The sequence below is a fragment of the Stenotrophomonas sp. STEN054 genome (genome assembly GCF_056854535.1).
The window spans coordinates 111878-169548 of sequence record NZ_JBXFWG010000002.1; the positions used below are offsets into that span (position 1 = coordinate 111878).

At 67.9% G+C, this 57671-nt stretch carries 46 protein-coding genes, 3 tRNA genes and 1 pseudogene (2 of these 50 running past the window's edge); 31 read left to right on the plus strand and 19 right to left on the minus strand.

Translation table 11 applies throughout. From position 1 onward, the window contains the following. Together AC1VXD_RS01405 and AC1VXD_RS01410 are read right to left on the minus strand one after the other, a co-directional pair. A protein-coding gene (locus tag AC1VXD_RS01405) for an ATP-binding protein (protein WP_482990506.1) crosses the window boundary here: on the minus strand, positions 1-1050 show its 5' portion. 348 nt of this gene lie to the left of the window's left edge; only the first 1050 of its 1398 coding nucleotides appear in the window; its start codon is at positions 1048-1050; its stop codon lies beyond the left edge, outside the window. Between the two features lie 6 nt (positions 1051-1056). Beyond that, positions 1057-1785 (minus strand): response regulator, encoded by a 729-nt coding sequence (locus AC1VXD_RS01410; protein WP_079221281.1) that lies wholly within the window; start codon positions 1783-1785, stop codon positions 1057-1059. A gap of 205 nt (positions 1786-1990) precedes the next feature. On the opposite strand from AC1VXD_RS01410, the gene AC1VXD_RS01415 reads away from it, so the two are divergent. Genes AC1VXD_RS01415 through AC1VXD_RS01425 form a run of 3 tightly spaced genes read left to right on the plus strand, consistent with a single transcriptional unit; the run spans position 1991 to position 6629 of the window. After that, a complete protein-coding gene (locus AC1VXD_RS01415; protein WP_482990507.1) occupies positions 1991-3238 on the plus strand; it encodes an efflux RND transporter periplasmic adaptor subunit in 1248 nt (415 codons plus the stop codon). After that, positions 3235-5193, plus strand: a complete 1959-nt coding sequence (locus tag AC1VXD_RS01420) for a MacB family efflux pump subunit (RefSeq protein WP_482990508.1) — start codon at positions 3235-3237, stop codon at positions 5191-5193. The genes AC1VXD_RS01415 and AC1VXD_RS01420 overlap by 4 nt, the downstream gene beginning before the upstream one ends. After that, positions 5190-6629, plus strand: coding sequence for an efflux transporter outer membrane subunit (locus AC1VXD_RS01425; protein WP_482990509.1), 1440 nt, complete (start codon positions 5190-5192; stop codon positions 6627-6629). Before AC1VXD_RS01420 ends, AC1VXD_RS01425 begins: the two co-directional genes overlap by 4 nt. A 392-nt stretch (positions 6630-7021) precedes the next feature. Here the strand turns inward: AC1VXD_RS01425 and rlmB are convergent, their stop codons facing one another. The 3 genes from rlmB to rnr form a co-directional block, all read right to left on the minus strand. Continuing rightward, positions 7022-7765 carry a 23S rRNA (guanosine(2251)-2'-O)-methyltransferase RlmB gene (gene rlmB / locus AC1VXD_RS01430; RefSeq protein WP_079221277.1) on the minus strand — a complete coding sequence of 248 codons (744 nt, stop codon included), beginning with the start codon at positions 7763-7765 and terminating at the stop codon, positions 7022-7024. 147 nt (positions 7766-7912) lie between these two features. Further along, complete coding sequence (locus AC1VXD_RS01435) at positions 7913-8407, minus strand: GFA family protein (RefSeq protein WP_482990510.1); 495 nt, start codon at positions 8405-8407, stop codon at positions 7913-7915. 117 nt (positions 8408-8524) lie between these two features. Further along, positions 8525-10990, minus strand: a complete 2466-nt coding sequence (rnr, locus tag AC1VXD_RS01440) for a ribonuclease R (RefSeq protein WP_482990511.1) — start codon at positions 10988-10990, stop codon at positions 8525-8527. A 128-nt stretch (positions 10991-11118) separates the two neighbouring features. Here rnr and AC1VXD_RS01445 point away from each other — a divergent pair. Both AC1VXD_RS01445 and AC1VXD_RS01450 read left to right on the plus strand, forming a co-directional pair. Continuing rightward, positions 11119-11203: transfer RNA gene (locus tag AC1VXD_RS01445), tRNA-Leu, on the plus strand. Between the two features lie 159 nt (positions 11204-11362). After that, positions 11363-11449: transfer RNA gene (locus AC1VXD_RS01450), tRNA-Leu, on the plus strand. A gap of 83 nt (positions 11450-11532) precedes the next feature. On the opposite strand, the gene AC1VXD_RS01455 is transcribed toward AC1VXD_RS01450, so the two are convergent. Next, positions 11533-12279, minus strand: coding sequence for a sulfite exporter TauE/SafE family protein (locus AC1VXD_RS01455; protein ID WP_482990512.1), 747 nt, complete (start codon positions 12277-12279; stop codon positions 11533-11535). A 96-nt stretch (positions 12280-12375) separates the two neighbouring features. Between AC1VXD_RS01455 and AC1VXD_RS01460 the strand changes: the two genes are divergently transcribed. Together AC1VXD_RS01460 and AC1VXD_RS01465 are read left to right on the plus strand one after the other, a co-directional pair. Continuing rightward, positions 12376-13275 carry a LysR substrate-binding domain-containing protein gene (locus AC1VXD_RS01460; protein ID WP_482990513.1) on the plus strand — a complete coding sequence of 300 codons (900 nt, stop codon included), beginning with the start codon at positions 12376-12378 and terminating at the stop codon, positions 13273-13275. Between the two features lie 50 nt (positions 13276-13325). Further along, positions 13326-13412, plus strand: a tRNA-Leu gene (locus AC1VXD_RS01465). A gap of 148 nt (positions 13413-13560) precedes the next feature. On the opposite strand, the gene emrB is transcribed toward AC1VXD_RS01465, so the two are convergent. From emrB to AC1VXD_RS01485, 4 genes are read right to left on the minus strand one after another with little or no spacing between them, the layout of a single operon-like run. Next, positions 13561-15147, minus strand: coding sequence for a multidrug efflux MFS transporter permease subunit EmrB (gene emrB, locus AC1VXD_RS01470; RefSeq protein ID WP_482990514.1), 1587 nt, complete (start codon positions 15145-15147; stop codon positions 13561-13563). A 7-nt stretch (positions 15148-15154) separates the two neighbouring features. Next, positions 15155-16333 (minus strand): multidrug efflux MFS transporter periplasmic adaptor subunit EmrA, encoded by a 1179-nt coding sequence (emrA, locus tag AC1VXD_RS01475; RefSeq protein ID WP_108768325.1) that lies wholly within the window; start codon positions 16331-16333, stop codon positions 15155-15157. Positions 16334-16344: 11 nt separating this feature from the next. After that, the gene (gene emrC, locus AC1VXD_RS01480) at positions 16345-17838 is read right to left on the minus strand and encodes a multidrug efflux transporter outer membrane subunit EmrC (protein ID WP_482990515.1); all 1494 of its coding nucleotides are present in this window, start codon (positions 17836-17838) and stop codon (positions 16345-16347) included. Beyond that, on the minus strand, positions 17835-18278 hold the full coding sequence (locus AC1VXD_RS01485; RefSeq protein ID WP_108746304.1) for a MarR family winged helix-turn-helix transcriptional regulator: 444 nt from the start codon (positions 18276-18278) through the stop codon (positions 17835-17837). Before AC1VXD_RS01485 ends, emrC begins: the two co-directional genes overlap by 4 nt. A 144-nt stretch (positions 18279-18422) precedes the next feature. Here AC1VXD_RS01485 and AC1VXD_RS01490 point away from each other — a divergent pair, with 144 nt between their 5' ends. Both AC1VXD_RS01490 and parC read left to right on the plus strand, forming a co-directional pair. Further along, a complete protein-coding gene (locus tag AC1VXD_RS01490) occupies positions 18423-19331 on the plus strand; it encodes a helix-turn-helix domain-containing protein (RefSeq protein WP_482990516.1) in 909 nt (302 codons plus the stop codon). Positions 19332-19390: 59 nt separating this feature from the next. After that, positions 19391-21634 carry a DNA topoisomerase IV subunit A gene (parC, locus tag AC1VXD_RS01495; protein ID WP_482990517.1) on the plus strand — a complete coding sequence of 748 codons (2244 nt, stop codon included), beginning with the start codon at positions 19391-19393 and terminating at the stop codon, positions 21632-21634. A gap of 304 nt (positions 21635-21938) precedes the next feature. On the opposite strand, the gene bfr is transcribed toward parC, so the two are convergent. Then, a complete protein-coding gene (gene bfr, locus AC1VXD_RS01500) occupies positions 21939-22427 on the minus strand; it encodes a bacterioferritin (protein ID WP_482990518.1) in 489 nt (162 codons plus the stop codon). A gap of 124 nt (positions 22428-22551) precedes the next feature. Here bfr and AC1VXD_RS01505 point away from each other — a divergent pair. Beyond that, a pseudogene (locus AC1VXD_RS01505) lies at positions 22552-24891 on the plus strand (penicillin acylase family protein); the annotation flags it as partial. Positions 24892-24899: 8 nt separating this feature from the next. On the opposite strand, the gene AC1VXD_RS01510 reads toward AC1VXD_RS01505, so the two are convergent. The 8 genes from AC1VXD_RS01510 to map form a co-directional block, all read right to left on the minus strand. Beyond that, positions 24900-26288, minus strand: coding sequence for a cation:proton antiporter domain-containing protein (locus tag AC1VXD_RS01510; RefSeq protein ID WP_482990519.1), 1389 nt, complete (start codon positions 26286-26288; stop codon positions 24900-24902). Positions 26289-26366: 78 nt separating this feature from the next. Further along, the gene (gene asnB, locus AC1VXD_RS01515; RefSeq protein WP_482990520.1) at positions 26367-28058 is read right to left on the minus strand and encodes an asparagine synthase B; all 1692 of its coding nucleotides are present in this window, start codon (positions 28056-28058) and stop codon (positions 26367-26369) included. A 339-nt stretch (positions 28059-28397) separates the two neighbouring features. Further along, positions 28398-29525, minus strand: coding sequence for a succinyl-diaminopimelate desuccinylase (gene dapE / locus AC1VXD_RS01520; protein ID WP_482990521.1), 1128 nt, complete (start codon positions 29523-29525; stop codon positions 28398-28400). After that, on the minus strand, positions 29522-29893 hold the full coding sequence (locus tag AC1VXD_RS01525; RefSeq protein WP_482990522.1) for an arsenate reductase: 372 nt from the start codon (positions 29891-29893) through the stop codon (positions 29522-29524). Before AC1VXD_RS01525 ends, dapE begins: the two co-directional genes overlap by 4 nt. A 31-nt stretch (positions 29894-29924) precedes the next feature. Continuing rightward, a complete protein-coding gene (locus AC1VXD_RS01530; RefSeq protein ID WP_482990523.1) occupies positions 29925-30797 on the minus strand; it encodes a hypothetical protein in 873 nt (290 codons plus the stop codon). Further along, entirely contained in the window at positions 30794-31843 is a 1050-nt protein-coding gene (dapD, locus tag AC1VXD_RS01535) for a 2,3,4,5-tetrahydropyridine-2,6-dicarboxylate N-succinyltransferase (RefSeq protein WP_482990524.1), read from the minus strand. Before dapD ends, AC1VXD_RS01530 begins: the two co-directional genes overlap by 4 nt. Further along, the gene (locus tag AC1VXD_RS01540) at positions 31843-34470 is read right to left on the minus strand and encodes a [protein-PII] uridylyltransferase (RefSeq protein WP_482990525.1); all 2628 of its coding nucleotides are present in this window, start codon (positions 34468-34470) and stop codon (positions 31843-31845) included. The genes dapD and AC1VXD_RS01540 overlap by 1 nt, the downstream gene beginning before the upstream one ends. A gap of 2 nt (positions 34471-34472) precedes the next feature. Then, on the minus strand, positions 34473-35249 hold the full coding sequence (gene map / locus AC1VXD_RS01545; protein ID WP_482990526.1) for a type I methionyl aminopeptidase: 777 nt from the start codon (positions 35247-35249) through the stop codon (positions 34473-34475). A 238-nt stretch (positions 35250-35487) separates the two neighbouring features. Between map and AC1VXD_RS01550 the strand changes: the two genes are divergently transcribed. The 21 genes from AC1VXD_RS01550 to AC1VXD_RS01650 all read left to right on the plus strand — a co-directional run. Then, positions 35488-36015, plus strand: coding sequence for a Csu type fimbrial protein (locus AC1VXD_RS01550; protein WP_482990527.1), 528 nt, complete (start codon positions 35488-35490; stop codon positions 36013-36015). Between the two features lie 14 nt (positions 36016-36029). Continuing rightward, entirely contained in the window at positions 36030-36767 is a 738-nt protein-coding gene (locus AC1VXD_RS01555; protein ID WP_482990528.1) for a fimbrial biogenesis chaperone, read from the plus strand. Next, complete coding sequence (locus AC1VXD_RS01560; RefSeq protein ID WP_482990529.1) at positions 36721-39123, plus strand: fimbria/pilus outer membrane usher protein; 2403 nt, start codon at positions 36721-36723, stop codon at positions 39121-39123. The genes AC1VXD_RS01555 and AC1VXD_RS01560 overlap by 47 nt, the downstream gene beginning before the upstream one ends. Further along, positions 39120-40160 carry a Csu type fimbrial protein gene (locus AC1VXD_RS01565; protein WP_482990530.1) on the plus strand — a complete coding sequence of 347 codons (1041 nt, stop codon included), beginning with the start codon at positions 39120-39122 and terminating at the stop codon, positions 40158-40160. Before AC1VXD_RS01560 ends, AC1VXD_RS01565 begins: the two co-directional genes overlap by 4 nt. 40 nt (positions 40161-40200) lie before the next feature. Next, positions 40201-40542: a hypothetical protein gene (locus AC1VXD_RS01570; RefSeq protein ID WP_482990531.1), complete on the plus strand. Its 342-nt coding sequence runs from the start codon at positions 40201-40203 to the stop codon at positions 40540-40542. Then, a complete protein-coding gene (locus AC1VXD_RS01575; protein WP_482990532.1) occupies positions 40542-41246 on the plus strand; it encodes a fimbrial biogenesis chaperone in 705 nt (234 codons plus the stop codon). The genes AC1VXD_RS01570 and AC1VXD_RS01575 overlap by 1 nt, the downstream gene beginning before the upstream one ends. A gap of 219 nt (positions 41247-41465) precedes the next feature. After that, the gene (gene rpsB, locus AC1VXD_RS01580; protein ID WP_116863041.1) at positions 41466-42272 is read left to right on the plus strand and encodes a 30S ribosomal protein S2; all 807 of its coding nucleotides are present in this window, start codon (positions 41466-41468) and stop codon (positions 42270-42272) included. Between the two features lie 125 nt (positions 42273-42397). After that, entirely contained in the window at positions 42398-43273 is an 876-nt protein-coding gene (gene tsf / locus AC1VXD_RS01585) for a translation elongation factor Ts (protein ID WP_108768307.1), read from the plus strand. 324 nt (positions 43274-43597) lie between these two features. After that, entirely contained in the window at positions 43598-45136 is a 1539-nt protein-coding gene (locus tag AC1VXD_RS01590; protein ID WP_482990533.1) for a sensor domain-containing diguanylate cyclase, read from the plus strand. A 119-nt stretch (positions 45137-45255) separates the two neighbouring features. Continuing rightward, a complete protein-coding gene (gene pyrH, locus AC1VXD_RS01595) occupies positions 45256-45984 on the plus strand; it encodes a UMP kinase (protein ID WP_079221256.1) in 729 nt (242 codons plus the stop codon). Positions 45985-46081: 97 nt separating this feature from the next. Continuing rightward, the gene (gene frr / locus AC1VXD_RS01600; protein WP_108768305.1) at positions 46082-46636 is read left to right on the plus strand and encodes a ribosome recycling factor; all 555 of its coding nucleotides are present in this window, start codon (positions 46082-46084) and stop codon (positions 46634-46636) included. A gap of 5 nt (positions 46637-46641) precedes the next feature. After that, complete coding sequence (uppS, locus tag AC1VXD_RS01605) at positions 46642-47409, plus strand: polyprenyl diphosphate synthase (protein ID WP_116863044.1); 768 nt, start codon at positions 46642-46644, stop codon at positions 47407-47409. Further along, entirely contained in the window at positions 47406-48242 is an 837-nt protein-coding gene (locus AC1VXD_RS01610; protein ID WP_313053089.1) for a phosphatidate cytidylyltransferase, read from the plus strand. Before uppS ends, AC1VXD_RS01610 begins: the two co-directional genes overlap by 4 nt. Before the next feature lie 2 nt (positions 48243-48244). Continuing rightward, on the plus strand, positions 48245-49435 hold the full coding sequence (locus AC1VXD_RS01615; protein ID WP_482990534.1) for a 1-deoxy-D-xylulose-5-phosphate reductoisomerase: 1191 nt from the start codon (positions 48245-48247) through the stop codon (positions 49433-49435). Between the two features lie 55 nt (positions 49436-49490). Then, a complete protein-coding gene (gene rseP, locus AC1VXD_RS01620; RefSeq protein WP_482990535.1) occupies positions 49491-50849 on the plus strand; it encodes an RIP metalloprotease RseP in 1359 nt (452 codons plus the stop codon). Between the two features lie 74 nt (positions 50850-50923). Next, positions 50924-53344: an outer membrane protein assembly factor BamA gene (bamA, locus tag AC1VXD_RS01625; RefSeq protein WP_482990536.1), complete on the plus strand. Its 2421-nt coding sequence runs from the start codon at positions 50924-50926 to the stop codon at positions 53342-53344. Positions 53345-53832: 488 nt separating this feature from the next. Further along, positions 53833-54855 (plus strand): UDP-3-O-(3-hydroxymyristoyl)glucosamine N-acyltransferase, encoded by a 1023-nt coding sequence (gene lpxD / locus AC1VXD_RS01630; RefSeq protein WP_108768299.1) that lies wholly within the window; start codon positions 53833-53835, stop codon positions 54853-54855. Then, positions 54852-55307 (plus strand): 3-hydroxyacyl-ACP dehydratase FabZ, encoded by a 456-nt coding sequence (fabZ, locus tag AC1VXD_RS01635; protein WP_150454913.1) that lies wholly within the window; start codon positions 54852-54854, stop codon positions 55305-55307. Before lpxD ends, fabZ begins: the two co-directional genes overlap by 4 nt. Positions 55308-55326: 19 nt before the next feature. After that, entirely contained in the window at positions 55327-56118 is a 792-nt protein-coding gene (gene lpxA, locus AC1VXD_RS01640) for an acyl-ACP--UDP-N-acetylglucosamine O-acyltransferase (protein WP_482990537.1), read from the plus strand. After that, on the plus strand, positions 56115-57374 hold the full coding sequence (gene lpxB, locus AC1VXD_RS01645; RefSeq protein ID WP_482990538.1) for a lipid-A-disaccharide synthase: 1260 nt from the start codon (positions 56115-56117) through the stop codon (positions 57372-57374). Before lpxA ends, lpxB begins: the two co-directional genes overlap by 4 nt. Next, positions 57371-57671: the start of a ribonuclease HII gene (locus AC1VXD_RS01650; protein ID WP_482990539.1), read on the plus strand. It continues 371 nt past the right edge of the window; 301 of the gene's 672 nt are visible here — the first part of the coding sequence; the start codon lies at positions 57371-57373; its stop codon lies off the right edge, out of view. Before lpxB ends, AC1VXD_RS01650 begins: the two co-directional genes overlap by 4 nt.

Consider the following 57671-nt stretch of genomic DNA (forward strand, 5'->3'; position numbering starts at 1 on the left):
CATCAGCACTGCGCCACTGGCGCCTTCGAAGGCCACGTCGGCGCCCGCCTCGGCGGTGTCCTCGACGATGCTTTCCAGCAGCGAATCCAGGTCCAGGGCCGCCCGCTGTTCGGCGCTCTCGGCGCTGCGGGCCAGCTCCAGGCCTTCGCGCACCAGTGCCTGCATGGCCGCGAGGTCGCCGATCAGGCGCTCGCGCAGGATCTCGTCGGTCACGTTTTCCAGGCGCAGGCGCAGCCGGGTCAGCGGCGTCTGCAGATCGTGGGTGATCGCTGCCAGCATCTGCGTGCGTTCGGCCAGGTGCCGCTGCAGCCGCTGCTGCATGGCGTTGAAGGCTTCGGCAGCGCGCTGCACTTCGCGCGGGCCGCGCAGCGGCAGCGGGTCGCGCTGCAGGTCGTCGCCCAGTTCCTCGGCGGCCGAGGCCAGTTCCTGCAGCGGCGCGCTGGCCATGCGCGAAACGATGTAGGCCAGCACGGCGATCGCCAGCACCAGCAAGGTCAGGAACAGCGGGTCCACGGCCAGCACGCCGTTGTGCGCCACCGCCGGTGAATCCAGCGCCAGCTTCAGCATGGTGCCATCGCTGAGGACCACGTCCACGGCCCGGCACTTGGGCGGAATGAAGGACGGATCGCGTTCGCGCGGCGGGCGCCGATGGCCCGGCGGTGGCGGCGGCAACAGCTCCTGCAGCTTGGGGATGCACGAACGGAACGAGGTGAAGTGCACATGTGCGCGCGCCACCGGTCCGGGGCGGTCATCGAGCACTTCCATCAGCGCCGTATCGACGCGGCCCAGGCGAGCGCCGGGCTGCAGCGCGCGCACGCTCGGCCCGCCCATTTCCAGCAGGCGGTCACGCAGTTCCGGGTTGCCGTCGAGCAGGTTGACGTAGCCCTGCAGGCGGTCGGCGATGCGGTTGAGGTTCTGCCGTTCGAAATCCTGCTGGCGCTTGGACGTGGCCAGCATGGTCGCGCCGATCGCGGCCACCGACATGCCCAGCAGCAGGATCACGAACAGCCGCCCCACCATCGAGGACAGGAAGTGGCGCAGGCGCTTCATCACTGCTTATTCCAGGTTGACGGCCGAGGCCAGTACGTAGCCTTCATTGCGCACGGTCTTGATCAGGCCATCGGGCCCGCCGTCGTCGGCCAGCTTGTTGCGCAGCCGGCTGACCTGCAGATCGATCGCGCGGTCCTGCGCCTCGTAGTTGCGGCCGCTGCTGAGCGCGACCAGCTGCTCGCGCGAGAGCACCTTGTTGGCGTGCGCGATGAACACCCGCAGCAGGCGGAACTCGGCGCCGGACAGCACCACCACGCGGCCATCGGGGTCGACCAGGTGGCGGTGTTCCAGATCGAAGATCCAGCGCGAGAAGCGCGCGCGGCGTACCGCCAGCGGCTCCAGGTTGGCCGGCAGGGCCTCGGTCCGGCGCAGCACGTTGCGGATGCGCGCCAGCAGCTCGCGCGGCTCGAACGGCTTGGCCAGGTAATCGTCGGCGCCCATCTCCAAGCCAAGCACGCGGTCGATCGGCTCGGCACGTGCGGTGAGCATGATCACCGGCGTGTTCGAGCGCGCACGCAGGTCGCGGCACAGGGTCAGGCCATCCTCCCGCGGCAGGTTGAGGTCAAGCACGATCAGGTCCACATGCTCGCGCTCCAGCAGCTGGCGCATGCTGGTGCCGTCAGCCGCGGTGCTGACCAGATAGCCGGCGCGGCCGAGCTGCTCGGCCAGCAGGGTGCGGATGTCATTGTCGTCGTCGACGATCAACAGGCGATGCATCGGGTTTTCAGTCTCCATGTCGCGATTTTCCCGTGTCGGGAGCTGAACCGCATCCTGTCCAGTGCGTACCACTGTATCCACGCCGGGGCCGGATACCTGCCGTTACGCGTTTCGGCCGACAGTGTTACACATGGACACACCCTGAGGATTGAGCCCGCCTGCGCCCGATCTTCACAATGCCCACCAATGCCGCTGCGGCGGCCTGCCCGAGTGAAGCCCGCACGTGATCTCCCGCCTGTTGCCCGCGACCCGCCGGGGTCGTCTGATCGTGATTGTCCTGCTTGTCGTCATTGCTGCCGCGTGCGCCTGGTGGCTGCTTCGCAAGCCCGCCGCCCCGGCCCTGGTCACCAGTCCGGTCAGCCGCGGCGACATCGAACAGACGGTGGAAGCCACCGGCGTGATCGATGCCTACAAGCTGGTCAGCGTCGGCGCACAGGCCTCGGGCCAGATCAAATCGCTGAAGGTGCAGCTGGGCGACACGGTGAAGGAAGGCGACCTGATCGCCGAGATCGACGCCACCACCCAGCAGAACCAGGTGCTCAACGCCCAGGCCTCGCTGGACCAGGTGATCGCCCAGCGTGCCGTGCAGCAGGCCAGCCTGCGCCAGGCCGAGCTGGACTTCGCCCGGCAGAAGGAAATGCTGGCCGCCGAGGCGACCTCGCGGCAGGAATACGATGCCGCCGAAGCCACGCTGAAGACCGCCCGCGCCCAGCTGCAGTCGTACGAGGCGCAGATCAAGGGCCGCGAGACCGAGCTGGGTACTGCCCGCGCCAACCTGGCCTACACCCGCATCACCGCACCGATGGACGGCACCGTGGTGGCGGTGGTGGCCGAGGAAGGCCGCACGGTGAACGCCAACCAGACCGCGCCGACCATCGTCATGCTGGCGCGCCTGGACGTGGTCACCGTCAATGCCGAGGTCTCCGAAGCAGACGTGGTCAAGATCAAGGCCGGCATGCCGGTGTACTTCACCACCCTGGGCGACCCCGACCGCAAGTACCACGCCACGCTGCGCCAGATCAATCCGGCGCCGTCGTCCATCGCCAACGAAAGCTCGTCCAGTTCCAGCAGTTCGTCCAGCTCCAGTTCCAGCAGCGCGGTCTACTACAACGCGCTGTTCGACGTGGAAAACCCCGATGGCACCCTGCGCATCGACATGACCGCGCAGGTCTCGGTGCTGCTGCAGCAGGCCAAGGGCGCGCTGCTGGTACCGGCCGTGGCCCTGGGCCCGAAGACGCGTGACGGCGAGCGCGTGGTGCGCGTGGTCAACGAACAGGGCCAGCCGCAGCCGCGCAAGGTCAAGGTCGGGATCAACAACGGTGCCTCCGTGCAGATCCTGTCCGGGTTGAAGGAAGGCGAGCGCGTGGTGGTCGGAGAAGGCGGTGCGGCCGCAGCCGGCAGCGGCACCGGCAACCGCGGCAGCGGCGCGATGCGCATGGGCCCGCCCGGTGGCATGGGCCCGCGCCGATGAGCACGAAGGCGCCTCTGCTGCGCCTGCGTGACCTGCGCCGCGAGTTTCCGGCCGGCGAGGATGTCATCGCCGTGCTGCGCGACGTCAACCTGGACATCCATGCCGGCGAGATGGTGGCCATCGTCGGCCAGTCCGGCTCGGGCAAATCGACGCTGATGAACATCCTCGGCTGCCTGGACCGCCCGACGCGCGGCAGCTACCAGGTGGCCGGACGCGAAACCGGAAAGATGGAGCCGGACGAGCTGGCCGAACTTCGCCGTGGCCATTTCGGTTTCATCTTCCAGCGCTACCACCTGCTGGGCGACCTCGATGCACGTGGCAACGTCGAAGTGCCGGCGGTATATGCCGGCAGCCCCGGGCCGACCCGCAACGCGCGCGCCGAGCAGCTGCTGCAGCGGCTGGGCCTGCACGACCGCATGCACCACAAGCCGGGCCAGCTGTCCGGCGGCCAGCAGCAGCGCGTGTCGATCGCCCGCGCCCTGATGAACGGCGGCGAGGTGATCCTCGCCGACGAACCGACCGGCGCGCTGGACACGAAATCCGGTGAGGAAGTGATGGCCATCCTCGGCGAGCTGCATGCCGAAGGCCACACCATCATCATCGTCACCCACGACATGAGCGTGGCCGAGCACGCCCAGCGCATCATCGAGATCCGCGACGGCGAGATCATCGCCGACCGCGCCAATCCGAAGGCGCCTGACTACCGTGCGCAACGCCAGCCCAGCGCCGACGTCGCCCATGGCAGCAGCTGGCGCGCGGCCCGCGACCGCTTCACCGAAGCGTTCCGGATGGCGCTGCTGGCGATGAACGCCCATCGCCTGCGCACCTTCCTGACCATGCTCGGCATCATCATCGGCATCGCCTCGGTGGTATCGGTGGTGGCGCTGGGCAACGGTTCGCAGCAGCAGATCCTGCAGAACATCAGCGCGCTGGGCACCAACACCATCGATGTCTACCCCGGCCGCGGTTTTGGTGACATGCGCTCGGCGCGCGTGCAGACGCTGAAGGCCACCGACGCCGATGCGCTGTCGCAGCAGAGCTACGTGGACAGCGCCACGCCCAGCGTGTCGACCTCGGTGACCGCGCGCTACCGCAACCAGTCGGCGACGGCACAGATCAGCGGCGTCGGCGAGCAGTATTTCCGGGTGAAGGGCGTGACCCTGCTCGACGGCAGCTTCTTCGACACCGATGCGATCCGCGGCCTGGCGCAGGTGGGCGTGATCGACGAGAACACGAAGGCCCAGTTCTTCCCCGACAGCGACCCGATCGGCCAGGTGATCCTGCTCGGCAACGTGCCGGTGCGCGTGGTCGGCGTGGCCAAGAAGCAGAGCTTCGGCTTCGGTGGCAGCACCAGCCTGGGCGTGTTCGTGCCGTACACCACGGTGATGTCGCGCATGCTGGGGCAGAGCTACGTCTCCAGCATCACCGTGCGCGTCAATGATGAAACACCGATGGATGCCGCGCAGGAGGCCATCACCCGGCTGCTGACCCTGCGCCACGGCACCGAGGATTTCTTCCTCAGCAACAGCGCCGAGATCCGCGAGACCATCGAGCAGACCACACGCACGATGACCCTGCTGATCGGCGCCATCGCTGCCATCGCTCTGCTGGTCGGCGGCATCGGCGTGATGAACATCATGCTGGTGTCGGTGACCGAACGCACCCGCGAGATCGGCGTGCGCATGGCCGTGGGTGCACGGCAGAGCGACATCCGCCAGCAGTTCCTGATCGAAGCGGTGCTGGTGTGCCTGATCGGCGGCCTGCTCGGCATCGGCCTGGCGCTGCTGCTGGGCGTGCTGATCGGCCACTTCTCCAGCAATTTCCAGGTGGTGTTCTCGACCGCCTCGATCATCGCCGCGTTTGCCTGTTCGACCCTGATCGGCGTGGCGTTTGGATTCCTGCCGGCACGCAGTGCCGCCCAGCTCGACCCGGTGGAGGCCCTGGCCCGCGAATGAAAATGATGACCCGACTGACCTCCCCTGCCCCTTCGCGCGTGCTGCTGGCCGGCGCGGTCCTGCTCGCCCTGTCCGGCTGCGCCTCGGTGGGCCGCTACCCGACCGAAGACCCAGCCGTTGCCGCGACCTATGGCCGTGGCGATGCCACCCTCAACGCGCCGGCCGATGACCCGCGCAGCAGCCTGGACACCCCGGGCCGCGACGTCCGCCAGGACGCCTGGTGGACCGGCTTCGGTGACGAGCGTCTGGACCGTCTGGTGGCGCAGGCCCTGGCCGCCAACAGCGACCTCGGTGCCGCCGGCCTGGCCGTGCAGCGCGCCCGCCTGCAGGCCGGCCTGGCCAGCAACGCGCTGTGGCCCCAGCCATCCTCGTCCGGCGTCAGCGCCAGCGGCAGCCGTCCCATCGACCAGGCCGCCGACTGGAGCCGTGGCTATTCCACCGGCGTGTCGCTGTCGTGGGAAGTGGACCTGTGGGGCCGCCTGCGTACCGCGCGCGACATCGCCCGCTGGGAAGCCCAGGCCAGCGAGGAGGACCGGCAGAACACCGCCCTGCTGGTGATCGGTGACACGATCAGCCAGTACTGGACGCTGGCCTACCTCAACCAATCCATCGCCAGCGGCGAGGCCAACCTGCAGCGCCTGGAGCGTACCCGCGACCTGGTGCAGGCCCGCTTCGACGCCGGTGCCGTCTCGCGGCTGGAAGTGCGCCAGGCCCTGCAGAACCTGGAATCGCAGCGTTCGGCGCAGAGCGCGCTGGAACAGCAGCGGGTGGAAGTCCGCAATGCGCTGACGGTGCTGCTGGATGGCACGCCGTGGCCGCGACAAGATGAGCCGCAGGACCTGCTGGCCGCCCGTAGCCCCGGCATCGACGAAGGCCTGCCGGCCGACCTGCTGGGCCGCCGCCCCGACCTGCGCGCGGCCGAGCTGCGCCTGCGCAACAGTCTGGAGACCATCAAGGTGACCGCCACCCAGTACTACCCGGCGCTGAGCCTGACCGGCAGCCTCGGTTCCAGTGCGACCTCGCTGGGGGATGTGCTGCGCAACCCGGTGGCCACCCTGGGCGCCGGCCTGTCGCTGCCCTTCCTCAACCTGCAGCGTGCGCAGCTGGACACCGACATCGCCGGTACCGCCTACCAGATTGCCGCGACCAACTTCCGCAAGACGCTGTATACCGCGCTTTCGGAAGTAGACAACGCGCTGTCGGCGCGCGAGCAGCTGGCGCGCCAGGTGGCCGCTTCGCAGGCATCGTATGACCAGGCCGTGGAAGTGGAGCGCGCGCAGGAAGTGCGCTACCGGGTGGGTGCTACCGACCTGCGTACCTGGCTGGAAGCACAGCAGACCCGGCGCGATGCCGAGCTGTCACTGGCGCGCGTGCGGCAGAGCCAGCTGAACAACGACGTGACCCTGTTCAAGGCGCTGGGCGGCAGCGCGGGGTAAGGCGATGTGGGGCTGCGCCCCGCACCTGCCGAAACAACGTCAACGTCAACGTCAACATCAACGGCAACGTCAAAAGCCTGCATTCCGTGGGACGGCGGGGTGGGTCCGGTCGAGGGGGACGCCGTAAACCCTTCCATGGGGGCTTGGTCGCGCCATCCATGGCGCTCACACCCCCTCAACCGGACCCACCCCGCCCCCGACAGACTTCCGCGATCTGTCGGAATCTCGTGCTGATGGTGGGTGCTGACCGTTGGTCGGCAAAGGCCCTGACCCTGGTTCTGCTCTGGTAGGTGTCGACCTTGGTCGACACGATTTTTCTGATTAAAAAAAAGGGGTCAGATCTCTTCTCCTGTTGGAGAGAAATCTGACCCCGATCACGTCGTACCGTCGGATCAACCGCGCTGGCGCACGGCCTCGAACAGGCTGACGCCGGCGGCGACGGAGACGTTCAGGCTCTCGATCTCGCCCGGCATCGGGATCTTGACCAGGCCATCGCAGTTCTCGCGGGTCAAGCGGCGCAGGCCGTCGGCTTCGCCGCCCAGCACAAGGGCGATGTTGCCCTTCAGGTCCAGCTGGTAGAGCGACGCGGTGGCTTCACCGGCCAGGCCGTAGATCCACACGCCCTGCTTCTGCAGGTCCTTCAGGCAGCGCGACAGGTTGGTCACCGCCACCACCGGGATGAGGTCGGCGGCGCCGGCCGAGGTCTTGCGCACGGTGGCGTTGACCGTGGCCGACTTGTCCTTGGGAATGATCACCGCGGTGGCACCGGCGGCGGCGGCCGAACGCAGGCAGGCGCCCAGGTTGTGCGGGTCCTGCACCTCGTCCAGCACCAGCAGCAGGGCCTTGCCCTCGGCAGCGGTGACCAGGCCTTCCAGCTCGTTCTCGCTGTAGGTGCGGGCCGCGGCATAGCGCGCCGCCACGCCCTGGTGGCGCACCGAACCGCCGACACCGTCCAGCGCCTGGCTGTTGACCTTGCGCACGTCGATGCCCTTGCGGCGGGCGTTTTCCTCGATTTCGACCAGGCGCGGATTCTTCGCACCGGCCTCGACCAGCACTTCGCGGACGTTGTCGGCGTCGTTCTCGATGGAGGAGGCGACGGCGTTGACGCCGACGATCCACTGGCTGTTCTTGCTCATGCGGGGGCCGAACCGGAAAGGGGGTGGCTATGGTAGAGCATCGGCGGCGGCCGCGCTGCGTGCTCGCCGGGCATGGCCCCTTGGTTGGTGGGTGCGGACCGTTGGTCCGCACGCCTTCGCCGGGCATGGCCCGGCGCTACCCGCCGTTCATCCTTCGGCTGAACGGCTGCGCGGCGGCCAGTGCGGGGTGTCGTGGTCGGGGTGCTGGTGGGACACGATCGTGGCCAGGAACTCCAGCGCGGCCACATCGTCCTCGGTGCGGCGGCCGGGCAGCAGGCCCAGGCCATCCACGAAGGGCAGCTTGCGCTCCATGCCGTACTGCAGGGTCGGCGGCAGGCGCTCGGGTTCGTCGAAGGCGCCGGCGGCCACGGCCATGCCGTCCGGGGCCTCGTAGGTCAGCGGGGTGCCGCAGTCGCCGCAGAAACCACGGCGGACCACGTTGGAGGACTGGAAATAGCGCGGCTGGCCGCGGGTCCAGCTGAATTGCGCGCCGCGCACCGAGACCAGCGGCGCGTAGTAGGCGCCGAAGGCCTTCTGGCACATACGGCAGTGGCAGATCGAGCTGTCAGTGAGGGCGCCGCGCGCCTCGAAGCGGATGGCGCCGCACTGGCAGCCGCCGCGGTACTCGGGTTGGCCTTGCATGCGATCCTCCGAAACGTCGTGCCAACCAACGGTTGGCACCTACCAAGTGAGGAATCTGCCAACCAAGGTCGGCACCTACCGGGTCCGGCAGGTGCCGACCGTTGGTCGGCACACCTTTCAATACTGCTTTTTCGTGCGCTTGGAAGGCTTGCCACGTTCGGGCAGCGGCGGCAGGCCATCGCCCTCGTCTTCGCCCTTGTGCTCGACCAGGCGGAAGTCGATCTTGCGCTCTTCCATACTCGCCTTCAGCACCAGGATGCGCACGCGGTCGCCCAGCCGGTAGCTGCTGCCGCGGCGTTCGCCGGTCAGCGTCTTGCGGGTGGCGTCGAACTTGTAATAGTCCTGCGGCAGCTGGGTCACGTGGACCAGGCCCTGCACCTTGGAATCATCCAGCTCCACGAACAGGCCGAAGCTGGTCACGCCGCTGATCACACCGTCGAACTGGCCGCCCACGTGCTTTTCCATCCACGCGGCGCGGTAGCGCTCATCGACCTCACGTTCGGCCTCGTCGGCACGACGCTCGCGCTCGGAACACTGCAGCGCCAGCGCAGCCATCTCGCGGGCGTTGTAGGTGAACTTGTCCAGCGGCTTGCCGGACAACGCGTGCTTGATCGCACGGTGCACCAGCAGGTCGGGATAACGACGGATCGGCGAGGTGAAGTGCGCGTACGCCTCCAGCGCCAGGCCGAAGTGACCATTGTTGTCCGGGCTGTAGACCGCCAGGCTCTGGCTGCGCAGCAGCACCGATTCCAGCAAGGTGGCATCAGGGCGATCGCGGATCTTCTTCAGCAGCTTGGTGTAGTCGCCCGGGCGCACCTTCGACCACGGCGGCAGGCTCAGCTTGAACTCCTTGAGGAATTCCAGCAGGTCGGCGAATTTGGTCTCCGGCGGCTTCTCGTGGACGCGGTACGGGGCCGGCACATGGCGCGACAGCAGGTACTTGGCCGCCTCCACGTTGGCCGCGATCATGCATTCCTCAATCAGCTTGTGTGCGTCGTTGCGCACCAGCATGCCGGCCTGGGTCACCTCGCCACGGTTGTCCAGCACGAAGCGCACTTCGCTGCTTTCAAATTCGATGGCGCCGCGCTTGGCACGCGCCTTCGACAGCACCTTGTACAGCTGGTGCAGGCGCTGCACCTGCGGCAGCAGCGGGCCCATCCAGGCCTTGGTATCGGCATCGTCCTCGCCCACCGCCTTCCACACCTGGGTGTAGGTCAGGCGCGCGTGCGAGTTCATCACCGCTTCGTAGAAGCGCGAATGGCTGACCACGCCGTCGCGGTCGATCTGCATGTCGCAGACGAAGCACATGCGGTCGACCTTGGGCATCAGCGAGCAGATGCCGTTGGACAGGGTCTCGGGCAGCATCGGCACCACGAAGCCCGGGAAATACACCGACGTGGCGCGCTTCTGCGCTTCCTCGTCCAGCGGCGTGCCGGGGCGCACGTAGTTGGAGACATCGGCAATGGCCACCACCAGGCGGAAGCCATCGGCATTCGGTTCGCAGTAGACCGCGTCATCGAAGTCCTTGGCATCCTCACCATCGATGGTCACCAGCGGCGTGCTGCGCAGGTCGACGCGGTCGCCGATCATCGCCGGCTCGACCACCATCGGCACCGAGGCGGCTTCGTCCAGTACTTCCTGCGGGAACTCGAACGGCAGTTCGTGGCCGTGGATGGCTGTCTCCACCACCAGCGACGCGGTCAGCTTGTCGCCGAGCACGGCGATGATGCGGCCGATCGGCGGGCGACGGCTGTCCGGTGCCTGGGTCAGTTCGCAGACCACCAGCTGGCCATCGCGCGCGCCACCGGTCTGGTCCGGCGGCACCTGCACGTTGCGCTGGATGCGCTTGTCATCGGGCACCACGTAATTGATGCCCATTTCAATGCTGAAGCGACCGATCAGGCGGGTCATGCCGCGCTCGAGCACGCGGGCGATGCTGCCTTCGCGGCGACCACGGTGGTCGATGCCGGTCACGCGGGCCAGCACCTTGTCGCCGTGCATCACCTTGCGCATTTCATACGGCGGCAGGAACAAGTCGTCGCCGCCCTCGACCGGGCGCAGGAAGCCGAACCCTTCCGGGTTGGCGATCACCACGCCGGTGACCAGGTTCAGGGTCTGGATCGGCGCGAAGCCGCCGCGGCGGTTCTGCACAAGCTGGCCGTCACGGACCATGGCGCCGAGCCGGCGCGACAGTGCCTCGGCACGGTCGGCTGCGGTCAGGCCCAGGCGCGCGCCCAGTTCTTCGGCGGTCTGCGGCCCTTCGCAGCGTTCCAGCAGGGCCAGGATGGCCTCGCGGCTGGCGATGGGCTGTTCGTACTTCTCGGCCTCGCGGGCGGCATACGGATCGTCGATCACCTTGCCGGTCGGCGGCAGCCTGCGGCCCGGGGCCGGGTCCGGTAGGGCGGCATCCATGCCGCGGCCCTTGCGGCCGCGCGGCGGTGCACCGCCTTCATTCAGTTCGGGGAACCAGCCCGGCAACGGCTTGCCCGGCTTGGTGGTGCGGGCTGCGCCCGCCTTGGCGCCCTTGGTCGGGGCCTGGCTGCGGGACTTGCTCCCGCCCTTGCTTGGTTTTTTGGTAGTCATCGCCCTACATGGTAGCCGTTGCAGGCGTGCAGAGCGGGTCAGAGGCGGCTTTGGAAGCATTGCGTGAAATATTTGTTGGAAATCGTTGACAGCCCGCCGATTCATCTTCACAATTGCGCCTCTGGAACGCCCAGGTGGCGGAATTGGTAGACGCACTAGTTTCAGGTACTAGCGGGTAAAACCGTGGAGGTTCGAGTCCTCTCCTGGGCACCAACGAAAAAACTCCTCGCCTCGGCGGGGATTTTTTTTGCCTGTCATCCAGCAACGGGGTCGGATCCCTTTCCAGAGGAAAGGGCTTTGACCCCCAAGTGAGATTGTTTTCGAGAAGTGTTGACACCCCGGTAGCAACACCCCATAATATCGCTCCTCGACGCCCAGGTGGCGGAATTGGTAGACGCACTAGCTTCAGGTGCTAGCGGGGGCAACTTCGTGGAGGTTCGAGTCCTCTCCTGGGCACCATGTCGAGAAAGAAAACAACCCGCGCAAGCGGGTTTTTTCTTGCCTGCGATTTGAGCGTTTGTGGCGCCGGCGGCGGACGCCCTTCAGAACAACGGCCGCAGAATCAGCTCCAGCCCGAGCAGCAGCAGGAAGCCAAGGAAGCACGCGCGGAACACCCGTGCGCTGATGCGCTGGCGGATCACCTGCCCCAGCCACATGCCCAGCAGCGCCGGCACAACTGCCAACGCACTCAGCCCCAGCTGCTGCACACCAAACGCACCGTTGATCACCAGCCCAGTGGTCAAGGAAATGGTCGACACGGTGAACGCCAGGCCCAGCGCCTGCACCAGCTCCTCGCGCTGCATGCCCAGCGACTGCAGGTACGGCACCGCAGGCATCACGAACACACCGGTGGCACCGGTGACCATGCCGGATATCGCACCCACCAGCGGCCCCAGCCAGCGTTCGCGCCGCTGCGGCACGCGGAACACCGGCGCCACCAGCGCGTACAGCGCATACACCACCAGCGCCACGCCCAAGGCCACCCGCGACCAGGTGCGGTCCACCCGTACCAGCAGCGCAGCCGAACCCAGCGTCACCACCACCACTGCCAGCATCATCGGCCACAGCCGCCGCGCGGTAGGGCCCAGCGAAGGACCGGACAGCAGCTGCCACGCGTTGGTGACGAAGGTGGGAATGAACAGCATCGAGGCCGCCGCCACCGGCGACAGTGCACCGCCGAGCAGGCCCATCGCCACCGTCGGCAGGCCCATGCCGGTCACGCCCTTGACCACGCCGGCCAGCACGAACACCACCACCAGCAACCCATAGAAGTACATCGCCTCGTTCATGCCGCCATTGGAGCGGGCGCGACACGGGCGCACAATGCGGTCTTGCCGCCACAGCCTTCGGATCAGCCGAAGTCAGGCCCAACCGGAGTACCAGCTATGCGGATGGACATCGCCGACCTGCGCCTGTTCCTGGCCGTGGCCGACGCCGGCAGCATCACCGCCGGCGCCGCGCTGGCCAATCTGGCACTGGGCTCGGCCAGCGAACGCCTGCGCGCGATCGAAGCCGATGCCGGCACGGCACTGTTGAACCGGCATCCGCGCGGGGTCAGCCTGACCGAAGCCGGCGCCGCCCTCGCCCACCATGCACGGCTGATCCTGCAGCAGCAGGCACAGCTGCGCGGCGAGATGGACGCCTTCGCCCACGGTGCGCGCGGCACCCTGCATCTGTATGCCAACACCGCGGCGCTGACCAACTACCTGCCCTCGCGGCTGGCGCCCTGGCTGGCGCAGCGGCCGCGCCTGCACGTGGAACTGCACGAACGCACCAGCACCGACGTCGTGCGCGCGCTCGCCGCTGGCCAGGCCGAGGCAGGCATCATCAGCGACGCCGTTCCGGCCGACGGCCTGCAGCGGCACGTGGTGTCCGAAGACCCGCTGGTGATGCTGCTGCCCGCCAGCCACCGCTTCGCATCGCGACGCACGCTCGACTTCGTTGACGTGCTGGGCGAGACCTTCGTCGCGCTGGCCGACGGCAATGCATTGCAGACCTACGTGGAGGAACTCGCAGGCGAGGCAGGACGCCGGCTCGATGTGCGCATCCGCATGAAAACCTTCGAAGGGCTGTGCACGATGGTCGGCCATGGCATCGGCGTGGGCATCGTGCCGAAGACGATCGCGCGCCAGCATCGACGCAGCACGCACACCGTTGCAATGCCACTCGCCGATGCCTGGGCGCAGCGTCGCCTGTGCGCGTGCTTTGCCGACTGGACGCGGCTGTCACCGGCGATGCGCAGCCTGCTGCAGCACCTCGGCGTACCGCCGCAGAAAAAAGCGTGAAATGTTGTTGACACAGCCTCAGTCGTTCCCCATAATTCGTCTCCTGAGTCGCCCAGGTGGCGGAATTGGTAGACGCACTAGCTTCAGGTGCTAGCGGGGGCAACTTCGTGGAGGTTCGAGTCCTCTCCTGGGCACCATGACTCAGCAAATGATGAAACCCGCGAAGGCGGGTTTTTTCATGTCCGGCGTTCGGAACCCGCAGTAGATCCACGCCATGCGTGGATGCGCCACAAACAAAAACCCCGCCTTCCGGCGGGTTTTTTGTTTTTCATCCACGACGATCGATCAATGCCCGCCGGCAGACGCCGCACCGGCACCGGCACCGAACGGCGGCTTGGCCAGCCACAGGAACGCGATGATCGCCAGGAACGTCCAGCCCAGCAGGTAGAAGATGTCGTTGAACGCCATCTGCGATGCCTGGTGGTTGATCATGTTGTTGAGCACCGCTGCACCGTTCTGCAGGTTGCCCTGCCCCATCGCCGCCACCTGGTCCTGCATGCCCGGCTGGTAGGCCGAGATGTGTTCGGTCAGGTCGGCATGGTGCACCTGGGTACGGCGTGCCCACAGCCAGGTGGTCAGCGATGCAGCGAAGCTGCCGCCCAGCGTACGCAGGAACGTGGCCAGGCCTGAACCTGCGGCGATCTCGCGACCGTCCAGGTCCGACAGCAGGATCTGCAGCACCGGCATGAAGAACAGCGCCACGCCAATACCCATGATCAGCTGCACGCCGGCCACGTGTGCGTAGTCCACCTGCAGGTTGAAGTCCGAGCGCATGAAGCTGGTGAACGACAGGAACACGAATGCGAACGAAGCGATCATGCGCATGTCGAAGCGCGAGGCGTACTTGCCCACGAACGGCGTCATGATCACCGGCAGGATGCCAATCGGCGCCGTTGCCAGGCCCGCCCAGATGGCGGTGTAGCCCATGTCACGCTGCAGCCACTGCGGGATCAGCAGCGACACGCTGAAGAACGCCGCATAGGCCACCACCATCGCCAGCGTACCGGCGCGGAAATTACGGTGGCGGAACAGCTTCAGGTCGACGATCGGATCCTTGTCGGTCAGTTCCCAGATCAGGAACACCGCCAGCGCCACCACGGCAACGCAGGCCAGCACCACGATCCTGGTCGAGGAGAACCAGTCTTCGTCGTTGCCCAGGTCGAGCACCAGCTGCAGCGCGCCCACGCCGATCACCAGGGTGATCAGGCCGACGTAGTCCATCTTCGGCTTTTCAATCTGCTCCGGGCGCCCCTTCAGCTGGTTGCCCACCACCAGCGCGGCGAAGATGCCCAGCGGCACGTTGATCAGGAAGATCCATTCCCAGCTGTAGTTGTCGGTGATCCAACCGCCAAGGATGGGCCCGCAGATCGGCGCCACCACGGTGATCATCGCCAGCAGCGCCAGCGCCTGCCCTCGCTTCTCGCGTGGGTAGATCGACACCAGCAGCGACTGGGTGATCGGGTACATCGGCCCGGCCACGAAGCCCTGCAGCGCACGCGACACCACCAGCATGCCCATGCTCTGCGCAAGGCCGCACAGCAGCGAGGTGATGACGAAGGCCAGGGTGGCCCAGATGAACAGCTTGCGTTCGCCGAAGCGGCGGCTGAGCCAGCCGGTCAGCGGCAGCGCGATGGCCGTGCTGACCGCAAACGAGGTGATGACCCAGGTCGCCTGCTGCGAACTGGCGCCGAGGTTACCGGCGATGGTCGGCAGCGAGACGTTGGCGATGGTGGTGTCGAGCACCTGCATGAACGAGGCCATCGCCAGGCCGACGGTGCACAGGGCCACGCTGGGCGGCAGGAACCCGGAGGCCGCACCCGGCGCCGCCGGTGCGCCCGGAGTGCCGGGCGCCGCTGGAGCTTGTGCGGACATGTCGACCTCAGCCCGCGTTGGCCTGCTGCGGCAGGTTGCCTTCGATGATCGTGTGGATCACCTCGTCGGCATCATGCAGCTGCTTGGCATACACATCGGTGTCGAACACCGTGCCCTTGGCGGCGGCGGTCGGCAGCACTTCGCCCTTCTGGTCGCGCAGGCTCACTTCGGCCTTCATCGACAGGCCGATGCGCAGCGGGTGTTCGGCCAGCTGCTTGGCATCGATGGCGATGCGCACCGGCACGCGCTGCACGATCTTGATCCAGTTGCCGCTGGCGTTCTGCGCCGGCAGCAGCGAGAACGCCGAACCGGTGCCCAGGCCCAGGCTCTGGATGCGGCCCTTGTACTTCACGTCACCGGCGTACAGGTCCGACTTCAGCTCCACTTCCTGGCCCAGGCGCATGTGGCGCAGCTGGGTTTCCTTGAAGTTGGCTTCCACCCACATCTGCTCGGTCGGCACCACGGCCATCAGGGCATTGCCCGGCTGCACGCGCTGGCCAACCTGCACCGAACGACGGGCGACATAACCGGTGACCGGCGCGACGATGCCGGCGCGGGCATTGTTGAGGAAGGCCTGGCGCAGCTGTGCGGCGGCGGCCAGCACGTCCGGCTGGGTGGCGATGACCGTGTCATCGACCAGCGCGCGGTTGCGCTCGACGGTCTCGCGCGAACCGGCCACGGCGGCTTCGGCTGCGGCCAGCTCATCGCGGGCGTGGGCCAGTTCTTCGTTGGAGATGGCGCCTGTGGCGGCCAGATCCTTGCGGCGGGCGAAGTCTTCGCGCACGCGCTTCAGGCTCACCTGGCGGGCGTTCAGGTCAGCCTGCGCGCCCTCCACGCTGCGGTACAGGCCACGGGTCTGGCGCACGGTCTTGGCCAGGTTGGCTTCGGCCTGCTGCAGCGCCACGGAGGTATCGGCCGGGTCCAGCTGCACCAGCAGCTGGCCACGCTCGACGCGCATGCCGTCATCGACGTTGATGGCGACCACGGTGCCGGCCACCAGCGGGGTGATCTGCACCTGGTTGCCCTGCACGTAGGCATCGTCGGTCTCTTCGAACCAACGGCCGAACATGAAGTACCACAGCGCCAGTGCGGCAAGCAGCAGCACGACGATGACGAACAGGCCGCGCAGCAGCTTGCCGCGGCGGTTGGGAGCGGCCGGGGCCGCGGTGTCTTGGGTCTGGCTCATGGCGTGGGTCTTCAGGAATGCGAGGAATCGGAATGGGAGGCGATCGGTGCGGCGTCGGCGTCACTGGGCTGGAAACCACCACCCAATGCCTTGCTCAGGCGCACCGAGGTCTGCACCTGCTGCGACTGCAGGCCGGCCAGCTGCTGCTGCGACTGCAGCAGGATGGACTGCGCGCTGAGCACGTCCAGATAGCTGCCGATGCCGGCGCGGTAACGCTGCTGGGCCAGGTCGAAGGCCGCGTGGGCGGTGTCCACCGCCTGCTGCTGCGCCTGCGCCTGCTGGGCCAGCGAACGCACCGCGTTGACCTGGTCGGCCACGTCGCGCAGCGCGTCCAGCACGGACTGGTTGTAGTTGGCCACCGCCAGGTCGTACTGCGCGTCGGTGTTGTCGAGGTTGGCGCGCAGCTTGCCGCCTTCGAAGATCGGCAGGCTCAGCGCCGGACCGATGTAGGCGAAGGTGGAGCTGCTCTTCAGCAGGTCGCCCACATTCGGGGCGACCACGCCGGCCAGCGCGGTCAGGTTGAAGCTCGGGTAGAACCTGGTCTTGGCGACCTTGATCTGCTTTTCGGCTGCTTCCACGCGCCAGCGCGCGGCGACGATGTCCGGACGACGGCCGAGCAGTTCGCTGGGCAGCACGCCCGGCAGCTGCAGGGCCAGCGGGTTCAGCGGCTGCGGGCGTTCGATCGACAGGCCACGGTCCGGGCCCTTGCCGACCAGCGCGGCCAGTGCGGTGCGGGCGGCGTCGATGCGCTGCTGCGCGGCGAGCAGCTGCTGCTGCGCGGCCGGCACGCGGGCTTCGGACTGGCGCACCTGCAGGTCGCTGTCGATGCCGGCGCTGCGGCGCTGGCGGGTCAGTTCCAGCGACTTCTGCGAGCGCGTCAGTTCCTGCTCGGCCACGTCGTTGAGCTGCCAGGCATAGGCCAGCTCGGTGTAGGCCTGGGCAATACCGGCGGACAGGTTCAGGCGTGCAGCCTGCGCATCCACGGTGGCGGCATGGGCGCCGTCAACGGCGGCTTCCCAGGCGGCGCGCTTGCCGCCCCACAGGTCAACGCCGTAGCTGAAGTTGAAGGCGACCTGGCTGCTGCCGCCGTAGCGGCCGCCCAGCTCGTCACCGAGCATGGATTCGGGCAGGCGCAGGCCGGTGTAGCCACCGGACACCGACAGGCTGGGCAGGCGCTCGGCACGGCGGGTGCCGACCTGCGACTGGGCCTGGCGCAGGCGCGCATCGGCCGCGTCCAGGCTCGGGTGGCCGGCCAGGCCTTCACTGATGAGAGCGTCGAGCTGGGGATCGCCCAGCGCCTTCCACCAGTCCTGGGCCGGGAAGCCGGTGGCGCTCAGGTCGCTGTCGGCCAGCGTGCGCTCGCTGTGCAGGCTGTCCACGTCAAGCACGTGGCCCTGCGGGTTCAGGCCACGGCTGCTGGCGCAGGCAGCCAGGGCCAGGGCCAGCGCTGAAACCAGCAGCGCGCGCCCGGACCGGCGGAGAGTGGGATGCGGGATCGGGTTCATGGGGTCGTCAGGGAATCGCGGATTCGGGTCAGGAGGGACAGCAGCAGCGTGCGTTCGTCGGCGGACAGGTCGCGCAGAGCGAAGTCCATCACCGCGTCGCCGCGCTTCTGCAGGCGCGCCCAGAGGGCACGGCCTTCATCGGTCAGAACGATCTGCAGGGCCCGCCGGTCCTGGCTGTGCGGCTCGCGGCGCACGCAGCCCAGGGCTTCCAGCTTGTCCAGCAGGCGGGTCACCGCGCTGGGCACCTGGTCAATGGCCTGGGCCAGTTCGTTGGCGGTGCACGGGGCCATGCGGGCCAGCAGCTTCAGGCCGATGTAATGGGTGAAGCCGATGCCGAGGTCTTCTTCGGCCATGGACGCGTCGAGCTGGCGGACCAGGCCGTCGCGCACCTGGCGCAGCAGCAGGCCGAAGCTGGGGGGGTTGGAGGACGGACAGATCATGGGTGAGCATTTTCTTCCAAAAAAAATATTTCTCAATGGAAATATTCGATCTGGCATCGAATGCTGTGTTGCAGCAACGGGCTCGATCAGTGAAGGCGCTACCTTAATGGCCTCCGGAACTGGCCCGGTAGTACAATCCAGCCAATGAATGTCACATTCCAGCCACCCCCGCCGGTCATAACGGCAGGTGAACCGGGCCCGCCTACCCTGCTCCGCGAAGTGGCCATGGACTGGTTCGAGCGCAACGATGGCCCGCCGGTCATTGGTTTCCGCTTCGACAGCCCGCAGGGCCTGGCCCGTGAAGTGGACTGGCACCACCACGCCCGCGCCCAGCTGATCTACGTCGAACGCGGCCTGCTGACTACCCGCACCTCGCACGGCACCTGGTCGCTGGCACCGGGCTCGGCCGGCTGGATGCCGCCACTGGAACCGCACACGGTCAGTCTGGATGGCCCGATGCGTGGCTGGGGCATGGCCCTGGCCGCGCCGGCCTGCGCCGAGCTGCCCTCCGACCCCTGCGTGCTGGGGCTGTCCAAGCTGGCCCAGGCCGTGGCCGAGCGCATCTGCGAATGGCCGCTGGACGACGAGCTCAGCGACGACCGCGAGCACATCCTCAGCGTCATGCGCGACGAGATCCGCACCGCGCCGCGCCAGCGCATGCACCTGCCGATGCCGCGCGACCGCCGCCTGCTGAAGATCGCCTCGCAGTTGCTGGCCGAGCCCTCCGACGAGCGCAGCCTTGCCGAATGGGCGCACTGGGCCGGCCTGTCGCCGCGCAGCCTGACCCGCCACTTCCGCGACGAGACCACCCTCAGCTTCGCCCAGTGGCGCCAGCAGGCCCGGCTGGCCGAGGCGCTGCGCCAGCTCAGCGAGGGCCGCAGCGTCGCCGATATCGCCCACGCGCTGGGCTTCAGCAGCGCCAGCGCCTTCGTCACCGTGTTCCGCCGCCACTTCGGCCTGCCGCCCGGGCGCTACCTGGCGCGGGTCGGCCATGGCCTGGAACCGGGGCTGGACCCCGCACGTGGCTTGGCATCCCCCGCCGCATCCGGATAATCAGAGCATTGAGAGCGCCGACCGCCGTCTTCGCCTCCCGACATAGGTAACAACGCCGCATGACCGAACCTGCCCGCCCCGTGTTCCACGGTTTCGAACAACTGCCGCTGCGCGAGTACGCCGAACGCGCCTACCTCGACTATTCGATGTACGTGGTGCTCGACCGTGCCCTGCCGTTCATCGGCGACGGCCTGAAGCCGGTGCAGCGCCGCATCATCTATTCGATGAGCGAGCTGGGCCTGAATGCCGCGTCCAAGCCGAAGAAGTCCGCGCGCACCGTCGGTGACGTGATCGGTAAATACCACCCGCATGGCGACAGCGCGTGCTACGAGGCGCTGGTGCTGATGGCGCAGCCCTTCTCCTACCGCTACCCGCTGATCGAGGGCCAGGGCAACTTCGGCTCCAGCGACGACCCGAAGTCGTTCGCGGCGATGCGCTACACCGAATCCAAGCTGACCCCGATCGCCGAAGTGCTGCTGGGCGAGCTGGGCCAGGGCACCACCGACTGGGCGCCGAACTTCGACGGCACCCTGCAGGAGCCGACCTGGATGCCGGCGCGCCTGCCGCATCTGCTGCTGAACGGCACCACCGGCATCGCCGTGGGCATGGCCACCGACGTGCCGCCGCACAACCTCAACGAGATCGTCAGCGCGCTGCTGCACCTGCTGGACGATCCCGACGCCAGCGTGCGCGACCTGTGCGAGCACGTGAAGGGCCCGGACTATCCGTCGACCGCCGAGATCATCACCCCGGCCAACGACCTGCGCACGATGTACGAGACCGGCAACGGCAGCGTGCGTGCGCGTGCGACCTTCACCAAGGAAGCGAACAACGTGGTGGTCACCGCGTTGCCGTTCCAGGTGTCGCCGTCGAAGGTGATCGAGCAGATTGCCGCGCAGATGCGCGCCAAGAAGCTGCCGTGGCTGGAAGACGTGCGCGATGAATCCGACCACGCCAATCCGGTGCGCGTGGTGCTGGTGCCGCGCTCCAACCGCGTCGACGCGGACCAGCTGATGGGCCACCTGTTCGCGACCACGGACATGGAGCGCAGCTACCGCGTCAACCTCAACGTGATCGGGCTGGACGGCCGTCCGCAGGTGAAGAACCTGAAGATGCTGCTCAGCGAATGGCTGGCATTCCGCAGCACCACCGTCACCCGCCGCCTGCAGCACCGCCTGCAGAAGGTCGAGCGCCGCCTGCACCTGTTGGAAGGCCTGCTGGTGGCCTTCCTCAACCTGGACGAGGTGATCCACATCATCCGTACCGAGGACGAACCGAAGGCAGCGCTGATCGCGCGCTTCGGCCTGTCCGAAGACCAGGCCGAGTACATCCTGGAAACCAAGCTGAAGCAGCTGGCCCGCCTGGAAGAGATGAAGATCCGCGGCGAGCAGGACGAGCTGGCCAAGGAGCGCGAGAAGATCCTCGGCATCCTCGACAGCAAGGCCAAGCTGAAAAAGCTGATCCGCGACGAACTGGCCGCCGACGCCAAGAAGTTCGGCGACGCCCGCCGTTCGCCGCTGGTGCAGCGCCAGGCCGCGCAGGCCATCGACGAAACCGAGCTGGTGCCGAGCGAGCCGATGACCGTCGTGCTGTCGGAGAAGGGCTGGATCCGCGCGGCCAAGGGCCACGACATCGATGCCGCCACCCTGTCCTACCGCGATGGTGACGCCCTGCAGGGCTCGGTGCGCGCGCGCAGCACCCAGCAGGTCGCCTTCCTGGACAGCGAAGGCCGCGCCTACTCGACGCCGGTGCATACCCTGCCCTCGGCGCGTGGCAACGGTGAACCGCTGACCGGCCGCTTCTCGCCGGCACCGGGCACCAGCTTCGTGACCCTGGCCAGCGCCGAACCGGACGCCCGCTTCGTGCTGGCCTCGACCCACGGCTATGGCTTCGTCACCCGCTTCGAGAACCTGATCGGCCGCAACAAGGCCGGCAAGGCGATGCTGAACCTGTCGTCCGGTTCCTCGGTGCTGACCCCGTCGGCCGTGGCCAACGTGGCGACCGACCGCATCGTGGCGGTGACCAGCTCGGGCAACCTGCTGGCGATCGCCGCCAACGACCTGCCGGAACTGGACAAGGGCAAGGGCAACAAGATCATCGAGATCCCCAAGGCCAAATTGGCCACCGAGCGGGTCGTGGCGATCGTGGCGATCAGCCCGGGGCAGACCCTGCAGGTGCGCAGCGGCCAGCGCACCATGGGCCTGAAGTTCAACGAGCTCGACGCCTACCTGGGCGCCCGCGCCACCCGCGGCCACCTGCTGCCGCGCGGCTGGCAGAAGGTGGAAGGGTTGTCGGTGGAATGACGGGGAACGGGGTCGGATCCCTTTCCACAGGAAAGGGCTCTGACCCATCCGACATGACAAGGGGTCAGAGCCGTTTTCGTTGAAAACGGATCTGACCCCGGACACGAAAAAGCCGGGGATTCCCCGGCTTTTTCGTTTGTCGGCTGGCGGGCGGTGGAGCGGCTGGCTGGCGAAGGCTGGCTCGCGATGCTCCGGTGCTGGCGGGCGACGTTGCTTGGTGCGCCTGGTAGAGCCGACCGTTGGTGGGCTGTATTTTGAAGAGCACCCGACCAACGGTCGGCTCTACCCAAAGCGCGGCGCCGGCTCAGTGCGCCGGGGCGCCGTTGCCGTCGATCTTGCTCAGCTGGTACAGCTCCAGGCCGATGCGCTTGATCAGGCCCAGCTGCTGCTCCAGCCACCAGGCATGGTCTTCCTCGGTGTCCTTCAACTGCGCCAGCAGCATGTCCCGGCTCACGTAGTCGCCCTTCTCCTCGCACAGCTTCATGCCTGCGGCGAGATTGCTGCGGACTGCGTATTCAGTATCGAGATCCTTCTGCAGCATCTCCTCCACGGTCCTGCCCGGCTCGGTCGCATGGGGGCGCATGTCCGGGTCGCCGCCCAGAAACAGGATGCGGCGCAGCAGCGCGTCGGCGTGCTGGGTTTCCTCTTCCATCTCGTGGTTCAGGCGCTCGTACAGCGCGAACAGGCCCTGGTCCTCGTAGCGGCGGGAATGGATGAAGTACTGGTCGCGGGCAGCAAGCTCGCCGCGCAGCAGTTCCTTCAGGCAGGCGATGACGTCCGGGTTGCCTTTCATGGAGGTGCTCCTGTGGATCGATGCGGCATAGGGTGCCGCATTTCAAAATACGGTGATCTAATCGGAATCAGTCGCAGTTGCGCCTGCGGCTACAATCCCCCCACGAGTGCCGGAAGGACCTGCAATGCGACGTACCTGGCGTTGGATACTGGCTGTGCTCATCGCCATCGTGCTGGTCACCGCACTGGTCCTGTGGCTGTTGCTGCGCGGCAGCCTGGCTGAACTGGAGGGCGAACAGGCCCTGCCCGGGCTGGCCGCGCCGGTCAGCATCGAGCGCGACGCGCTGGGGGTGGTCACCATCACCGCCGGCAGCCAGACCGATGCCATGCGTGCCCTCGGCCATGTGCATGCGCAGGAACGTTATTTCGAGATGGACCTGATGCGCCGCAGTGCCGCGGGCGAACTGTCGGCGCTGTTCGGGCCGGTGGCCATCGACGCCGACAAGCGCATGCGCGTGCACCGGCTGCGCGCGCGCACCGAAGCGCACCTGGACGACGCACTTGGCGACAACCCGCAGGCCGTGCGTGCCTACGTCGACGGGGTCAACGCGGGCCTGGCCGATCTGTCGGTGCGGCCCTGGGCCTACCTGCTGCTGCGGCAGTCGCCCGCACCCTGGCAGGCCAGCGACAGCGTGCTGGCCGGGCTGGCCATGTACGCCGACCTGCAGGACCCGGGCAACCAGAACGAACTGGCGCTGGCGCGCATCCGCGACGTGGTGCCGCCGGCCCTGCATGCGCTGCTGGCCCACGATGGCAGCAGCTGGGACGCGCCCCTGCAGGGCGAACCGCGCGGCGACGCGGTGCTGCCCGACGCCACCCAGCTGGACCTGCGCACGCTGGCTGCCGCGCCCACCGCGCCTGCCGCCGACGCCGATGCGGTCGGCAGCAACAACTTCGCCGTGGCCGGTGCGCTGACCGCCGATGGCCGCGCCATCATCGCCGACGACATGCACCTGGCCCTGCGTGCGCCCAGCCTGTGGTTCCGCGTGCGCCTGCGCTATCCGGATCCGCAGGCACCGGGTGGCCAGGTCGATGTCAGCGGCTTCTCGCTGCCGGGCGTGCCGGCGGTCATCGTCGGCAGCAACGGGCACGTAGCCTGGGGCTTCACCAACAGCTACATCGACACGGCCGATTTCCGCCGCGAACCAGCGAATGCGCCGGTGACCGTGCACGAGGAACGCATCGCCGTGGCCGGCAAGCCCGATGTGCTGTTTCCGGTGCGGGAAACCGCGTGGGGGCCGATCCTGCACACCCATGCCGATGGCAGCGGCGATGCCCTGCGCTGGGTCGCCCACCTGCCCGGCGCGGTGCGCATGGACTTCGCCGACATGGCCCGCGCCGGTGACCTCAGCCAGGCCCTGGAGACCGCCGACCATGCCGGCATTCCCGCACAGAACCTGGTGATCGGTGATCGCAGCGGGCGCATTGCCTGGCGGCTGGTGGGTGCACGCCCGGACCGCGGCCCCGGCTGCGTGCCGCAGGGCTTCAACACCCTGCAGGACAGCGCGCTTGATGACGGCACGGACTGCGCGCCATGGCCGATCCGAAGCGACGCCGCGCCGGCCCTGATCGATCCGCCCGGGCAGCGCCTGTGGACCGCCAACAGCCGCGTCGTCGACGATGCCACCCTGGCCGTGGTCGGCAACGCCGGCTACGACCTGGGCGCACGCGGCCAGCAGATCCGCAACCTGCTGGCAACCCAGGAACGCTTCGATGAACACGACCTGCTGGCGATCCAGCTCGACGACCGCGCCGTTTTACTGCAGCGCTGGTGGGGGCTGCTGCAGGAAACCGCCGCGCACAGCGACGATCCGTCGTTGAAGCGTTTGGCCGACGCCAGCGGACACTGGAACGCCCGCGCCTCGGCAAGCTCGACCAGCTACCGCATCGTGCGTGGTTTCCGCGGCGAAGTGCTTGAAGCCATCGAGAGCGCGCTGCTGGCACCGGCCAAGGCGCGCCTGGGGAATGACTACCTGCCGCCGCGGCTTGCGCAGCTGGAAGGTGTGGTCTGGCCGATGCTGCAACAACGCCCGGCCAACCTGCTGCCACCGGGCGTGGACAGCTGGGACGCGCTGCTGGCCAAGGCCGCGCGCACGCTGGAAGCCGACCTCGACAAGCAGGGGCCGCTGCAGCAGCGCACCTGGGGCGAGCGCAACGTGGCCGACATCTGCCACCCGGTCTCGCGTGCCCTGCCCACCTTCACCCGCCGCTGGCTGTGCATGCCGGCCGACCAGCTGCCTGGCGACCGCGACATGCCGCGCGTGCAGGGCCCGAGCTTCGGTGCCTCGCAGCGCATGGTGGTCTCGCCGGGCCATGAAGCCGACGGCATCGTGCACATGCCGGGCGGCCAGAGTGGCCACCCGCTGTCGCCGTACTGGGGCGCCGGCCACGAAGACTGGGTGCATGGCCGCCCGACCCCGTTCCTGCCGGGCAGGGCGCAGCATGTGCTGAAGCTCGTCCCGGCGCTACCGGATCAGGCCTTGCGGCGTTCCATCAGGTTCAACAGCGGTCCGGTCATCGCCGTGGTCACCAGCGCCATGATCACCAGCACCGCGAACAGGCGGTCACCCAGCAGGCCCAGCTCGTAGCCCAGGTTGAGCACGATCAGCTCCATCAGGCCACGGGTGTTCATCAGCACGCCCAGACGCCAGGCTTCGCGATTTTCCATGCCGGTGCTGCGCGCGGCACTCCAGGTGCCCAGCAACTTGCCGGCGGTGGCCACCACGATCACCACCACGCCCAGCAGGATGTCGCTGGTCTGCAATGCATCGGCGCGCATGCGCAGGCCGGTCATCGCGAAGAACAGTGGCAGCAGCAGGGTCGCCGCGAACGGTTCGACCCTGGCCACCAGCAGCTCGCGCAGCTGGGCGTTGGATGACACCGCCACGCCGGCCGCGAACGCGCCGAACAGCGCATGGATGCCCAGCACTTCGGTCACCAGCGCGCTGGCCAGCGACAGCAGCAGGATGCCCAGCAGCCAGCGCCCTTCGCGCCCGCGGACGATCTTCTGGCGGGCGAACCATGGCTTCACCGCCCCCAGCATCAGCGCGATGAACAGCACCACGCAGACCAGGTTCACGCTGGCCGTCAGCCAGCCGGTGGCCTGCGCGGCGGCCACGATCAGCGCCAGCATGCACCACGCGGTGGCATCGCCCAGCGCCGCACAGGCAATGGAGGTCTGCCCCAGCGGGGTGTACGTGATGCCACGATCGGCAAGGATGCGCAGCAGCACCGGGAAGGCGGTGATGCTCATGGAAATCCCGACGAACAGCGCGAAGGCAGTGAAGCCCACGCCCTGCGGGCCGTGCCCCGGATACAGCCAGATGGCCAGCCCCACACCCAGCACGAAGGGCACGGCGATGCCGGCATGGCTGACGGTGAAAGCGAATTTGCGGCGGCCACGCAGCGCGCCCAGGTCGAGTTCGGCACCGGCCACCAGCAGGAACATCAGCACGCCCAGCTGGCTGAGCATGCCCAGCGGCCCCAGCGACGCGGCCGGGAACAACGCTCCGTGCAGCTGCGGCAGCAGGCTGCCCAGAACCAGCGGGCCCATCATCAGGCCAGCGGCCATTTCGCCGATCACTGCCGGCTGGCCGAAATGCTTCAGCAGCGCGCCCGCGCCCTTGGCCACCAGCAGCAGCACCAGCAGCTGCAGCAGGAACAGGCCCAGCGGCGATGCCAGGTGGTGGGCCCAGTCACTGCCGACCACGGCCTCGGCCTTGGCCGCCACCGACGGCACGGCCGGTCCCGCATAGCGCGCAAGCGCCAGGCCGATCGCCAGCGGAACCGCCGCCCACGCCAGGTAACGCCACCCCCATTTCATCGGCGGCACGCTGCCTCCGGTCTGTACATCCATGAACATTCCCCAATGCGCAGGGGCCCGATGATACAAAAAAGGGAACGTGCCTTCGGTAGCGCCGGGCCATGCCCGGCGCAGACGTCAGGCCAGGGCCTGCTCGTGGACGCCGGCGATGGCGCGGCCGGACGGGTCGGCGGCGGCGGCGAAGCTGGCATCCCAGGCAATCGCAGCCGGTGAGGAACAGGCGATCGACTTGCCGCCCGGCACGGTTTCGGCTGCGGCGCGGCTCGGGAAGAACTGCTCAAACAGGTGGCGGTAGTAGTACGCCTCCTTGGTCTGCGGCGGGTTGTGCGGGAAGCGCTTGTCGGCCGCTGCCAGCACGCGGTCACTCACCTGCGCCTCGGCGTGCGCCTTCAGGCCATCGATCCAGCCGTAGCCGACGCCATCGCTGAACTGCTCCTTCTGCCGCCACAGGATGCTGTCGGGCAGGTAGCCATCGAAGGCCTCACGCAGTACCGCCTTCTCGATGCGGCGGCCACCGAAACCGGCGCCGACCATCTTGTGCGCGGCATCGAAACGCATCGCCACGTCGAGGAATTCGCGGTCGAGGAACGGCACGCGCGGCTCCACGCCCCAGGCCATCATCGACTTGTTGGCGCGCAGGCAATCGTAGTTGTGCAGGGCATCGAGCTTGCGCACCAGTTCCTGGTGGAACTCGCGCGCATCCGGCGCCTTGTGGAAGTACAGGTAGCCACCGAAGATCTCGTCGCTGCCCTCGCCGGACAGCACCATCTTCACGCCCATCGCCTTGATCCGGCGTGCCAGCAGGAACATCGGCGTGGAGGCACGGATGGTCGTGACGTCGTAGGTTTCGATGTGGCGGATCACTTCCGGCAGCACGTCCAGGCCTTCCTCGAAGCTGTATTCGAAACCGTGGTGGACGGTGCCCAGCGCTTCGGCAGCGATGGCGGCAGCGGCAAGGTCCGGCGAACCCTTCAGCCCGATCGCGAACGAGTGCAGGCGCGGCCACCAGGCTTCACTCTGGCCGCCATCCTCGATGCGGCGGCGTGCGTAACGCGCGGCCACGGCGGCCACCAGCGAGGAATCCAGGCCACCGGACAGCAGCACGCCGTACGGCACGTCGCTCATCAGCTGGCGCTCGACCGCCTGTTCGAAGGCCTGGCGCAGGTCGGCCAGGTCGGCCTGTCGGCCTTCCACGTCGACATACTCGCGCCACGGCTGCTGGTAGTAACGCACCAGTTCACCGCTGGCGCTGTCGTAGTAGTGGCCCGGCGGGAACTGCGCGACGTCGGCGCAGGAATCCACCAGCGCCTTCATTTCCGAGGCCACGCGCAGGCGCCCCTGCGCATCGTGGCCCCAGTACAGCGGCACCACGCCGACCGGGTCGCGGGCCACCAGCACACGGCCGGCATCGCGGTCCCACAGGGCGAAGGCGAAGATGCCGTTGAGCTGTTCCAGCCACTGCGCCGGCGAGCCGCCCTGGCGGTACAGCGCGTTGATCACCTCGCAGTCCGAACCGGTCTGGAAGGCGTAGTCGCTGGTCAGCGCGGCCTTCAGGGCCTGGTGGTTGTAGATCTCGCCGTTGACCGCCAGGGCCAGCTGGCCGTCGGCCGACAGCAGCGGCTGCGAGCCGCCGGCCGGGTCGACGATGGCCAGGCGCTCGTGCACCAGCAGCGCGCCTTCGTCCAGGTACACGCCGCTCCAGTCCGGGCCGCGGTGGCGCTGCCGCTGCGACAGTTCCAGCGCATGGCGGCGCAGGGCGGGAAGATCGTCACCGGCCTGCAGGCCGAAGATTCCGAAGATCGAACACATGGATGGTGCTCCTGTTGTGGGGGATTACACGGGGGGAAGGTGTTCGACCGGCCAGCCAGGCCCGGGAGGGCTGGGCCCGGGCACAAAAAAACCCGCATCGGCCGATGCGGGTTTTCTGGTGTCCGGGCGTATGTTGCTGTCTATCTACCCAGGGCGCAGTCCCGCATCGGCCGCGCACGATTATTCGCGCGCAGATTATTGCGGTTGGTATTGTTGACGGCGGTGGCCAGGCGGATCGACATGGCACTGACCGTAACGCGGTTTCCAGAGCCGTGCAACAGTTGCGTTGGCAACCACAGGAGGCGTGCCGACCAACGGTCGGCACCCACCATTGCGGGGTTACGCCAGCAGGCGCTCCACCAGGCGCTGGTACAGGCGCGGCAGGGCCTCCAGCTCGTCCACTCGCACGTTCTCGTCCACCTGGTGGATGCTGGCGTTGACCGGCCCCACTTCGATGCACTGCGCACCCAGCGGTGCGATGAAGCGCGCATCGGAGGTGCCACCGCCGGTGCTTTCTTCCGGGGCACGGCCGATGTGTCCGGCCAGCACCGCACGCGCGGCCGCACGCAGTGGGCCTTCCGGGGTGTAGAACGGCTCGCCGCTGCGGTGCCACTTCAGCGTGTACTGCAGGCCGTGCCGGTCCAGCAGCGCGGTGATCTCCGCTTCCAGCTTCGGCGCAACCCAGTGCGGGTTGTAGCGGATGTTGAAATCCACCTCCAGCTCGCCGGGAATCACGTTGTTGGCGCCGGTGCCGGCATGGATGTTGGAGATCTGCAGGCTGGTCGGCGGGAAGCTCTCATAGCCCTCGTCCCAGCGCCGCGCACTCAGTTCGGCCAGGGCCGGCGCCGCCTGGTGGATCGGATTGCGTGCCTTGTCCGGATAGGCCACGTGGCCCTGCACGCCCTGCACGCGCAGCTTGGCCGACAGGCTGCCGCGGCGGCCGACGCGCAGCAGGTCGCCCAGCGTCGCCGTCGACGAAGGCTCGCCGGTGATGCACCAGTCGATGCGCTGGCCACGCTCGGAGAACAGGCGCGCGACATGGCGCACGCCGTCGATGGCATCGCCTTCCTCGTCGCTGGTGAGCAGCACGGCCAGCGTGCCGGCATGGTCAGGATGCGCGGCCACGAATTGCTCGGCGGCGATGACGAAGGCCGCCACGCTGCCCTTCATGTCAGCGGTGCCACGGCCGTACAGCACGCCGTCGCGGATCTCCGGGGTGAACGGATCGCTCTGCCACGCCTCACGCGGTCCCGGCGGCACCACGTCGGTGTGGCCCAGCAGCACCAGCACCGGTGCGCCGCTGCCGTGGGTCGCCCAGAGGTTGTCGACCTCGCCCAGGCGCAGGTGTTCGCACTGGAAACCGGCCTGCTGCAGGCGGGCGGACAGCAGCGCCTGGCAGCCGGCATCGTCAGGCGTCACCGACGGCCGCGCGATCAGCTCGCAGGTCAGGTCGAGGACGGCGCTCACGCGCCACCCACGCCGAAGCGTGCCTTGAAGCCGTTGTCACTGAAGCCCTGGCTGACCGTGCCGTCGGCGGTCACCACGACAGGGCGCTTGATCAGCTGCGGGTATTCGCGCAACAGCAGCTTCCACTCGGCATCCGAATCAGCGGCCTTGCGGTTGTCCGGCAACTGCCGCCAGGTGGTGGACGATTTGTTGACCATCGCGGCCAGGCCGCCCAGCTGCGCGGCCCACTCCAGCAGGGTTTCCGGGCTGGGCTTGTTGTCGCGGTAGTCGACGAAGGTGTACGGCACGCCGAAGCGGTCCAGCCACTTGGTCGCCTTCTTGCAGGTATCGCAGTTCTTCAAACCGTGGACAGTGGTGCTCATGGCCATCTGTGATGCAGGAAAACAGAGGGCCAGAATCTCACAACAGGCGCTCGGACACGACCCGGAACGGCAACGATGGCAGGCGCAGGGCCAGCCCCTCGGCCAGGTCCACGCCCATCGCCTGCAGGCGCGGGCATTGCAGCTCGCCCTGCAGCTGCAGCGGCTGCAGCTGGATGATGTCCACCGGCAGATCGATGCGGGTGCTGGCCCAGCGCTGGTCGCAGGTGCGGGCGATGGCCTCGTCCTGGCAGGTCAGGAAACGCAGCAGGTCCGGATGCCCGCCGAAAGCGGCGGTCCATGCATCAGCCTCCAGACCTTCGGCCGCGCGCCACTGCAGGTGCAGGCCCGGGGCACTGCCCTGCCCGCCTTCGATCAGGGTGTGCCCACCGCCATCGTCGCGCACCACATGCTCGAAGCGCCTGGAAAGATGCGGCTGCATGGCATCGCTGAACGCACGCGCGCCGGCCACGAAGGCCAGCCGGTCCATCACGTTGCGGTCGAACAGCACCACCGGCGTTCCCTGCGGAGCGTCATCGCGGCGCAGGTACCAGCGCCAGTTGCTCTGCCGTGGCGACGGCATCAGCGCACGCAGCGGCCCGGCCGCACGCGGGCCGAAGTGGCCGTGGCGGTAGCTGAGGATGGTGTAGGGCGTGCGCCCTTCATGGATGACGTAATGGTGGCCGGGCGGCGGCGGCGGCGCGTGCCGCACATCCACCCACCAGCTCACGTAGACCACATCGCGCACATCACTGGCCAGCATCGGCATCGGCCAGCGCCGCGACAGCGCGCGGCGCAGCCAGGTCCACCGGGGGGCATGCAACAGGCGCGGCAGCACCCGTCCGAACAGGCTGTCGGACGGATGCCGGTAGATCGCCGACGGCGCCAGGTCCTCCGGCGCAGTCGCCTTCAATCGGCCAGGCCGCGCAGCAGGTCGTTCACGCTGGTCTTGCTGCGGGTCCTGGCATCGACCTGCTTGACGATCACCGCGCAGTACAGCGAGTGGGTGCCGTCCTTGCTCGGCAGCGAGCCGGACACCACCACGCTGTACGGCGGGATGTAGCCGTAGGTGATCTCGCCGGTGGCGCGGTTGTAGATGCGGGTGCTCTGGCTGAGGAACACGCCCATGCCGATCACGCTGTGGTGGCCGACGACCACGCCTTCCACCACTTCCGAACGCGCACCGATGAAGCAGTGGTCTTCGATGATGGTCGGGCTGGCCTGCAACGGCTCAAGCACGCCGCCGATGCCGGCGCCGCCGGACAGGTGGCAGTGCTGGCCGATCTGCGCGCAGGAACCGACGGTGGCCCAGGTGTCGACCATGGTGCCTTCGCCGACGTAGGCGCCGATGTTGGTGAAGCTCGGCATCAGCACCACGTCCTTGCCGAAGTACGTGCCGCGACGGGCGATCGCACCCGGCACCACGCGCACGCCGGCGCGACGGAACTTCGCTTCGTCATAGCCGGCGAAGCGCGACTCGACCTTGTCCCAGAACGGCGCCGGGCGCGCGTCGACCATGGCCATGTCGTTGACACGGAAGTACAGCAGCACGGCCTTCTTCAGCCACTCGTTGACCTTCCAGCCACCGTGGCCGTCCGGCTCGGCGACGCGGAATTCGCCCGTTTCCAGCCCATCGATCACGCGGTTGACCAGCGGACGGGTGGACCCTTCCAGCTCGTGCAGGGTCAGCGTGGCGCGGCGCTCGAAAGCACTTTCGATGCCGAACTTCAGCTCTTCCACGCCCGGCACCGGTGGCTTGCGCAGCGACTTGCGGGCGATGGTTTCGGCGCGTGCAGCTTCGGCGCTCTTGGCCGGGGCCTTCTTCGCGACCGGCTTCTTCACAACAGCAGCCTTCTTCACCGGTGCCTTGGCCGGGGCGGCCTTCTTCGGTGCGGCAGTCTTCTTCGCCGCTGCGCTCTTGGCGGTCGCAGCAGTCTTTTTCACGGGCTTGGTGGCCATCAGGTGGGGTCTCCGGCGTTTCGATCAGGGTCCAGGCAGGCCAGCATTGCGTCATGCAGCTGCTGCCGGGCGGGTTCGGTCAGGGGGAGGTCGTGTTCGTCACTGATCACGAAGGTGTCTTCGGCGCGTTCGCCGAACGTGGCAATGCGCGCGTCATGCACGCGCAGGCGCTGGTTGCGCAGCACGAACGCCACGTCGGCCAGCAGGCCGGGGCGGTCGGGGGCGACCAGGGCGAATCGGGTCGCGCCGGGTTCATCGCGGAACTCGATGCGCGGGGCGAAACGGAAGTGGCGCAGCTGCCGGGGCACCACTCGCCGCGACGGGCGCAGCAGGGTCAGGTCGCCACCCAGCGCTTCGCGCAGCGCGGCCTCCAGGTTGGCGCTGCTGCCATCGGCGAAGGTGTCGGCCGGGCTCACTTCGAAGGTATCGAAAATGGTGTCCGACGGGCCATCCAGCACGCGTGCGCGATGGATGCCATAGCCCTTGCGGTCCAGGGTCATCACGATCGCAGCGAACAGGCCATCGCGGTCGGGCGAGTGCACGAATACTTCCAGCGCGGGGTCGTCCACGCTGATCCGGCGCACTTTCACCAGGGTGTGGCCCTGCTTGATCGGCACCAGCGCCGAGGCCTGCCAGGCCAGCTGTTCCGGGCGCAGGCGCATGAAACCCTCGTCGGGCATCACCGCGAACTGGCGATCGATGGTGGCATCGTCGTAGCCCTGCTCGCGCACCAGCGCGCGTACGCTCTCACGCGCCTCGGCCACGCGTTCGGCGGCCGGCATCGGGTGCTCCAGCCCATCGCGCAGCGCGCGGCGGGTGGCGAAGTACAGATCGGCCAGCAACCTGTCCTTCCATGCGTTCCACAGCTTGGGGCTGGTGCCGGCGATGTCGGCGCAGGTCAGCAGGTACAGGTAGTCCAGGCGGTCGCGGCTGCCGACCAGAGTGGCGAAGCGATGGATCACCACCGGATCGGCGATGTCCTGCTTCTGCGCGGTCACCGACATGCGCAGGTGCTGCTCCACCAGCCAGGCCACCAGCTCGGTATCGCTGCCGCTCAGCGCATGGGCGTGGCAGAACGCACGCGCGTCCACCGCCCCCAGTTCGGAATGGTCGCCGCCACGGCCCTTGGCGATGTCATGGAACAGCCCGGCCAGCAGCAGAAGTTCGGGCTTGCGCAGGCGCGGCCAGACTTCGTGGGCGATCGAGAACCGTTCGTCGGCACGGCTGCTGGCGAACAGGCCGATGTTGCGCAGGACCATCAGCGTGTGCTGGTCGACCGTGTAGACATGGAACAGATCGAACTGCATGCGCCCGCTGACCTGGGCGAAGGCGGGAATCCACTGCCCGAGCACACCCAGCCGCGCCATGCGTGACAGCGTGTCGACTGGACGCTGGCCGCGCAGCAGGGCCATGAACTGTTCGCGGGCATTGGCATCGGCGCGGTCGTAGGCCGGCAGCAGCGGCAGCGCCTCGGCCAGCGCACGCGCGGTCAGCGAATGCAGGCCGCGGATCTGCGGGTTGTTGGCCCAGCTTGCGAACAGGGCGAAGACCTGGCCGACGTCACCGCACGGCCACTCGGCATCATTGGCGGCCAGGTAGCCACGGCGCAGCGAAAAGCCCACGGTCAACGGTTCCGGCTGCGCCTCGCCGTCGAACTGCTCCTCGAAGCGCTGCAGCAGGCGGTCGCTGATCCGGCGCACCACCAGGGCGGCACGGTAGAAGCCCTGCATCATCTTTTCGACGCCCAGGTTCTCGGCGTCGTCTTCGAAGCCCAGGCGTGCGGCCAGGGTCTTCTGGTAATCAAAGCGCAGGCGCTCTTCCGGGCGGCGCGCCACCAGGTGCAGGCCGAAACGCAGGCGTGCCAGCACCGCGCGCTCGCGCTTCAGTGCGGCCGCTTCATCGGCGCCCAGATGGCCCAGTCCAACCAGCGCTTCCAGGTCACGCACGCCGAACGCACGCAGCGCCATCCAGCCCAGCGTGTTGAGGTCGCGCAGGCCACCGGGGCCGTCCTTCAGGTCCGGCTCCAGGTTGTCGGCGGTATCGCCGAAGCGCTGGTGGCGGTTGCGCAGCTCCTCCAGCTTGGCCAGGAAGAAGGTGCGTGCCGGCCACGGCTCGCGGTCATCGATGGCCCCGCGCAGCGCGCGCCGGGCCGCATCGTCGGCCACGATCGGGCGCGCTTCGATCAGTGCGGTCAGCACGGTCTGGTCGGCGGCAGCCTCACGGCACTGCGCCGCCGAACGCACGGCATGGCTGACCGCCAGGCCGCAGTCCCACAGCAGCGCGAACAGGCGCGACAGGCCGGCCTCATGGGCCAGCTGCGCAGGCGGATCGCCGAACACCAGCAGGTCGATATCAGAGCGCGGGAACAGCTCACCGCGGCCATAGCCCCCCACCGCGAACACCGACAACCCGCTGCCGGCCGGCACGCAGCGCTGCCAGGCCAGGCGGATCAGGTGGTCGGCGGCGCGCGCGCGCAGCGCGATCAGGCGCTCGATGTTGTCGCCCTGGTCGAAGCGGCGGTACAGGCGCGCATCGGCCTGCTGCAGCGCCTGCCGTGCGGCAGACGCCCATTCTGGATCCTCGAGCGAATCGGCCGGCGCGTCCAGCAGTGAACCCGCCGGCAGCATCGTCAGGAGACCTGCGATTCGCCCGGCGACAGGGTCAGCACATCCACGCCGGTCTCGGTGACCGCGACCATGTGCTCCCACTGCGCCGACAGCTTGCGGTCCTTGGTCACCACGGTCCAGCCGTCCGGCAGCACCTTGTTGTAGCGGGTGCCCTCGTTGATCATCGGCTCGATGGTGAAGGTCATGCCCGGCTGCAGCACCAGGCCCTGGCCCGGGCGGCCGTAATGCACCACCTGCGGCTCATCGTGGTAGACCTTGCCGATGCCGTGGCCGCAGTACTCACGCACCACGCTGAAACGCTCGCCTTCGGCATAGCTCTGGATGGCATGGCCGATGTCGCCCAGGGTCGCACCCGGACGCACCGCGCGGATGCCGCGCCACATCGCTTCGTAGGTGGCTTCGACCAGGCGGCGGGCCATCACCGACGGCGTGCCGACGAAGTACATGCGGCTGGTATCGCCGTGCCAGCCGTCCTTGATGACGGTGACGTCGATGTTGATGATGTCGCCGTCCTTGAGCACCTTCCCTTCGCTGGGGATGCCGTGGCAGATGACATTGTTGACCGAAGTGCACACGCTCTTGGGGAAGCCGCGGTAGCCGACGTTGGCCGGCGTGGCGCCCTGCACGTTCACGATGTGGTCGTGGCAGATGCGGTCCAGCTCCTCGGTGGTGACACCGGGCTTGACATGGGGGGTGACGATGTCGAGCACTTCGCTGGCCAGGCGGCCGGCGATGCGCATCGCCTCGATTTCCTGCGGGGTTTTCAGATTCACGCTCATGGCACCCATTATCGCTGATCCGGCCACAATCTGAACGAACGCCACCCAACTGGGCGAACTGACGATGCACGGATCCGGCAAGGACCGTGAAAACGTGACCCAACCCGCGCTTTGTCCGACGCAAACATCACTGGATACAGACACTTACCCACCCTAGGCTGAACGGGACCGTCGTCAACGCGTCTCAGAACGTGCCGCACCGTCCGTTCAACAGACCCACGGGTCAGGGAGGTTGTACATGCGATCTGCAGTCCGTTCCCCGCTCACCTGGGCCGTGGCCCTGCTTCTGGCCGGCCCCGCAACGGCTGCCGACACCACGACGTTCAACGTCACCCTGATCGTCACCAAGGCCTGCACGATCACCGCAGCCGCGGCCACCAACGTCGACTTCGGCACGGCCGCGTCGACCACCGCCACCCCGACCCTGGGCCAGGGCTCGGTCACGGCGCAGTGCTCGGCACTGACCCCGTACACGATCTCGCTCAATGCCGGCGCCAATGCGGGCACCGCCAACGACGTGACCACCCGGCGGATGAAGAACACAAATGCCGCGGTGACGGCCAACAACTATGTCGGCTACCAGCTGTACCAGGACGCGGCGCGCACCCTGGTGTGGGGCGCCACTTCGGGCACCAACACCCAGGCCGGTATCGGCACGGGCCTGGCGGTTCCCTACCAGGTGTATGGCCAGATCACCAACCTGAGCACCAACAACGCCGCGGCCGGTAATTACCTGGACACGGTCACCGCAACGATCACCTATTGATGGGGTGGCATCGGATGGCCCTTCCCCGCCCGTGGCTCGCCACTGGGGTGGCGCTGCTGCTCGGCCTCGCACTGTCGGCCACCGCGGCGGCGGCCACCAGCATGCAGGTGGCGCCCACCAGCCTGCAGATGGATCCACGCCAGCGCGCCGCCGAACTGTGGCTGACCAACAGTGGTGCGTCACCGGTGAAGGTGCAGGTGCGGGTCTACCGCTGGAGCCAGCAGGACGGCGAGGAGCAGCTGCTGCTCACCACCGACCTGATGGCCACCCCCCCGATGAAGGAAATGGCGGCCGGCCAGCAACAGCTGATCCGGGTGATGCGTACCGACCCGCAGCCCCCCGCCAGCCAGCAGTACTACCGCCTGATCGTCGACGAGGTGCCGGACCTGGCTACCCGCGCCGAAGGCATGCAGTTCGTCCTCCGTTATTCCATCCCGGTGTTCATCCAGCCCGGCGGTGGCGGCACGCTGGCCCCGCAGCTGCAGGCCCGGCTGGTGCGGCTGGACGATGGCCGCAACGGAGTGGAAATCCGCAACAGCGGCAACAGCTATGCGCAGATCGCCGACCTGGCGCTGGGCAGCGCCAAGCGGCCGCGCATCATCCACCCGGGGCTGCTCGGCTACGTGCTGCCCGGGCAGGTGATGCGCTGGCCGCTGGAACGCACGGCGATCGACCGCGACAACGACGAGATCACGGCCAAGCTCAATGGCGAGTCCGCGCAGACACCGCTATCGCCCCCACAGGCTCGCTGAGGCCCTGGTGAGCGCGCTGCTGGGTGCGGCACTGGCTCCCGCGGCAACGCTTGCCGCCGATGTCTCCGGGGTGTCTGCCGATGCCATCCTGCCGGCACCGACCCCGCTCACCGCCACCCAGACCCTGTATCTGGACGTGCTGCTGAACAGCACGCCGCGCGGGCTGCTGCCCTTCGTTGAAGACCGTGGCCGCCTGCAGGCCCGCCCCGAGGTGCTGCGCCAGCTCGGCTTCAACACCACCGGCCAAGCGCCGGTTTTCCTGGACCAGCTCGACGGCGTGGTGGTGCGCTATGACGCCGGCCTGCAGACCCTCGCGCTGGACGTGCCACTGGACCAGCTGACCCTGCCGACCACCGTGCTCAGCCGCCCGCAGGTGAATGCGCCCAGCGGCAAGGCCTCGCCCGGCGTGCTGTTCAACTACGACGTGTACGGCAGCCGCGTCGACGATCTGGCCAATCTGAGCGTGGCCTCGGAAATGCGCATCTTCGGGCTCGGCGACGGCACGTTCGAGAACACCACCATCAGCCGTCGCTACCAGCAGGCCGGGGATCGCCACTGGCGCAGCGAAAGCGTGCGCCTGGACACGCGCTGGACCCTGGATTTCCCGGAGCAGGCGCTGACTCTGGAAGTGGGTGATTTCTACAGCGGCTACGTCGACTGGTCACGACCGGTGCGCCTGGGCGGCATCCAGATCGGCCGCAACTATGGGCTGCAGCCTTACCGCGTGCTGACCCCGACCCCGTCGTTCCTCGGCCAGGCTGTGGTGCCCTCCACCGTCGAGCTCTACGTGGACGGCCTGCGTCAGTACAGCGGCCAGGTCCCGATCGGCCCGTTCCAGCTGGCTGCGCAGCCGGGCATCAGCGGCACCGGCAGCGCGCAGGTGGTGGTGACCGATGCGTTCGGCCGCATGCAGACGCTGGACTTCAGTTTCTATGGCACCCAGCAGCTGCTGGCCAAAGGCCTCTCGGACTGGTCGCTGGGCGTGGGCCGGCTGCGCGAGCAGTTCGGCGAGCGCTCCTTCGCCTACGACGACCGTACCGTGGCAAGCGCCAACTGGCACGGCGGCATCAGCGACCGCTTCACCGGCGAGATCCATGCCGAAGGCGGCGCCGGCCTGGCCGAGGCCGGCATGGGCGGCTGGTGGCAGCTGGGCAGCGCCGGCGTGGTCAACCTGGCCTACGCACACAGCCGTTACCAGGGCCTGCAGGGCGGGCAATGGGCGGTGGGTTACAGCTGGAACAACCGCCGTTTCAACTTCAACCTGCGCAGCGTGCGCAGCCACGGCGATTTCCGCGATCTGGGCGCACTGCAGGACAACCTGCCACCCAGCATCAGCGAGCAGGCCACCGTCGGCGTGGACCTGCTGAAACTGGGCACGCTCAGCGCCAGCTACCTGCGGCTGCGCTACCCCGACGGCGACGACAACCGCTATGCCAGCCTGTTCTGGTCCCGCAGCTGGAGCCCGCGCTGGTCGGCCTACCTGTCGGTCAACCAGAACCTGGACAGATCCGAGGACCGCAGCATCTACCTGTCACTGACTGCCAGCCTGGGCAACAACCGCCAGGCCAGCGTGTCCAGCCAGCGCAACGGCGGCACCCAGAGCTGGGTGGCCGATGTCACCCAGCCGGTGCCGGGCGACGGCAGCGCCAGCGGCATCGGCTGGCGCGCCCAGATCCGCCAGGGCGACGACGGCACCGGCGGCCTGGCCGAGGTCGGCATCCTCAACGACGTCGGCCGCTATTCGTTCGGCGCATCACGCCAAGGCGGACTGAACTTCGCCTATGCCAGCGCCAGTGGCAGCCTGGTGTGGATGGACGGGCATACCTTCGCCACGCGCGAAGTCTCCGATGCCTTCGCGGTGGTCAGCACCAGCGGCGTCGGCGGCGTGCCCGTGCGGCTGGAAAACCGGCTGATCGGCGTGACCGACGATCGCGGCCTGCTGCTGGTCAGCCCGCTGCTGTCCTGGCAGCGCAACCGCGTCTCGATCGACACCCTGGACCTGCCGGCCGACATGCGCGCCGACCGCATCGAGGACTGGGTCACGCCGCGCCAGCGGGCCGGCACCGGGGTGACCTTCAAGCTGCGCGCACGGCCGTCGGTGACGCTGATCCTGCAGGACCTGCAGGGCCAACCGCTGGAGGCCGGCAGCGAGGTCCGGCTGCCCGATGGCCGCCAGGCCACGGTGGGCTACGACGGCCTGCTGTACCTGGAAGACGTCAGCCCCGGCACCACGCTGTGCGTCACCACCAGCAGCGGCCAGTGCCGTTCCCGCGTGCCGGAGCAGCCGCAGGTGGTGGCCAGCGGCGCGCAGCCGCGCCCGGCCGCCCTGCAATGCATCCCGGAGACCGCGCCATGACCGCCCGCCACCTGCTGCTGGTCCTGCTGCTGCTGGCCGGCCTGGCGGTGGCGGCACCGGCCCGCGCCACCGCGACCTGCGTGGCGACCGCCAATCCGACGCTGCCGTTCGGCACCATCACCAGCCTCGCGGCTGGCCCCGCCACTGCCACGCTGAACATCACCGTCACCTGCAGCACAGCCGCGCTGAGCCTGCTGGCCACCACCGGCGTGCGGGTCTGCGTCGGCATTGGCCCCGGCACCGGAGGCAGCAACTCCGCCTGGCGGACGATGACCACCGGCAGCGCCGACACGATGAATTTCCAGCTCTACAACGACCCAGGCCTCAGCCAGGTCACCGGCCTGGTGCCGCGCGGCACGCCCCCGGCGCAGGAGCTGACCATGAGCTACAACGTGCCAGTGCTGACCGGCGGCAGTGGCGCGCAGAGCACCAGCCTGACGGCGCAGATCCCGGCCAACCAGGCGCTGGCCTCCGGTGCCTACAGCAGCACCTTCAGCGGTGCCAGCGTGGTGCTCACCTGGGCCTGGAACGAAGTCCTGCTCGGCACCGCGACGGTGCCGGCCACGTGCAACGGCGGCGCCACCGGCACCGCCACGGCCAGCGCGGCCTTCAGCTTCACCGCCACCGCCAACGTGCTGCCGCTGTGTGGCAGCTACGTCACCACCGACATGAACTTCGGCAACGTTACCGGCGGCATCCCCGCCAACATCGACCAGACCGCCACCGTGACCCTGACCTGCCTGAAGAACACCGCCTACCAGGTCAGCCTCGACAACGGCCAGAACAACCCAGCCGCCACCAGCACGCGGCGGATGAGCACGACCATCGGTGGCAGCAGGTACTACCTGGGCTACGAGCTGTACCGCGATGCCGCGCGCAGCCAGCGCTGGGGCAACACCCTCACCGTGGACACTGCCAGCGGCACCGGCACCGGCACGGCGCAGCAGCTGACCATCTACGGCCGCGTGCCGCCGATGACGGGACAGCCGCCGGCCGGCACCTACAACGACCGGATCACGGTGACCATCACCTATTGAACCCGCATGCCCTGGACCGCGCTTTTCGTAGCGTCGAGCCATGCTCGACTGCGCCTTTTTCTCTACAGATCCACCGATCGCGGCCGATACCGCGCTCAGGGATTTCCAGCAGGGCAGACGGCCGGTGGTACGTGCGCTATCGATGACAGCGATGCTGGCAGCCAGCATGACCGCCCGGGCCGAGCCGGCGACCACCGCCCTGCAGATCCGCCTGGTGGTGGTCGAGGGCTGCGCCACCGCGTCCGGCACGACCGACCCCTGCCCGGTCCCCGCCCAGTACAGCGAGGCCCCGGCCCTGCCCGCGCAGGTCCGTGAGCTCGCACCGCCGACCGGGGACGAAGGCGGCCGCGTGCTGCCCGAACCACCCACGGTCTACTACTGATGCCCGGGCGCCGGCTTCCCGGCCTGCTGGCTCTGCTGCTGGCCCTGCCGGCGGCGGCACTGGAGCTGGTGCCGACCACCCTGCAGCTGCCCGCGGCCGGCGGCCGTACCGAACTGTGGCTGTACAACCCCGGCCCGGGGCCCTGGCGCGGGCGCCTGCAGATCTGGGCCTGGGACCAGCAGACCGGTGCCGAACGGCTGCAGCGCAGCGAGCAGGTCCTGGCCAGTCCTACCCTGATCGACCTGCCCGCCGGCGCCCGCCAGCGGGTCTGGCTGCTGCCACGAACGCCCGCACGGGTCGCCGCCGAACAGGCCTACCGGGTGATGCTGACCCCCGATGACCGCCGGCAGTCGCGCTATTCCCTGCCACTGTTCCGCGGCGGTGATCCCACCGGCGCGCGGGCCCGGCTCTGGGTGGAGACGGCCGGCGATGCGGCGCAGCCCCAGCTGAGACTGCATAATGAGGGGCCCCGCCACGCCCGCCTCAGCGACCTCGTGTACGAGGACGCGCAGGGCGAGCCGCACGTGCTGCTGCCCGGTCTCGCCGGGTATGTGCTGGCCGCCCGGGAGCGCCATTGGCAGCTGCCGCCCCGTACCGACAGCTACCGAGGCGGCCGTTTCCTGGCCCGCCTGCAGGATGGACAGGTGCAGGTCCTGCCTGCGCCCGGACCCGCAATTGCAGCGGACGCCGCCGCCGGGCTATAATCGCCGGGATGTCCTGCCGCCCTGTGCGCGGAACACCGTCCACGCCGTACGTCATCGGCGAATCCACACTTGTTGCCCCCATCCGTGCCGGGGTGCTCCGCAAGGAGTTCGGCCACGGAGGCAACAGGGAAGCCCAACCCCGGAACCATCAGCGCTTCCACGCGTCCCGCATACCTATCCCGCGGGCGGAATCGCCGGTTCCCCGTCAGGAGTATTGCAATGCCCCAGGTCACCATGCGTCAGATGCTGGAAGCCGGCGTCCACTTCGGCCACCAGACCCGCTACTGGAACCCCAAGATGGCTCCGTACATCTTCGGCGCCCGCGGCAAGATCCACATCATCAACCTGGAAAAGACCGTCCCGCTGTTCAACGACGCGATGAACTTCATCTCGTCGGTTGCCCAGAAGCGCGGCACCGTCCTGTTCCTGGGCACCAAGCGCAGCGCCCGCGAAACCATCCGTGAAGAAGCCGAGCGTTGCGGCATGCCGTTCATGAACCAGCGTTGGCTGGGCGGCACCCTGACCAACTTCCGTACCGTCAAGCAGTCGGTTGCCCGCCTGAAGGAACTGGAAGCCGGTGAATCCGACGGCACCTTCGAGAAGCTGGTCAAGCACGAAGTGCTGGGCCTGCGTCGCGAGCGCGACAAGCTGGAAGCCTCGCTGGGCGGCATCAAGGACATGAACCGTCTGCCGGACGCCATCTTCGTGATCGACATCGGCCACGAAGACATCGCGATCAAGGAAGCCAAGAAGCTGGGCATCCCGGTCATCGCCGTGGTCGACACCAACTACAACCCGGAACTGGTCGACTACGCGATCCCGGGCAACGACGACGCCATCCGCGCTGTGCAGCTGTACGCCCGCGCCGCTGCCGACGCCGTGCTGGAAGGCAAGGCTGCTGCTCCGCACGCTGCTTCGGTGCGTGAAGAAGAGTTCGCCGAAGCCGCTGCTGCCGAAGAAGGCAAGCCGGCCCGTCGCGCACCGGCCAAGAAGGCTGCTGCTGACAAGGGCGAAGCCCAGGCCTGATCCAGGCCCCGGTGGGCGCCCTGCGCCCACCTGTCCTGACCGCTGCCACTGGCGCGGCGACCGGACACTGTCACACGGGCCGGCCACCATGCCGGCCCAACCCCTTTCTTTCGTGAGGTAATCCCGTGGAAATCACTGCTTCCCTGGTCAAGGAACTGCGCGAGCGCACCGGCGCCGGCATGATGGAATGCAAGAAGGCGCTGACCGAAGCCGGCGGCGACATCAACGCCGCTGCTGAAGCCCTGCGCAAGTCGGGCGCCGCCAAAGCCGACAAGAAGGCTGACCGCGTGGCCGCCGAAGGCCGTCTGGGCCTGGCTCAGGACGGCGGCAAGGCCGTGCTGGTCGAGATCAACTCGGAAACCGACTTCGTTGCCAACGACGTCAACTTCAAGAACTTCGTCGATTCCGTCGCCGCTGCCGCCCTGGCATCGGGCGCCGTTGACGCCGAAGCCCTGAAGACCGCCAAGCTGGCCTCCGGCGAAACCGTCGAAGAAGCCCGTGCCACCGCGATCCAGAAGCTGGGTGAAAACATCCAGATCCGTCGCCTGGTCAAGGTCGACACCACCGGCAACGTCGGTGCCTACGTCCACACCAACGGCAAGGTCGGCGTGCTGGTTGACCTGATCGGCGGCGACGTCGAGCTGGCCCGTGGCCTGGCCATGCACGTGGCTGCGCTGAAGCCGCCGCACAACAAGGCTGCCGATGTGCCGGCCGAGTTCGTGGAAAAGGAAAAGGAAATCGAACTGGCCAAGATGTCCGAGAAGGACAAGTCCAAGCCGGCCGACATCCTGGAAAAGATCATCGCCGGCAAGATCAACAAGATCGTCAGCGAAGTGACCCTGTACGGCCAGACCTACGTGCTGGGCGACACCACCGTCGAGCAGGTGGTCAAGGCCGCCGGCGCCGACGTGGCTGGCTTCCAGCTGCTGGTTGTCGGTGAAGGCATCGAGAAGGTGGTTGAAGACTACGCCGCCGAAGTTGCCAAGGCGATGCAGGTCTGATTCCAGCCCACCGGCTGTAAAACGACCAGAAGGAGCCGCGGGAAACCGCGGCTCTTTTTTTTATGCCCATGGGTGTGCACCGCGGGTGCCTGCACTCTCTCTCCGGTAGGTGCGCACTCCCCTCTCTCCGGTAGGTGCGCACTCCCCTCTCCCCGGTAGGTGCGCACCGTTGGTGCGCACATCCAGAGCAAGGATCTTTGCGTTATCCGCCATTCAAGCCGATACTCGACACAGGGGAATACGCAATCGCATAACAGGAACAGAAGTCGCAGACTGTGATGTATCCCTAGGTATTCTTGTCCTAATGGAATTGAACGATCCGACATGCCTCCTGAGCTGACTGCTGCCCTGGCGCTGTGCCGCAACCTGCCCTCGCCTCCCGGTATTGCCCTGCGCATCATCGAACTGGCCCAGGACCCGGAAGCGGACATCGCCACCGCCGCCGACATCATCGCCATCGACATGGCGCTGAGCGCTCGCATGCTGCGCATCGCCAACTCGCCGCTGTATGCCAGCCGGCGCCGCATCGAGAACCTCGGCCAGGCACTGACCATGCTCGGCCTCAACGCCACCATCAGCCTGGCGCTGGGCTTCACCGTCACCCAGGGCCTGACTGGTGGAAGCGGCGCCGACCACGACCTGCGCCAGCGCGCCTGGAAGCGCAGCATCCTCAGCGCCCTGGCCGCCAGCCAGCTGGGCCAGGCCCGCGGCCTGCGCCGGCTGGAAGAGCTGATGCTGGCCGGCCTGCTGCAGGACATGGGCGTGCTGTGCCTGGCCCAGGCCGAATCCGAGCGCTACCTGCCCCTGCTGCGCGAAGCCGGCGGCAACCTGGACCTGCTCGCCCGCGAGCGCAAGGAACTGGGCTGCACCCACGCCGACGTCGGCGCCTGGGTGGCCGAACAGTGGGGCCTGCCGCGCTACCTGGTGGACAGCATCCGCCTGAGCGAGTCCGAGCCCGCCACCGACAACACCTTCCAGGCCTGCGTCCAGCTCTCAGGCGCGGTTGCCGACATCTGGCTGGACGAGGATGCCGACGGCGCGCGCGAACGCGCCCTGCACGAGGTCCACGAGCGCCTGCAGCTGGACAGCGCGCGCTTCGACCAGGTGCTGGCGCGCATCAGCGACGCGCTGCCGGACATCGCCAGCCTGTTCGAGACCGGCCTCAGCTCGCCCTCCCGCGTGCGCGAGCTGATCGACCACGCGCAGGAACTGACCACGCTGCGCAACCTGCGTGAAATGCAGGATGCCGAGCAGGCGCGCCGCCGCGCCGACGAATTCGAGGCGCGGGCAAAGCGCCTGGCCGACCAGGCCCACCGCGACGCCCTCACCGGCGTGCTCAACCGCCGCCAGCTGGAAACCGTGCTCGACCAGGAGTTTCAGCGCGCCGGCCGGCAGGGCTGGCCGCTGTCGGTGGCCTTCATCGACCTGGACGATTTCAAGAAAATCAACGATGCCCACGGCCACCTGACCGGTGACGAGGTGCTGCGCGTGTTCGCCAACAAGCTGCAGGGCCAGCTGCGCAACAGCGACACCGTGGCCCGCTTCGGCGGCGAGGAATTCGTCGCACTGCTGCCCAACACCAGCGAAGCAGTGGCCCTGGACGTGATCCGCCGCGTGCTGGCCAGCATCGTCTCCACCCCGATGGTCGAACTGGAGGGCGGGCCGCTGTTCGTGACCTTCTCCGCTGGCGTGGCCACCCAGGGTGGTTACGAGCGCTTTGCCGGCGTGCAGGACCTGCTGCGGGCGGCCGATGACGTGCTGTACCGCTCCAAGAACCTGGGCCGTAACCGCGTCATCGCGCGCTCGCCCGGCGAACTGGGGCATGATGAGCTGTCTGCCACCGCAGGCGCCGAACTGGGTTGAACCCGCTGCCCCGGCTGAACGGGGCAGTGCAGCCTTCTGCGCCGCAGTGCACAAAATGCTTTGGCCGCGCGCCGCATGCGCGTAGAATCCCCCGCGATTTCCACGCTCACGAGGTCCATATGTCCAAGCTCGCCTATCGCCGCATCCTTCTGAAACTATCCGGGGAGGCGCTGATGGGAGATGAGGACTACGGCATCGACCCGAAGATCATCAACCGCCTGGCCCGTGAAGTGATCGAGGCCCAGCAGGCGGGCGCCGAAGTAGCGCTGGTGATCGGCGGCGGCAACATCTTCCGCGGCGCCGGCCTGGCCGCAGGCGGCATGGACCGCGTCACCGGCGACCAGATGGGCATGCTGGCCACGGTCATCAACGCCCTGGCCATGCAGGACGCGCTGGAGAAGCTCGGCGCCAAGGCCCGCGTGATGAGCGCCATCAAGATCAACGACGTGTGCGAGGACTACATCCGCCGCCGCGCCATCCGCCACCTGGAAAAGGGCCGCCTGGTGATCTTCGCCGCCGGCGTCGGCAGCCCGTTCTTCACCACCGACTCGGGCGCCGCCCTGCGCGCGATCGAGATCGGCGCGGACCTGCTGCTGAAGGCCACCAAGGTCGATGGCGTGTACGACAAGGACCCGAACAAGCACAGCGATGCGGTCCGCTTCGACAGCCTGAGCTACGACGAAGTGATCCGCCGCGGCCTGGAAGTCATGGATACCGCGGCCTTCGCCCTGGCCCGTGACAGCGACCTGCCGATGCGCGTGTTCGACATGGGCCAGCCGGGCGAGCTGCTGAAGATCCTCGGCGGCGCCAACATCGGCACCCTGGTCCAGGGCCGCGATCCGGCCTGAGCCTGAGCGGCAGGCGTGCTGCGGGCCGATCCAGGCCCGTCAGCGTCCCGTATTCGCCTATAATCGCCCGATTCCAGTTACATCCAGGACCCGGGCGATGCTCAACGACATCAAGAACAACGCGCAGACGCGCATGGCCAAGAGCATCGACGCTCTGAAGCACACCCTCACCTCGATCCGCACCGGGCGTGCCACTCCCGCCCTGCTGGACCGCGTCACGGTCAATGCCTACGGCAACGCCAGCACCCCGCTGAACCAGGTCGCGTCGATCTCCAACGCCGATGCCCACTCGCTGCTGGTCACGCCCTTCGACAAGAGCATGATCAAGGAAATCGAGAAGGGCCTGTACAACCACGAGTTCACCCCGAACACGCTGGGCGCGGCCATCCGCATCAACATGCCGCCGCCGACCGAAGAGCGCCGCAAGGAGTTGGCCAAGCAGGTGCAGAAGGAAGGCGAAGGCGCCAAGATCGCCATCCGCAACATCCGCCAGGACGCCAACAAGGAAGTGGCCAAGCTGGTCAAGGACAAGGCGATCAGCGAAGACGAGAAGAAGCGCGGCGAAGACGACATCCAGAAGCTGACTGACAGCAGCATCAAGGACGTCGACAAGGTCGTCGCCGACAAGGAAAAGGAACTGTTGTCGGTCTGAAGTCGATGCCTTCAGTCCCGCCTCCGTTGCCGGCCGCCCTGCCCCGCCACGTCGCCATCATCATGGATGGCAACGGGCGCTGGGCACAGCAGCGCCGCCGCCCGCGCGTGATCGGCCACCGTGCCGGCGCGCGCGCGGTCAACCGCACCATCGACCGTTGCCTTGAACTGGGCATTCCGGCGCTGACTCTGTTCGCGTTCTCCAGCGAGAACTGGGGCCGCCCGCAGGAAGAAGTCGATGCCCTGATGAAGCTGTTCCTCGGCGCCCTCGACCGTGAAGTGGACGAGCTGCATCGCCGTGGTGTGCGCGTGCGCTTCATCGGCGAACGCGAGCGTTTCGGCGCCGGGCTGGTCAGCCGCATGCAGCTGGCCGAACAGCGCACCGCCGACAATACCACGCTGACCCTGTCGATCGCCGCCAGCTACGGTGGCCGCCAGGACATCGCCCGCGCCGCCCGTGCGCTGGCCGCGGAAGTGGCTGCCGGCCGCCTGCTGCCCGAGCAGATCGACGAATCACTGCTGGGCCGCCAGGTCGCCCTGGCAGACCTGCCGCCGCCGGACCTGTTCATCCGCACCGGTGGCGATACCCGCATCAGCAACTTCCTGCTGTGGCAGCTGGCATATACCGAGCTGTGGTTCACCGAGGCATTGTGGCCGGACTTTGATTCCGGGCAGCTGCAGCAGGCGCTGGACGCCTACGCCAGCCGTGAACGCCGCTTCGGCCTGACCAGCGCCCAGATCGCCGCCCTGGCCACCGAGACGCCCAGCCCATGACCAAGACCCGAGTTCTCGCCGCGCTGATCATGGCGCCGGTGGCCATTGCCGCGATCCTGCTGCTGCCTACCCAGTGGCTGGCTGCCGCCGCCGCCGCCGTGTTCCTGATCGGCCTGTGGGAATGGCTGAAGCTGGCCGGCATCGAAGATACCCTCGCCCGTACCGTGCTGCTGGTGCTGAACCTGCTGCTGATGGTGCTGATGGTCTGGGCCGATGGCAGTTCGCTGGTGCTGTTCCAGCTGGCGACCCTGGTTGGCGTGGCCTGGTGGCTGGCCGCCCTGGTCTGGCTGCGCTTCTTCACCTTCGGCGCGCAGCCGGGCAGTCCCGCCCGCATCTTCAAGCTGCTGGCCGGCACCCTCGCCATCGTCCCGGCTTGGGCCTCGCTGGTGCTGATCCATGCCGGCGGCGATCCGCCCGGCCACAACGGCCACCTGTGGCTGCTGGCCGCGCTGGCGCTGGTGTGGGCCGCCGATTCGGGCGCCTATTTCGCCGGCCGCCACTTCGGCAGGCACAAGCTGGCCCCGCGCATCAGTCCCAACAAGACCTGGGAAGGCCTGTTCGGCGGCCTGCTGGCCGGTGTTGCCGTGGCCGTCGGCCTGGGCTGGCTGGCCGGCGTGGACGTCGCGCACCTGCCGGGCCTGCTGGTCACCTCGGTGGTGGCCGTGTTCGCCTCGGTGCTGGGCGACCTGTACGAAAGCCTGATCAAGCGCCATGCCGGCGCCAAGGACTCGGGCCACCTCATTCCTGGCCACGGCGGCGTGCTGGACCGCGTCGACGGTGTGCTGGCTGCCCTGCCGGTGTTCGCGCTGGGCAAGGAAATCTTCGGATTCTGACCATGGATGCTGTTGCAGACCTGCGCCGGGTCGCCGTATTCGGCGCCACCGGCTCGATTGGCGCCTCCACGCTGGACGTGATCGCCCGCCACCCGCAGCGCTATCAGGCCACCGTGCTCGCCGCCGGAAGCCAGGTGCAGGCGCTGCTGGCGCTGTGCCGCCAGCACCGGCCCGCACATGCGGTCATCGCCGACGAGAGCCTGTACGCCGAGCTGCGCGACGGCCTGCGCGACGCCGGCCTGGCCACCGAGGCCCACGCCGGCGCCGCCGCACTGGACCAGCTGGCCGCCAGCGATGCGTGCGACACCGTGGTGGCCGCCATCGTCGGTGCCGCCGGGCTGTCCTCGACCCTGGCCGCCGCTGCTGCCGGCAAGCGCATCCTGCTGGCCAACAAGGAATCGCTGGTGCTGGCCGGCGAACTGCTGACCCGCACCGCCGAGCGTGCCGGCGCCGAGATCATCCCGATCGACAGCGAGCACAGCGCGATCTTCCAGTGCCTGCGCTCGCGCGATGCCAGCCTGGACGGGGCCGGCGTGCGCCGGATCCTGCTGACCGCCTCGGGCGGCCCGTTCCGTGGCCGCAGCCGTGCCGAACTGGAACAGGTGACCCCGGCCCAGGCCGTTGCCCACCCGAAGTGGTCCATGGGCCCGAAGATCTCGGTCGATTCGGCGACGTTGATGAACAAGGGCCTGGAAGTGATCGAGGCGCACCACCTGTTCAAGGTGCCCGGCGAGCGCATCGAGGTGCTGGTCCACCCGCAGAGCCTGGTCCATTCGCTGGTCGAGTTCGTCGACGGCTCGACCCTCGCCCAGCTGGGCCTGCCGGACATGCGCACCACCCTGGCCGTGGGCCTGGGCTGGCCGCAGCGCATCGAATCGGGCGTGTCCGGGCTGGACCTGCTGGCCCAGGGCCGGCTCGATTTCGAAGCCCCTGACACCGAGGCCTTCCCGTGCCTGGCCTTGGCCTGGCAGGCGATGGAGGCCGGCGGCACCGCTCCGGCGGTGCTGAACGCGGCCAATGAAGAGGCTGTTTCAGCGTTTCTTCAGGGCCGGATCGGTTTCCTGAGCATTCCCGCACTGGTTGCTAACGCTCTTTCAACACTGCCGACCGAAGCAGCCGATACACTGGACGGCCTGTTGTCCGCCGACCAGCGGGCCCGCCAGTTGACCCTGAACGCCATCGACGCCGCCTGAACGCCACGCCCCTATCGCATGACGCCGCTGCCATTGCCCGCCACCGTGAGCCTGCATGACTGACTTCATCGGATCGGTCTGGTGGATGATCGTCAGCCTCGGGCTGCTGGTCACCTTCCACGAGTTCGGGCACTACGCGGTGGGCCGCCTCTGTGGGGTGAAGGTGCTGCGCTTCTCGGTCGGCTTCGGCCGCCCGCTGTGGTCGCGCCGCGACAAGCACGGCACCGAGTTCGCCATCGCCGCCCTGCCGCTGGGCGGGTACGTGAAATTCCTCGACGAGCGCGAGGTCGAGGTGCACCCGCATGAGCGCGGGCAGGCCTTCAACCACAAGACCGTCTGGCAGCGCATCGCGATCGTTGCCGCCGGCCCCGTCGCCAACCTGCTGCTGTGCATCCTGCTGCTGTGGGCGATGTTCGTGATCGGCAAGCAGGATTATTCGGCCACCATCGGCCGTACCACCGGCATCGCCGCCAGCGCCGGCCTGGCCAGCGGCGACCGCGTGCTGCGCGTGGACGACCGCGACGTGGTCACCCTGGGCGATGCCAGCATGGCCCTGACCGCGGCGGCGATGGACCGGCGTGACGTGACCCTGGAGGTGCTGGACAGCAGCGAGCAGGTGCGCAAGCGCACGCTGCCGCTGTCGCAGCTGCCGGCCGGCTTCGATGAACGCCGCGTGCCGAGTCTGGCTGGCCTGCAGTGGCAGGCATCGCTGCAGCCGGCGCAGGTGGACAGCCTGACCGCCGATTCGGCCGTGGCCGGCCTGCTGCAGCCGGGTGACCTGATCGTGGCCATCGACGGCCAGCGCATCGAAGGCGCCGACCAGGTCAGCGCGCAGATCCAGGAACTGGGCCGCCGTGGTGGCCCGGGGATGATCGAAGTGCTGCGCGGTGGCGAGCGCCTGGCGCTGGAAGTGACCCCGCGCGCGGGCAAGGACGGCCAGGGCAAGCCGGTCTGGCAGATCGGCGTGGGCTTCTCCGGCGCGTTCAGCCCCGCCTACGACACCCTGATGCGGTACGGGCCGCTCGATGCGGTGACCGTGGCCGTGCGCGAAACCGGCCGCCTGGCCTCCGATTCGCTGGGCATGATGGCCCGCATCGTCACCGGCAAAGCCTCGCTGCAGAACGTTTCCGGCCCGGTCACCATTGCCCGCGTGGCCAATGTTTCGGCCAAACGCGGCCTCGATTGGTTCCTGCAGTTCCTTGCGCTGCTGTCGCTGAGCCTGTGCATCATCAACCTGCTGCCGATTCCCATCTTGGACGGCGGGCACCTGCTGTATTACCTTATCGAGTTGGTCAAGGGCAGCCCGCTGAGCGAGCGTGCCATCGCCGCAGGTCAGTACATCGGCCTTGCGTTGCTGGCCGGGCTGATGGGGCTGGCGTTCTACAACGACATCCTCGGCCTGGTCCCGCGATGAACTTTTCCACGTTTTTGGCGTCTACAGCGCCGGCATCCCGTACCAATGAAATCGACCTTCCTACCGGACGTGACATGACGCGACTCCCCAATCGCCGCCTGCTGGCCCTCGCCCTCGCCGCCGTCACCGGCGCTCCCGCCCTGGCCCAGGCAGCCGAGCCCTTCACTGTCAGCGACATCCGCGTCGACGGCCTGCAGCGCATCAGTTCGGGTACGGTGTTCACCTACCTGCCGGTGGAACGTGGCGAGACGGTCACCGACAGCAAGGTCGGCGAGACCATCCGCGCCCTCTACAAGACCGGCTTCTTCGAAGACGTACAGCTGGATCGCCAGGGCAACATCCTGGTCGTGACCGTCAAGGAACGCCCGGCGATCAACAAGCTGACCGTGACCGGCAACAAGGACATCAAGTCCGACCAGCTGCTCAAGGGCCTGTCCGACATCGGCCTGACCGAGGGCGGCACCTTCGACCGCCTGAGCCTGGACCGCGTGACGCAGGAACTGCGCCGCCAGTACAACGACCGTGGCAAGTACAACGTCGAGATCACCCCGACAGTGAGCCCGCTGGACCGCAACCGCGTGGACATCGCCATCGCGATCAAGGAAGGCAAGGCCGCCAAGATCCAGCACGTCAACCTGGTCGGTACCGAGAAGTACGACAGCCAGGACATCCTGGAAACCTGGGAATCCAAGGAGCACAACTGGGCGTCGTGGTACCGCCGCGATGACCAGTACTCCAAGGAAAAGCTGTCCGGCGACCTGGAAAAGCTGAACTCCTGGTACCTGGACCGCGGCTACGTCGACTTCAGCATCGACTCGACCCAGGTCTCGATCAGCCCGGACAAGCGCGACATGTTCGTGACGGCCGGCGTGACCGAAGGCAACCAGTACAAGATTTCCGAGATCAAGGTCAGCGGTGACACCGTCCTGCCGCAGGAAGATGTCGAGCGCATGGTCGTGCAGCGCGCCGGCGACACGTTCTCGCGTGCGCTGCTGGAATTCAGCTCCGACGCGATCACCAATTCGCTGTCCAACATCGGCTACGCGTTCGCCAAGGTGAACCCGATCCCGACCACCAACCGTGCCGAACAGACCGTCGCGGTGAACATGCAGGTCGTCCCCGGCCCGCGCGTGTCGGTGCGCCGCATCATCTTCAAGGGCAACACCCGCACCTCCGACGAAGTGATGCGTCGCGAAATGCGCCAGTTCGAGAACAGCTGGTACTCACAGGCTGCGATCGACCGTTCCAAGATCCGCCTGCAGCGCCTGGGCTACTTCGAGTCGGTGGACGTTGAAACCCCGCCGGTCAGTGGCAGCAACGACCAGGTCGACGTGGTCTACAACGTCAAGGAAACCACCTCGGGCAGCTTCGTGTTCGGCCTGGGCTACTCGCAGTCCTACGGCATGACCACCTCGGTGCAGCTGTCGCAGAACAACTTCCTCGGCGGCGGCAACCGGGTGTCGGTGGAAGCCTCGCGCAGCAGCTACCTGCAGCGCTACGGCTTCAGCTACACCAACCCGTACTTCACCGATGATGGCGTGTCGCTGGGCTACAACCTGTCCTGGCGCGAACTGGATTACTCCGACTTCAACACCGCGCAGTACAACAGCACCAATGGTTCGGCGCAGGTGGTGTTCGGCGTGCCGCTGACCGAGACCGACAGCGTTTCGTTGATGTTCGGCATCGACAGCAACCAGATCACGACCTATCCGGGGTCCACCCCGCAGTCGATCATTGACTACATCAACGCCATCGGCACCAAGACGTTCCACGCGTGGCGCACCGAGCTGGGCTGGGCGCGGGATTCGCGCAACGACTACTTCATGCCGACCCGCGGTACCTACCAGCGCATCGGCCTGGAAACCACGCTGCCGGGTTCGACCGTCGAGTACTTCAAGCTGAACTACCAGATCAGCAAGTACTGGCCGATCATCCCGTCGCTGGTGATCAACACCCGTGCGGAAATCGGCTACGGCGACAGCTACGGCAAGGATTACACCCGCAACATCTGCTACACCGCGCCGACCACCGACAACCCGAATCCGACCCAGACCGTGGACTGCACCCCGGCGTCGTCGGATTACGTCAAGACGGTGACTGCCACCGGCCTGCCGTTCTACGAGAACTTCTACGCCGGCGGCACGAATTCGGTGCGCGGCTTCGAAGACAACACCCTCGGTCCGCGCGAGGTGACCTCGGGTTACCCGAACGGCCAGCCGCTGGGTGGCTCGGTGAAGACCGTCGGTTCGGTGGAAGCGTACTTCCCGCGTCTGTTCGACAGCCCGTCCGCCCGCGTGTCGGCCTTCGTCGACTTCGGCAACGTCTACAACGGCACCAGCAACTTCAAGGCCAACGAACTGCGCGTGTCCACCGGTGTGGCCCTGCTGTGGCGCGCCCCGGTCGGCCCGATCTCGATCAGCTATGCGTTCCCGCTGAAGAAGAAGGACGGCGACGAAATCGAGCGCCTGCAATTTACGTTTGGTGGCCAGTTCTAACTGGCCCCCAAACGTTCCCACGGTTTGCGATGCAAACCGCGGGGCCTATCCTGCTCCCTATCCCCCGCTCCGTTACGCATGCCATCCGTGGCATGCGCCCTTCGGGCCGTTGCGTAGCAACGTTGGGAATCGCTCCTGCGATTCCCAGGGGCGCGCCCCCCTTAACAGAAGGGGGGCTCTCCACCAGACGGGTTACGAAGCGCCGGGCTCAACCCGGCGTTTTTGTTTTCGTTGCCGCGTTCACACGCGGTGAGCCCAGCATGGCTCGGCTGCAGAAGCTTCGAATGCTGGCCGCCTTCAGGGACGTGTCCAGAGGCGGCGGGTGGCCCTGGGCAGGACCGTTGGCGCCATGGATGGCGCCATCGAGCACCATGGAGGGGATTTTGCGTGTCCTGACCAGGGCCACCCGCCGCCTCCACCCGGTAGCAGGAAGGCGCCGTGGAACCGCGCCGCATGACCGGACTGGCTCCACACGTTAAACTCCCGCCGTGAATACTCCTACCTACACCGCCCAGCAACTCGCCGATCAGTTCGGCCTGCAGGTCCATGGCGATCCCGCCACCGCCATCCGTGGCGTGGCCACCCTCGCCCATGCCGGTGCCGGCCAGCTGACCTTCCTTGCCAACCCGCGCTACCGCGCGCAGCTGGCCGACAGCCAGGCCTCGCTGGTGGTCCTGCGTGCCGAAGACGCCGAGGCCGCCCCCGGCGCCGCGCTCGTCGCGAAGGATCCCTACACCACATTCGCCAAGATCGCCGCACTGTTCGACGTCGCGCCGGTGCGTGAGCCGGGCATCCACCCCAGCGCGGTCATCGACCCGCAGGCCCAGGTGGCCGCCAGCGCCCACATCGGCCCGTTCGTCACCATCGGTGCGCGCAGCGTGGTCGGCGAAAACTGCATCATCGGCGCCGGCAGCATCATCGGCGAAGACTGCACCCTCGACAGTGGCTGCGAACTGATTGCCCGCGTCACCCTGGTCACCCGCGTGAAGCTCGGCAAGCGCGTGCGCATCCATCCCGGTGCCGTGCTCGGCGCCGATGGCTTCGGCCTGGCGATGGACGCCGGCAAGTGGATCAAGGTGCCGCAGCTGGGTGGCGTGCGCATCGGCGACGACTGTGAGATCGGCGCCAATACCTGCGTCGACCGCGGTGCGCTGGAAGACACCGTGCTGGCCGAAGACGTACGCCTGGACAACCTGGTGCAGATCGCGCACAACGTGCAGATCGGCGCCCACTCGGCCATCGCCGGCTGCACCGGCATCGCCGGCAGCGCCAAGATCGGCCGTTACTGCCTGCTCGGCGGCGCCGTTGGTGTCGTCGGCCACCTGGAAATCTGCGACAAGGTCGTGATCACCGGTAAATCGGTGGTCCGCAACTCCATCACCGAGCCGGGCGAGTACTCGTCCGGAACGCCCCTGACCGACAACCGCACGTGGCGCAAGAACGCCGCGCGCTTCAAGCAGCTCGATGCACTGGCCCGTCGCATCCTGTCTGTGAGCAAGGAGAAAGAATGAGCCAGCCCCAGACCCTGCCGGACATGGCACAGATCCAGACGCTGCTGCCGCACCGCTACCCGTTCCTGCTGGTCGACAAGGTTCTGTCGATCGACTACGAAGCGCGCAGGATCGTCGCCACCAAGAATGTCAGCATCAACGAGCCGTTCTTCCAGGGCCACTTCCCCAACCAGCCGATCATGCCGGGCGTGCTGATCATCGAAGCCATGGCCCAGGCCGGCGGCGTACTGACCCAGCTCACCCTGGGCCGCGATTCGCAGTCCAAGCTGTTCTACATGGTCAAGGTCGACAAGGCCCGCTTCACCAAGCAGGTGGTGCCGGGCGACGTGCTGGAAATGCACGTCGAGATCAAGCGCGTGATCCGCAACATGGCCGTGTATGACTGCGTGGCCAAGGTCGATGGTGAAGTGGTCGCCTGCGCCGAGGTGCTGTGCGCCGGCACCCGCGAATGACCCTGCACGGAGGAACGAGATGACCGATAGCGCTCCCCTGATCCATCCCACCGCGGTGATCGATCCGTCGGCTCGACTGGCCGACAACGTCCGCGTGGGCGCGTTCACGATCATCGGGCCCGACGTCGAGATCGGCGCCGGCACCGAGGTCGGTCCGCACTGCAGCATCCACGGCCCGACCCGGATCGGCCGCGACAACCGCTTCATCGGCCACGTCGCGGTCGGCGGCGAGCCGCAGGACAAGAAGTTCGCCGGTGAACGCACCGAACTGGTGATCGGCGACCGCAACGTGTTCCGCGAGTTCGTCACCCTCAACCGCGGCACCGGCGGCGGCGGTGGCATCACCACCATCGGCAACGACAACTGGATGCTGGCGTACACGCACGTGGCCCACGACTGCCACGTCGGCAACTTCTGCGTGTTCTCCAACAACACCACCCTGGCCGGGCATGTAACCGTCGGCGACTACGTGATCATCAGCGGCTTCGCCGGTGCCCACCAGTTCTGCCGCATCGGTGCCCACGCCTTCCTTGGCATGGGCGCGCTGACCAACGGCGATGTCCCGCCGTTCACCATGGTCGGCACCGATTCGCTGGGCCGCCCGCGCGGCATCAACAGCGAAGGCCTGAAGCGCCGCGGCTTCGATGCCGAGCGCATCACCGCCATCAAGCGCGCCTACCGCACTCTGTATGTGGCCGGCCTGCCGCTGGCCGAAGCCAAGCAGCAGCTGGCCGAGCAGGCCCAGGCCAGCGATGACGTCCGCTCGATGCTGGACTTCATCGAGCACACCGAGAGGCACCTGCTGCGATGAGCAGCACGACCGGCCAGGCGCCGGCCGGCGCTGACGTCATTCCGCTGGCCTCGATGGCCGGCAGCGTGCCGGCGCAGCGGGTGCTCAGCGAGCGCCCGTTGCGGATCGCGCTGGTGGCGGGCGAAGCCTCCGGCGACCTGCTCGGTGCGGGCCTGGTGCGTGAGCTGAAGGCCCGCTTCCCGCGTGCCGAGTTCGCCGGCATCGGCGGCGATGCCATGCGCACCGCCGGCTGCCAGACCTGGCACGACGCCAGCGAGCTGGCGGTGATGGGCCTGACCGAAGTGCTGCGCCACCTGCCGCGCCTGCTCAAGCTGCGCTCGGCGTTCCGCGAGCGTGCGCTGGAATGGCAGCCGGATGTGTTCATCGGCATCGACGCCCCGGATTTCAACCTGGGCATCGAGCGCTGGCTGAAGCAGCGCGGCATTCCCACTGTGCACTACGTCAGCCCCTCGGTCTGGGCCTGGCGCGAGAAGCGCGCGGAGAAGATCGGCAGCAGTGCCGACCTGGTGCTGTGCCTGTTCCCGATGGAACCGCCGATCTACGCAAAGCACGGCATCGACGCGCGCTTTGTCGGCCACCCGATGGCCGATGACATTCCGCTGCACGGTGACCGCGACGCAGCCCGCGCCGCGCTCGGCCTGCCCGCTTCGGCCAAGGTGCTGGCGGTGCTGCCGGGCAGCCGCCTGGGCGAGATCTCGCGCCTAGGCGAACCGTTCTTTGAAGCCGCCTGGCAGGTCTCCGAACGCATCCCCGGCCTGCACGTGGTGGTGCCGGCGGCCAACGCCGCCTGCCGCCGCCTGATCGAGGAACAGCTGTCGCGCTCGGCGTTGCCGGTGGCGTACTCGCACGTGCTCGATGGCCAGGCGCGTACGGCGCTGATCGCCGCCGACGTGGTGGTGCTGGCCTCCGGCACGGCCACCCTGGAGGCGATGCTGGTAAAGCGGCCGATGGTGGTCGGCTACCGGGTCAACGAACTGACCTACCGCCTGGTGAAGGCGCTGGGGCTGATCAAGGTCGACCGCTTCGCCCTGCCCAACATCCTCGCTGCACAGGATCTTGCCCCGGAACTGATGCAGCACGACTGCACGCCGGACAAGCTGGCCGCGGCCATCCAGCAGTGGTTCGACCACCCGCAGCGCACCGCCGACCTGCAGGGCACCTACGAGCGCCTGCACGAACGCCTGCGCCGCAATGCCTCCGCGCGTGCCGCCGACGCGGTGGGCGAGCTGCTGATGCGCAACCAGGAAACCGCATGAGCCGTCGCGCTGCCGCTGCGGCCAGCCTGGCCCTGTTCGACGGCGCGGCAGTGGTCGAGCCCGAACGTCTGGTGGCCGGCGTCGACGAGGCCGGCCGCGGGCCCTTGGCCGGCCCGGTGGCCGTGGCCGCCGTGGTGTTCGACCCGGCGCGGCCGCGCATCAACGGCCTGGACGATTCCAAGCAGCTGACGGCGGCGCGCCGCGAGCAGCTGCACGACCGCATCATCGAACGCGCGCTGGCCTGGAAAGTGGTGCTGGTGGACGTGAACGCCATCGACCGCTTGAACATCTACCAGG

Bases quoted from the DNA above. Each gene is read 5' to 3' on its own strand.
- AC1VXD_RS01565 (WP_482990530.1), top strand. From the start codon at position 39,120: ATGACCGCCCGCCACCTGCTGCTGGTCCTGCTGCTGCTGGCCGGCCTG.
- lpxA (WP_482990537.1), top strand. From the start codon at position 55,327: ATGACCGATAGCGCTCCCCTGATCCATCCCACCGCGGTGATCGATCCG.
- AC1VXD_RS01460 (WP_482990513.1), top strand. From the start codon at position 12,376: ATGCGGATGGACATCGCCGACCTGCGCCTGTTCCTGGCCGTGGCCGAC.
- rnr (WP_482990511.1), bottom strand. From the start codon at position 10,990: ATGACTACCAAAAAACCAAGCAAGGGCGGGAGCAAGTCCCGCAGCCAG.
- pyrH (WP_079221256.1), top strand. From the start codon at position 45,256: ATGTCCAAGCTCGCCTATCGCCGCATCCTTCTGAAACTATCCGGGGAG.
- emrC (WP_482990515.1), bottom strand. From the start codon at position 17,838: ATGAACCCGATCCCGCATCCCACTCTCCGCCGGTCCGGGCGCGCGCTG.
- AC1VXD_RS01425 (WP_482990509.1), top strand. From the start codon at position 5,190: ATGAAAATGATGACCCGACTGACCTCCCCTGCCCCTTCGCGCGTGCTG.
- emrB (WP_482990514.1), bottom strand. From the start codon at position 15,147: ATGTCCGCACAAGCTCCAGCGGCGCCCGGCACTCCGGGCGCACCGGCG.
- AC1VXD_RS01510 (WP_482990519.1), bottom strand. From the start codon at position 26,288: ATGTTCATGGATGTACAGACCGGAGGCAGCGTGCCGCCGATGAAATGG.
- frr (WP_108768305.1), top strand. From the start codon at position 46,082: ATGCTCAACGACATCAAGAACAACGCGCAGACGCGCATGGCCAAGAGC.
- AC1VXD_RS01570 (WP_482990531.1), top strand. From the start codon at position 40,201: ATGCTCGACTGCGCCTTTTTCTCTACAGATCCACCGATCGCGGCCGAT.
- AC1VXD_RS01615 (WP_482990534.1), top strand. From the start codon at position 48,245: ATGGATGCTGTTGCAGACCTGCGCCGGGTCGCCGTATTCGGCGCCACC.
- AC1VXD_RS01610 (WP_313053089.1), top strand. From the start codon at position 47,406: ATGACCAAGACCCGAGTTCTCGCCGCGCTGATCATGGCGCCGGTGGCC.
- AC1VXD_RS01485 (WP_108746304.1), bottom strand. From the start codon at position 18,278: ATGATCTGTCCGTCCTCCAACCCCCCCAGCTTCGGCCTGCTGCTGCGC.
- rseP (WP_482990535.1), top strand. From the start codon at position 49,491: ATGACTGACTTCATCGGATCGGTCTGGTGGATGATCGTCAGCCTCGGG.
- dapD (WP_482990524.1), bottom strand. From the start codon at position 31,843: ATGGCCACCAAGCCCGTGAAAAAGACTGCTGCGACCGCCAAGAGCGCA.
- AC1VXD_RS01420 (WP_482990508.1), top strand. From the start codon at position 3,235: ATGAGCACGAAGGCGCCTCTGCTGCGCCTGCGTGACCTGCGCCGCGAG.
- bamA (WP_482990536.1), top strand. From the start codon at position 50,924: ATGACGCGACTCCCCAATCGCCGCCTGCTGGCCCTCGCCCTCGCCGCC.
- bfr (WP_482990518.1), bottom strand. From the start codon at position 22,427: ATGAAAGGCAACCCGGACGTCATCGCCTGCCTGAAGGAACTGCTGCGC.
- lpxB (WP_482990538.1), top strand. From the start codon at position 56,115: ATGAGCAGCACGACCGGCCAGGCGCCGGCCGGCGCTGACGTCATTCCG.
- AC1VXD_RS01550 (WP_482990527.1), top strand. From the start codon at position 35,488: ATGCGATCTGCAGTCCGTTCCCCGCTCACCTGGGCCGTGGCCCTGCTT.
- map (WP_482990526.1), bottom strand. From the start codon at position 35,249: ATGAGCGTGAATCTGAAAACCCCGCAGGAAATCGAGGCGATGCGCATC.
- rpsB (WP_116863041.1), top strand. From the start codon at position 41,466: ATGCCCCAGGTCACCATGCGTCAGATGCTGGAAGCCGGCGTCCACTTC.
- AC1VXD_RS01540 (WP_482990525.1), bottom strand. From the start codon at position 34,470: ATGCTGCCGGCGGGTTCACTGCTGGACGCGCCGGCCGATTCGCTCGAG.
- emrA (WP_108768325.1), bottom strand. From the start codon at position 16,333: ATGAGCCAGACCCAAGACACCGCGGCCCCGGCCGCTCCCAACCGCCGC.
- rlmB (WP_079221277.1), bottom strand. From the start codon at position 7,765: ATGAGCAAGAACAGCCAGTGGATCGTCGGCGTCAACGCCGTCGCCTCC.
- AC1VXD_RS01555 (WP_482990528.1), top strand. From the start codon at position 36,030: ATGGCCCTTCCCCGCCCGTGGCTCGCCACTGGGGTGGCGCTGCTGCTC.
- parC (WP_482990517.1), top strand. From the start codon at position 19,391: ATGACCGAACCTGCCCGCCCCGTGTTCCACGGTTTCGAACAACTGCCG.
- AC1VXD_RS01575 (WP_482990532.1), top strand. From the start codon at position 40,542: ATGCCCGGGCGCCGGCTTCCCGGCCTGCTGGCTCTGCTGCTGGCCCTG.
- AC1VXD_RS01525 (WP_482990522.1), bottom strand. From the start codon at position 29,893: ATGGCCATGAGCACCACTGTCCACGGTTTGAAGAACTGCGATACCTGC.
- AC1VXD_RS01490 (WP_482990516.1), top strand. From the start codon at position 18,423: ATGAATGTCACATTCCAGCCACCCCCGCCGGTCATAACGGCAGGTGAA.
- AC1VXD_RS01560 (WP_482990529.1), top strand. From the start codon at position 36,721: ATGGCGAGTCCGCGCAGACACCGCTATCGCCCCCACAGGCTCGCTGAG.
- fabZ (WP_150454913.1), top strand. From the start codon at position 54,852: ATGAGCCAGCCCCAGACCCTGCCGGACATGGCACAGATCCAGACGCTG.
- AC1VXD_RS01590 (WP_482990533.1), top strand. From the start codon at position 43,598: ATGCCTCCTGAGCTGACTGCTGCCCTGGCGCTGTGCCGCAACCTGCCC.
- asnB (WP_482990520.1), bottom strand. From the start codon at position 28,058: ATGTGTTCGATCTTCGGAATCTTCGGCCTGCAGGCCGGTGACGATCTT.
- uppS (WP_116863044.1), top strand. From the start codon at position 46,642: ATGCCTTCAGTCCCGCCTCCGTTGCCGGCCGCCCTGCCCCGCCACGTC.
- AC1VXD_RS01410 (WP_079221281.1), bottom strand. From the start codon at position 1,785: ATGGAGACTGAAAACCCGATGCATCGCCTGTTGATCGTCGACGACGAC.
- AC1VXD_RS01435 (WP_482990510.1), bottom strand. From the start codon at position 8,407: ATGCAAGGCCAACCCGAGTACCGCGGCGGCTGCCAGTGCGGCGCCATC.
- AC1VXD_RS01455 (WP_482990512.1), bottom strand. From the start codon at position 12,279: ATGAACGAGGCGATGTACTTCTATGGGTTGCTGGTGGTGGTGTTCGTG.